The sequence below is a fragment of the Phenylobacterium sp. genome (assembly GCF_031984885.1).
Classification (GTDB): domain Bacteria; phylum Pseudomonadota; class Alphaproteobacteria; order Caulobacterales; family Caulobacteraceae; genus Phenylobacterium.
Genome location: NZ_DAMABV010000019.1, coordinates 1 through 55411, shown reverse-complemented (window position 1 = coordinate 55411; position 55411 = coordinate 1). Strand labels below are relative to the sequence as shown.

Annotated in this window: 54 protein-coding genes, 3 tRNA genes and 1 pseudogene (1 of these 58 cut by a window edge); 13 read left to right on the top strand and 45 right to left on the bottom strand. The window is 68.0% G+C overall.

Annotated features, from left to right (window positions below; all coding sequences use genetic code 11):
- Nucleotides 1-410, top strand: partial view of an FAD-dependent oxidoreductase gene (locus tag RTL41_RS19335; protein WP_312166840.1) — the end only. 838 nt of this gene lie to the left of the window's left edge; the window shows 410 of its 1248 coding nt (coding positions 839-1248); its start codon lies off the left edge, out of view; the stop codon is at nt 408-410.
- Between the two features lie 144 nt (nt 411-554).
- Here the strand turns inward: RTL41_RS19335 and RTL41_RS19330 are convergent, their stop codons facing one another.
- On the bottom strand, nt 555-2228 hold the full coding sequence (locus RTL41_RS19330; RefSeq protein WP_312166838.1) for an ankyrin repeat domain-containing protein: 1674 nt from the start codon (nt 2226-2228) through the stop codon (nt 555-557).
- 409 nt (nt 2229-2637) lie between these two features.
- The gene (locus RTL41_RS19325) at nt 2638-3171 is read right to left on the bottom strand and encodes a helix-turn-helix domain-containing protein (protein ID WP_312166837.1); all 534 of its coding nucleotides are present in this window, start codon (nt 3169-3171) and stop codon (nt 2638-2640) included.
- Nucleotides 3172-3341: 170 nt separating this feature from the next.
- Here RTL41_RS19325 and RTL41_RS19320 point away from each other — a divergent pair, with 170 nt between their 5' ends.
- On the top strand, nt 3342-4271 hold the full coding sequence (locus RTL41_RS19320) for a fatty acid desaturase (protein ID WP_312166836.1): 930 nt from the start codon (nt 3342-3344) through the stop codon (nt 4269-4271).
- Nucleotides 4272-4486: 215 nt separating this feature from the next.
- Here RTL41_RS19320 and RTL41_RS19315 read toward each other — a convergent pair whose 3' ends face one another.
- Complete coding sequence (locus tag RTL41_RS19315) at nt 4487-5728, bottom strand: hydrolase (RefSeq protein WP_312166834.1); 1242 nt, start codon at nt 5726-5728, stop codon at nt 4487-4489.
- Nucleotides 5729-5793: 65 nt separating this feature from the next.
- Here RTL41_RS19315 and RTL41_RS19310 point away from each other — a divergent pair, with 65 nt between their 5' ends.
- Complete coding sequence (locus RTL41_RS19310; RefSeq protein ID WP_312166832.1) at nt 5794-6678, top strand: glyoxylate/hydroxypyruvate reductase A; 885 nt, start codon at nt 5794-5796, stop codon at nt 6676-6678.
- Between the two features lie 87 nt (nt 6679-6765).
- On the opposite strand, the gene RTL41_RS19305 is transcribed toward RTL41_RS19310, so the two are convergent.
- Nucleotides 6766-7224 carry an Lrp/AsnC ligand binding domain-containing protein gene (locus RTL41_RS19305; protein WP_409418354.1) on the bottom strand — a complete coding sequence of 153 codons (459 nt, stop codon included), beginning with the start codon at nt 7222-7224 and terminating at the stop codon, nt 6766-6768.
- Nucleotides 7225-7348: 124 nt separating this feature from the next.
- Here RTL41_RS19305 and putA point away from each other — a divergent pair, with 124 nt between their 5' ends.
- A complete protein-coding gene (putA, locus tag RTL41_RS19300; RefSeq protein WP_312166829.1) occupies nt 7349-10426 on the top strand; it encodes a bifunctional proline dehydrogenase/L-glutamate gamma-semialdehyde dehydrogenase PutA in 3078 nt (1025 codons plus the stop codon).
- Between the two features lie 66 nt (nt 10427-10492).
- On the opposite strand, the gene RTL41_RS19295 is transcribed toward putA, so the two are convergent.
- The 4 genes from RTL41_RS19295 to exbB form a co-directional block, all read right to left on the bottom strand.
- Nucleotides 10493-10569: transfer RNA gene (locus RTL41_RS19295), tRNA-His, on the bottom strand.
- A gap of 166 nt (nt 10570-10735) precedes the next feature.
- Complete coding sequence (locus tag RTL41_RS19290; RefSeq protein WP_312166827.1) at nt 10736-11449, bottom strand: energy transducer TonB; 714 nt, start codon at nt 11447-11449, stop codon at nt 10736-10738.
- Nucleotides 11450-11462: 13 nt separating this feature from the next.
- On the bottom strand, nt 11463-11894 hold the full coding sequence (locus RTL41_RS19285) for a biopolymer transporter ExbD (protein ID WP_312166826.1): 432 nt from the start codon (nt 11892-11894) through the stop codon (nt 11463-11465).
- Nucleotides 11895-11899: 5 nt separating this feature from the next.
- Nucleotides 11900-12787 (bottom strand): tonB-system energizer ExbB, encoded by an 888-nt coding sequence (gene exbB / locus RTL41_RS19280; RefSeq protein ID WP_312166825.1) that lies wholly within the window; start codon nt 12785-12787, stop codon nt 11900-11902.
- A gap of 779 nt (nt 12788-13566) precedes the next feature.
- On the opposite strand from exbB, the gene RTL41_RS19275 reads away from it, so the two are divergent.
- Nucleotides 13567-14088, top strand: a complete 522-nt coding sequence (locus RTL41_RS19275) for a DNA-deoxyinosine glycosylase (protein ID WP_312166824.1) — start codon at nt 13567-13569, stop codon at nt 14086-14088.
- Between the two features lie 109 nt (nt 14089-14197).
- Here RTL41_RS19275 and RTL41_RS19270 read toward each other — a convergent pair whose 3' ends face one another.
- The 12 genes from RTL41_RS19270 to murA form a co-directional block, all read right to left on the bottom strand.
- Complete coding sequence (locus tag RTL41_RS19270; protein WP_312166823.1) at nt 14198-15058, bottom strand: hypothetical protein; 861 nt, start codon at nt 15056-15058, stop codon at nt 14198-14200.
- Between the two features lie 223 nt (nt 15059-15281).
- Nucleotides 15282-15357, bottom strand: a tRNA-Phe gene (locus tag RTL41_RS19265).
- Nucleotides 15358-15447: 90 nt separating this feature from the next.
- Nucleotides 15448-15612 carry a DNA gyrase inhibitor YacG gene (gene yacG, locus RTL41_RS19260; protein WP_312166822.1) on the bottom strand — a complete coding sequence of 55 codons (165 nt, stop codon included), beginning with the start codon at nt 15610-15612 and terminating at the stop codon, nt 15448-15450.
- The gene (locus RTL41_RS19255; RefSeq protein ID WP_312166821.1) at nt 15609-16646 is read right to left on the bottom strand and encodes a ribonuclease E/G; all 1038 of its coding nucleotides are present in this window, start codon (nt 16644-16646) and stop codon (nt 15609-15611) included. The genes yacG and RTL41_RS19255 overlap by 4 nt, the downstream gene beginning before the upstream one ends.
- Nucleotides 16643-17224: a nucleoside triphosphate pyrophosphatase gene (locus RTL41_RS19250; RefSeq protein ID WP_312166859.1), complete on the bottom strand. Its 582-nt coding sequence runs from the start codon at nt 17222-17224 to the stop codon at nt 16643-16645. Before RTL41_RS19250 ends, RTL41_RS19255 begins: the two co-directional genes overlap by 4 nt.
- A gap of 16 nt (nt 17225-17240) precedes the next feature.
- A complete protein-coding gene (gene infA / locus RTL41_RS19245) occupies nt 17241-17459 on the bottom strand; it encodes a translation initiation factor IF-1 (RefSeq protein WP_012522747.1) in 219 nt (72 codons plus the stop codon).
- 120 nt (nt 17460-17579) lie between these two features.
- Nucleotides 17580-18041 carry a low molecular weight phosphatase family protein gene (locus RTL41_RS19240; protein WP_312166815.1) on the bottom strand — a complete coding sequence of 154 codons (462 nt, stop codon included), beginning with the start codon at nt 18039-18041 and terminating at the stop codon, nt 17580-17582.
- Nucleotides 18042-18043: 2 nt separating this feature from the next.
- On the bottom strand, nt 18044-18523 hold the full coding sequence (locus RTL41_RS19235) for a UPF0262 family protein (RefSeq protein ID WP_312166813.1): 480 nt from the start codon (nt 18521-18523) through the stop codon (nt 18044-18046).
- Nucleotides 18524-18792: 269 nt separating this feature from the next.
- The gene (locus RTL41_RS19230) at nt 18793-19416 is read right to left on the bottom strand and encodes an SH3 domain-containing protein (protein WP_312166812.1); all 624 of its coding nucleotides are present in this window, start codon (nt 19414-19416) and stop codon (nt 18793-18795) included.
- A gap of 130 nt (nt 19417-19546) precedes the next feature.
- Complete coding sequence (gene hisD, locus RTL41_RS19225) at nt 19547-20827, bottom strand: histidinol dehydrogenase (RefSeq protein ID WP_312166811.1); 1281 nt, start codon at nt 20825-20827, stop codon at nt 19547-19549.
- A 90-nt stretch (nt 20828-20917) separates the two neighbouring features.
- Nucleotides 20918-21343 carry a DUF2948 family protein gene (locus RTL41_RS19220; protein ID WP_312166810.1) on the bottom strand — a complete coding sequence of 142 codons (426 nt, stop codon included), beginning with the start codon at nt 21341-21343 and terminating at the stop codon, nt 20918-20920.
- Nucleotide 21344: 1 nt separating this feature from the next.
- Nucleotides 21345-22640, bottom strand: a complete 1296-nt coding sequence (gene murA, locus RTL41_RS19215; protein WP_312166808.1) for a UDP-N-acetylglucosamine 1-carboxyvinyltransferase — start codon at nt 22638-22640, stop codon at nt 21345-21347.
- Between the two features lie 365 nt (nt 22641-23005).
- On the opposite strand from murA, the gene RTL41_RS19210 reads away from it, so the two are divergent.
- Nucleotides 23006-23080 (top strand) — tRNA-Thr (locus RTL41_RS19210).
- 968 nt (nt 23081-24048) lie between these two features.
- Here RTL41_RS19210 and RTL41_RS19205 read toward each other — a convergent pair.
- From RTL41_RS19205 to RTL41_RS19195, 3 genes are all read right to left on the bottom strand, one after another.
- Entirely contained in the window at nt 24049-25383 is a 1335-nt protein-coding gene (locus RTL41_RS19205) for a HipA domain-containing protein (protein ID WP_312166806.1), read from the bottom strand.
- Nucleotides 25383-25727 (bottom strand): helix-turn-helix transcriptional regulator, encoded by a 345-nt coding sequence (locus RTL41_RS19200; RefSeq protein WP_312166804.1) that lies wholly within the window; start codon nt 25725-25727, stop codon nt 25383-25385. Before RTL41_RS19200 ends, RTL41_RS19205 begins: the two co-directional genes overlap by 1 nt.
- A gap of 182 nt (nt 25728-25909) precedes the next feature.
- Nucleotides 25910-26155 carry a hypothetical protein gene (locus tag RTL41_RS19195; protein WP_312166802.1) on the bottom strand — a complete coding sequence of 82 codons (246 nt, stop codon included), beginning with the start codon at nt 26153-26155 and terminating at the stop codon, nt 25910-25912.
- A 421-nt stretch (nt 26156-26576) separates the two neighbouring features.
- Here RTL41_RS19195 and RTL41_RS19190 point away from each other — a divergent pair, with 421 nt between their 5' ends.
- Nucleotides 26577-26780, top strand: coding sequence for a hypothetical protein (locus RTL41_RS19190; RefSeq protein WP_312166801.1), 204 nt, complete (start codon nt 26577-26579; stop codon nt 26778-26780).
- Nucleotides 26781-26812: 32 nt separating this feature from the next.
- On the opposite strand, the gene RTL41_RS19185 is transcribed toward RTL41_RS19190, so the two are convergent.
- Nucleotides 26813-29272 carry a PAS domain S-box protein gene (locus RTL41_RS19185; RefSeq protein WP_312166800.1) on the bottom strand — a complete coding sequence of 820 codons (2460 nt, stop codon included), beginning with the start codon at nt 29270-29272 and terminating at the stop codon, nt 26813-26815.
- Between the two features lie 257 nt (nt 29273-29529).
- Between RTL41_RS19185 and RTL41_RS19180 the strand changes: the two genes are divergently transcribed.
- The gene (locus RTL41_RS19180; protein ID WP_312166799.1) at nt 29530-30231 is read left to right on the top strand and encodes a glutathione S-transferase; all 702 of its coding nucleotides are present in this window, start codon (nt 29530-29532) and stop codon (nt 30229-30231) included.
- 24 nt (nt 30232-30255) lie between these two features.
- Here the strand turns inward: RTL41_RS19180 and RTL41_RS19175 are convergent, their stop codons facing one another.
- From RTL41_RS19175 to RTL41_RS19165, 3 genes are read right to left on the bottom strand one after another with little or no spacing between them, the layout of a single operon-like run.
- A complete protein-coding gene (locus tag RTL41_RS19175; protein ID WP_312166797.1) occupies nt 30256-30648 on the bottom strand; it encodes a hypothetical protein in 393 nt (130 codons plus the stop codon).
- Entirely contained in the window at nt 30645-30959 is a 315-nt protein-coding gene (locus RTL41_RS19170; RefSeq protein WP_312166796.1) for a hypothetical protein, read from the bottom strand. Before RTL41_RS19170 ends, RTL41_RS19175 begins: the two co-directional genes overlap by 4 nt.
- Nucleotides 30956-31450 carry a DUF2231 domain-containing protein gene (locus RTL41_RS19165; protein ID WP_312166794.1) on the bottom strand — a complete coding sequence of 165 codons (495 nt, stop codon included), beginning with the start codon at nt 31448-31450 and terminating at the stop codon, nt 30956-30958. Before RTL41_RS19165 ends, RTL41_RS19170 begins: the two co-directional genes overlap by 4 nt.
- Nucleotides 31451-31513: 63 nt before the next feature.
- Between RTL41_RS19165 and RTL41_RS19160 the strand changes: the two genes are divergently transcribed.
- On the top strand, nt 31514-32149 hold the full coding sequence (locus RTL41_RS19160; RefSeq protein WP_312166792.1) for a TIGR02281 family clan AA aspartic protease: 636 nt from the start codon (nt 31514-31516) through the stop codon (nt 32147-32149).
- A gap of 19 nt (nt 32150-32168) precedes the next feature.
- Here RTL41_RS19160 and RTL41_RS19155 read toward each other — a convergent pair whose 3' ends face one another.
- The 9 genes from RTL41_RS19155 to RTL41_RS19115 all read right to left on the bottom strand — a co-directional run bounded on the left by RTL41_RS19155 (nt 32169) and on the right by RTL41_RS19115 (nt 42470).
- On the bottom strand, nt 32169-33866 hold the full coding sequence (locus RTL41_RS19155) for an HAD family hydrolase (RefSeq protein ID WP_312166790.1): 1698 nt from the start codon (nt 33864-33866) through the stop codon (nt 32169-32171).
- Nucleotides 33841-34029, bottom strand: coding sequence for a hypothetical protein (locus tag RTL41_RS19150; protein WP_312166788.1), 189 nt, complete (start codon nt 34027-34029; stop codon nt 33841-33843). The genes RTL41_RS19155 and RTL41_RS19150 overlap by 26 nt, the downstream gene beginning before the upstream one ends.
- A gap of 20 nt (nt 34030-34049) precedes the next feature.
- Nucleotides 34050-35345 (bottom strand): fumarylacetoacetate hydrolase family protein, encoded by a 1296-nt coding sequence (locus RTL41_RS19145; RefSeq protein ID WP_312166787.1) that lies wholly within the window; start codon nt 35343-35345, stop codon nt 34050-34052.
- A gap of 118 nt (nt 35346-35463) precedes the next feature.
- The gene (locus RTL41_RS19140) at nt 35464-35994 is read right to left on the bottom strand and encodes a cupin domain-containing protein (RefSeq protein ID WP_312166785.1); all 531 of its coding nucleotides are present in this window, start codon (nt 35992-35994) and stop codon (nt 35464-35466) included.
- Between the two features lie 5 nt (nt 35995-35999).
- Nucleotides 36000-37253 carry an MFS transporter gene (locus tag RTL41_RS19135; protein ID WP_312166784.1) on the bottom strand — a complete coding sequence of 418 codons (1254 nt, stop codon included), beginning with the start codon at nt 37251-37253 and terminating at the stop codon, nt 36000-36002.
- Complete coding sequence (locus RTL41_RS19130; RefSeq protein ID WP_312166782.1) at nt 37250-38041, bottom strand: cyclase family protein; 792 nt, start codon at nt 38039-38041, stop codon at nt 37250-37252. The genes RTL41_RS19135 and RTL41_RS19130 overlap by 4 nt, the downstream gene beginning before the upstream one ends.
- 2 nt (nt 38042-38043) lie before the next feature.
- The gene (locus tag RTL41_RS19125) at nt 38044-40239 is read right to left on the bottom strand and encodes a TonB-dependent receptor (protein ID WP_312166780.1); all 2196 of its coding nucleotides are present in this window, start codon (nt 40237-40239) and stop codon (nt 38044-38046) included.
- Nucleotides 40240-40503: 264 nt separating this feature from the next.
- Nucleotides 40504-41652, bottom strand: coding sequence for a CoA transferase (locus tag RTL41_RS19120; protein WP_312166778.1), 1149 nt, complete (start codon nt 41650-41652; stop codon nt 40504-40506).
- 23 nt (nt 41653-41675) lie between these two features.
- The gene (locus tag RTL41_RS19115) at nt 41676-42470 is read right to left on the bottom strand and encodes a cyclase family protein (RefSeq protein ID WP_312166777.1); all 795 of its coding nucleotides are present in this window, start codon (nt 42468-42470) and stop codon (nt 41676-41678) included.
- Between the two features lie 240 nt (nt 42471-42710).
- Between RTL41_RS19115 and RTL41_RS19110 the strand changes: the two genes are divergently transcribed.
- Complete coding sequence (locus RTL41_RS19110) at nt 42711-43373, top strand: TetR family transcriptional regulator (RefSeq protein ID WP_312166776.1); 663 nt, start codon at nt 42711-42713, stop codon at nt 43371-43373.
- Between the two features lie 9 nt (nt 43374-43382).
- On the opposite strand, the gene RTL41_RS19105 is transcribed toward RTL41_RS19110, so the two are convergent.
- From RTL41_RS19105 to RTL41_RS19095, 3 genes are read right to left on the bottom strand one after another with little or no spacing between them, the layout of a single operon-like run.
- Nucleotides 43383-43976: a hypothetical protein gene (locus tag RTL41_RS19105; protein ID WP_312166775.1), complete on the bottom strand. Its 594-nt coding sequence runs from the start codon at nt 43974-43976 to the stop codon at nt 43383-43385.
- A gap of 14 nt (nt 43977-43990) precedes the next feature.
- Nucleotides 43991-45280, bottom strand: a complete 1290-nt coding sequence (locus RTL41_RS19100) for a M24 family metallopeptidase (RefSeq protein ID WP_312166773.1) — start codon at nt 45278-45280, stop codon at nt 43991-43993.
- A gap of 40 nt (nt 45281-45320) precedes the next feature.
- Nucleotides 45321-47516 carry a TonB-dependent receptor domain-containing protein gene (locus tag RTL41_RS19095; RefSeq protein ID WP_312166771.1) on the bottom strand — a complete coding sequence of 732 codons (2196 nt, stop codon included), beginning with the start codon at nt 47514-47516 and terminating at the stop codon, nt 45321-45323.
- A 119-nt stretch (nt 47517-47635) separates the two neighbouring features.
- Here RTL41_RS19095 and RTL41_RS19090 point away from each other — a divergent pair, with 119 nt between their 5' ends.
- Entirely contained in the window at nt 47636-48892 is a 1257-nt protein-coding gene (locus RTL41_RS19090) for a TetR/AcrR family transcriptional regulator (protein ID WP_312166770.1), read from the top strand.
- A 133-nt stretch (nt 48893-49025) separates the two neighbouring features.
- On the opposite strand, the gene RTL41_RS19085 is transcribed toward RTL41_RS19090, so the two are convergent.
- From RTL41_RS19085 to RTL41_RS19070, 4 genes and pseudogenes are all read right to left on the bottom strand, one after another.
- Nucleotides 49026-49244, bottom strand: coding sequence for a DUF2274 domain-containing protein (locus RTL41_RS19085; protein WP_312166768.1), 219 nt, complete (start codon nt 49242-49244; stop codon nt 49026-49028).
- On the bottom strand, nt 49229-50329 hold the full coding sequence (locus RTL41_RS19080) for a TrbI/VirB10 family protein (RefSeq protein ID WP_312166767.1): 1101 nt from the start codon (nt 50327-50329) through the stop codon (nt 49229-49231). The genes RTL41_RS19085 and RTL41_RS19080 overlap by 16 nt, the downstream gene beginning before the upstream one ends.
- Nucleotides 50326-51141: a P-type conjugative transfer protein TrbG gene (trbG, locus tag RTL41_RS19075; RefSeq protein WP_312166765.1), complete on the bottom strand. Its 816-nt coding sequence runs from the start codon at nt 51139-51141 to the stop codon at nt 50326-50328. The genes RTL41_RS19080 and trbG overlap by 4 nt, the downstream gene beginning before the upstream one ends.
- Nucleotides 51141-51392, bottom strand: a pseudogene (locus tag RTL41_RS19070) (VirB8/TrbF family protein); the annotation flags it as partial. The gene trbG and the pseudogene RTL41_RS19070, both read right to left, overlap by 1 nt.
- A 36-nt stretch (nt 51393-51428) precedes the next feature.
- On the opposite strand from RTL41_RS19070, the gene RTL41_RS19065 reads away from it, so the two are divergent.
- The gene (locus RTL41_RS19065) at nt 51429-51674 is read left to right on the top strand and encodes a hypothetical protein (protein ID WP_312166764.1); all 246 of its coding nucleotides are present in this window, start codon (nt 51429-51431) and stop codon (nt 51672-51674) included.
- An 839-nt stretch (nt 51675-52513) separates the two neighbouring features.
- Here RTL41_RS19065 and RTL41_RS19055 read toward each other — a convergent pair.
- Nucleotides 52514-53302, bottom strand: coding sequence for a DUF2971 domain-containing protein (locus RTL41_RS19055; protein WP_312166763.1), 789 nt, complete (start codon nt 53300-53302; stop codon nt 52514-52516).
- 533 nt (nt 53303-53835) lie between these two features.
- Between RTL41_RS19055 and RTL41_RS20915 the strand changes: the two genes are divergently transcribed.
- A complete protein-coding gene (locus RTL41_RS20915) occupies nt 53836-54048 on the top strand; it encodes a YHYH domain-containing protein (protein WP_409418353.1) in 213 nt (70 codons plus the stop codon).
- A gap of 1111 nt (nt 54049-55159) precedes the next feature.
- Here the strand turns inward: RTL41_RS20915 and RTL41_RS19050 are convergent.
- Nucleotides 55160-55411, bottom strand: a 252-nt coding sequence (locus RTL41_RS19050; protein ID WP_312166762.1) for a hypothetical protein, incomplete at its 5' end; no start/stop codon positions are given.

The following is a 55411-nucleotide window of genomic DNA, read 5'->3' as shown; positions in this document are numbered from 1 at the left end:
GGGAAGCGGCGGAATCCTACCTCTACGCCCGCGCCACCCGCGACGGCCGCGTCATCGTCGGCGGCGAGGACGAGCCCTTCGCCGACCCCGACCGCCGCGACCGGCTGATCCCCGCCAAGGCCGAACGGCTGGCCCGCCGCGGCGCGGACCTGATCGGCGGCGGGTCCCTCGCGCCCGACTGCGCCTGGGGCGCGACCTTCGGAACCTCCCCCGACGGCCTGCCGGCCCTCGGCCCGGTCCGCGGCCAGCCCCGTGTCTGGCTGGCCAGCGGCTTCGGCGGCAACGGCGTCAGCTTCGCCCGCCTCGGCGCCGAGCTGATCTGCGGCCAGCTCGCCGGCGCCCCGGCGGACGCCGACTTCTCGCCCTATCGGTTCGAAACCGAGCCGCAGGGCGCCCAAGCCGCGTCCTAGCCGCCCCGGCCGCCCGGCCCCCGCCGCAGCTCGGCGAACTCGGCCGCGCGCCGGCTGGCCGGCCCTCAGGCTGCGCCAAAAGACCCAGACCCAACCCGCGCGGCCAGCACCGAAGCAGGTCACGCCAGGAGCAAAGCTCGCGGGTCAACCGCGAGCGATGCTCGCTTCCATCAGCGCTGCCGCCTCGTGGAAATCTTGATCGCGTGCGACATCGATCGGTGTCCGGCCGTTGGCGTTACGCCAGCCGGCGTCGGCTCCGTGCGCGAGAAGGATGCGTGTGACCGCGGCCGCGAGATCGGGATCATCGGGCGGAAGAATGAAGAGGGGCGTCGGCCCCTCGGGGTCCGGAAGGGCAAGGTTGGCCCTTGCGGGATCCTCGCGAAGGATCGTTTCGAGCCTTTGGGTCTGCCCCATATAGCCCAGCGTCCGAGGATCGCGGCTGAGCGGTGCGAGCCGTTCAGCGATATGCGGCTGGCCCATCATGACCGCCCAACTCAGCGGCGTCCCGCCCCAGCGCTGCTCCTGCAGATCGACATCGCCGCCCGCCGCGGCGAGCAGGTCGACCGCCTCGACAGACCCTGATTGCGCCGCCCGGTGAAGCGGGCTGATCCCATCCTCGCCAAGATTGTGGACCGAGGCGCCGAGCGACAGCAGCAGCGCGACGGCCCGGGCGTTGCCGAACTCCCCAGCGGCGATCAGCGGCGCCGGATCGTCGATCAGGGTTGGATCGGCGGCGAGCATCGCGCGAACCCTGTCTTCGTCCCCCGCGAGACAGGCCGCCTGGAAGGCCTGGATACCTTTGAGCTCTACAGGCCGCGCGCCATGTCGTTCGAGCAGGGCGAGCATCTCCAAAAAGCCCGACATCTGGGCGAGCGCGTGGACCGACTGGTGGCGAAAGGGCTGGATCGTGTCGGGATTGGCGCCATGGGCGAGCAGCCATTCGGCGCGCAAGAGATGATTCTGACCCGCCGCGCTGCCGAGCAGGAAATCGAGCGTGCTGATTTCCAGATTCCCACCAGGCCGCCCAGCCGCCGGGTCGCTCCATTTATGCGCGGCGCCTTGCGCCTCGCTATGACGCCAGAGCAGCTCGTACCAACCGGCGTCGCCGGGAACGCAGGCGATATTGTACAAGGCCTGAAGGTCGAAAGGGTCGGCTCCGGCCGCGACAAGCAGGTTGACGAGCGCTTCGGCCTGGGGATGGCTCGGCCTGTGCTGTTCGCCGAGCCAGATCGCGCCGGTCAGAATCTTGAAGGGACTGCCCCAGCCATCGTCGAACTGGAAGTTGGGATCTGCCCCGGCATCGAGCAGCAGGCTTGCGATGGCGACGGCATTTTCGGTGTCGAGGCGGCCGTAGGCGACATAGGCAAGAGGGGTCCAATTGAGCCGGCCGCCGGTCCTGGTCGCGGCTTTCGGATCGCGGGCCAGCCGCCGCTCGACCTCCGCGAGGTCGCCGCAGGTGACGGCCGTGAACAGGCTATGCCGGGCGATGTCGGGGTAGAGATCGAGGATGCGGCGGGCGATTCTGGTGTCGCCGTCCCAACCGTGGCGCAGCAGACGGTCGAGGCGATCGGCGCGATTACTGCCGGTAAGCGCCAGTTCCTCGATCGCCGCCCTGAGCGCTATCCAGCTTTCGCAGCCATATTCGCGGGCGAGCGCGTGTTGGACGTCTCGGAGTCCGGGTTCGGCAGGCGCGGTGTACCATGCCGCGGTCAGGCGGCGTTTTGCATCCGGCTCGGCGGCGCGCAGCGCCTTGAGCCAGCGCTTGGCGTCCTTGCGGAGCGTTTCGATAGAGGTTCGGGGCGTAAGGACACGGGTCATCGTCAACCTTCCTTCCATCGCCAGACGTCCGCTTACGAATGGCCGGAAGAAGGGTTCGTAAGATCATATCGCTATGACTGGATGGGAGGATCTCCCTTGCCGCGGACAGGTGGCGCTCCAGATGCGCTCTGCCCGCAGTCATCGGCGAGCGCACGCTACCTGTCAATGTCAATAGACGATGAACACCTCGTCCACGCGATGCATGAGTGCGGCGCAGAACACATCAGGGCGACAGTAAAGACACGATAGTCTTCGGCAGAAACATCTGTCTTGCTTTATGAATTCTACAACACGCCACTGCTTACCGAGGTCTTGTGAGCTTCATTGAAGGATGTACCGGCGCGCCGGCGGACGCCGACTTCTCGCCCTATCGGTTCGAAACCGAGCCGCAGGGCGCCCAAGCCGCGTCCTAGCCGCCCCGGCCGCCGCCTGGCCCCCGCCGCAGCTCGGCGAACTCGGCCGCGCGCCGGCCGCGCTCCTGCGCCCAGGCCTCGCTCGGCTGGCCGCGCATCTCCGTCCAGGGGACCAGGCCGCCGCAGGCCGGGCACCGGCCGTCGAGCTCCAGCTCCGTATCGCAGGCGCGATGGAACATCCGGGTCGCCGGCGTTCCGCCCCCGGGCTTGCACCAGGCTTCGCCCCAGGCCCGCAGCGCCAGGATCACCGGCATCAGGTCGCGCCCCTTCGGCGTCAGCCGATATTCGTGCCGCACGGGGCGCTGTGAATAGGCGTGGCGCTCGATCAGGCCGTCGGCCTCCAGCCGCTTCAGGCGCGCGGCCAGCAACTGGCTGCTCGCCCCCGTCTGCGCCTGCAGGTCCTGGAAGCGGCCCTGCCCCATCAGCAGCTCGCGCACGATCAGGATCGACCAGCGGTCGCCCACCAGGCCGGTGGAATGGGCGATCGGGCAAAGCGTGTCGTCGTCGCCTACGCTCTCAGAACCGCTCATGCGCCGTTGCTCTCATCTCGTTGGTCCGCCGCCCCGACAGGATCATACGCCGGCTGTCCAGCATCCACAAAAGTGACGCAAGCGTCATTTTCGAGTCGCTTTGATTTTCAAAGCAGCTATCTTCCAGCCAGCCCCCTGGGACAAGGGACAAAGGGACAAGGAGGAAAGCGATGGCGGACGGTGCTCACGACCCCAAGGCGCTGCGGGCGGCGATCGGGATCTCCCACGCCGACGAACGGCGCATCGCCATGGAGCTGTCGCCCCCGATCGCCTGGCCGACCCTGGTCCTGGCGCTGGTGCTGCCGGCGACCCTGCTCGGCGTGATCGCCCTGGGCTTCACGCGCACGCTGCCGCTCTGGGTCTGCACCCCGATCCTGGCGATCGTCTCCTACGCCCACTACACGCTGGTCCACGAGTCGATCCACGGCAACGTGGTCGCCAGCCCCAGGAGCGCGGCCTGGATCAACACCCTGGTCGGCTGGATCGGGTCGCTGGGCATGGGCGCCGGCTGGCCGGCCCTGCAGCGCACCCACGTCCTGCACCACTCCCACACCAACACCGAGCGCGACCCCGACATCTTCGTGAAGGGCACCTTCGTCCAACTGCTGAGGAAGTGGGCGGTGGGCCTGCCGATCTCGCTGCTGCCGGTGTTCGCGGTGCGGTTCATCAACCCCGAACGCTACAAGCGGCTGGGAACCATCCTCAGCCCCTCGGAGATCGCCCAGGTCTCCGCCGTCAGCCTCTTCACCCTCGCCCTCCTGGTCGCCGCCCTCGCCACCGGCCACGTCGTCGACTGGCTGATGCTGTGGTTCCTGCCCACGCGGCTGGGCATCCTGGCGCTGAACATCTTCTTCCAGTGGCTGCCCCACCACCCGTTCGACCGCACCGAGCGCTACCTCAACACCCGCGTCAGCCTCTGGCCCGGCGGCACGTTCCTGCTGCTGCAGCAGAACCTCCACCTCATGCACCACCTCTGGCCCAGCGTTCCCTTCTACAACTACGCCCGCCTGTTCCACCGCCTGCGCCCGGTGCTGAGGGCCGAGGGCTCGCGCATCGAGGGCCTGATGGTTGGGCCAGGGCGCAAGGCGATCGCGGACTGAAGGGCTTTCCTTTCCTCCCCCGCTAAAGCAGGGCAATCGCATATGCTTCGGTGTCATCCCGGTTTCGGCGCAGCCGAAGACCGGGACCTATGAACACCTGATCCATCGGAAGTCAGCTCTGCCTCACCCCATTCTGCATCTCGGCGCGAATGGGTCCCGGTCTTGCTTCGCAAACCGGGATGACACCGAAACAGCAGTCGAAGACATGGGCGCCCCTACCCCATCGCCGCCTTGATCTCCGCCGCCGGGATCTCGCCGCTGGCCAGCTTGGCCAGGATCAGCGCCGAAAGCTGCGCGCGCTCCACGAAGCTCTCGGGCCAGGCGTATTCGTCATGCGAATGGATGTCGCCGCCGCGCACCCCCAGGGTGTCGACATTGGGCAGGCCGGCGGCGAACAGGTTGTTGCCTTCGCACACCCCGCCCGAGGGGGCCCAGGCGATCTCCTGGCCGATCAGGGCGCCGGCCCGCTTCACCGCCCCGAACAACTGCTGCTGGGCGGCGTTGAACGGCTTGGCCGGGCGGGTGAAGCCGCCGTGCAGTTCCGCGGCGATCCCCTCCGCCGCCGTCGCGGCGACCTCGCGCTGCACATGGTCCAGCGCCCACTCCCCCGCCGCCGCGTCGGGCAGGCGGATGTTGAAGCGCACCACGGCCACGTCCGGCACCATGTTCAGCGGCCCGCCGCCGTCGATGCGCGCCACGTTCAGCGTCACCCCCTCGCGCCGGCCGTTGGCGGCGGCCAGCCGCACCGCCAGGTCCGCGGCCGCGGCGATGGCGTTGCGGCCCTTGTCGAAGTCGCGCCCCGCATGGGCCGCGCGCCCGCGCACCACGACATGGAAGTTGCCCGAGCCCTTGCGCTGGGCGGCCAGCGCCCCGCCGGCCATGGCCGGTTCGTAGGTCAGGCCGACATGCCCGCCCGCCGCCAGCCTGGCCAGCACCGGCCCCGAGGCCAGCGAGCCGATCTCCTCGTCGGGCGAGAGCAGCACCCGGTAGCCGACATTCCCCCGGTCCGGGTGGTCCTCGAACGCTCGCAGCGCCGCCAGCATGACGCTGATCCCGCCCTTCATGTCGGCCAGGCCCGGCCCGTTCAGCGCCCCGTCGGCCCGCTGGGTCACCGCCGTGAACGGCGTCCCGGCCGGATAGACGGTGTCGTAGTGCCCGGTCAGCACCACCTGCACCGGCGCCTGGGGCCGCACGGTCAGCATCAGGGCGTCGGGATGGGCCTGGGCGGTCAGGGTCCCGTCGGCGGCGACCTCGTGGCTGTCGGCCAGGGCCAGGTTCTCGACCTCGCCCGGCAGTTCGCCCATCACCGCATCCAGGACGGCGCGCTGCGCCTCCAGTCCGGGCAGGTTCCGGCTGCCTGACGATAGGGCGCACCATTCCACGGCGCGGCCCAGAATCTCCGATTCCTCCCCGGCCAGCCGTCCGAGAATGGATGAATCTTGCGCGGTCAGTTTCATGGCCGCGAGCCTCGCCCCCAAAAGCGGGCTCGCGCAAGGCCCCATCGGGAGGTTACTGGAAGCCCATGGCCATAACCTTCCTGAATCGCCTTTCATCGGCAGCCGAAACCCGCTGGCTGGAGGCCCTGCGCGCCGCCCTGCCGGGTGAGGCGATCACCCCCGATCCCACGCCCGAGACCGACATCGCCGTGGTCGCCAACCCGGCCCCGGGCGCGCTCGCCGCCCTGCCGAACCTGGCCTTCGTGCAGTCGGCCTGGGCCGGGGTCGACGGCCTGCTGAACGATCCCGACCTGCCGGCCGCGCCGATCGCCCGGCTGATCGACCCTGGCCTCGCCGCCCAGATGGCCCAGGCCGTCGCCGCCCACGTCCTGGCCCTGCACCGCCAGGCCCCGGCCTACGCCGCCCAGCAGCGGCGCGGCCTCTGGCGCCAGTTGCCCCAGGCCCCGGCCAGCGCGCGCCGCGTCGGCTTCCTCGGCTATGGCGAGATGGCCAGCGCCGCCGCCAACCTGCTGGAATCCATCGGCTTCCAGACCTACGGCTGGAGCCGCCGGCTCGGCGACCTGGAGACCCTGCTGGCCACCAGCGACTATGTGGTCAACCTGCTGCCCCTGACCGACCGCACCCGCGGCATCCTCTGCTCGGCCGTGTTCGCGCGGATGAAGCGCGGCGCGGCGGTGATCAACCTCGCCCGCGGCGGCCACCTGGTCGAGGAGGACCTGATCGCCGCCCTCGACGCCGGCGCCCTCTCCCACGCCGTCCTCGACGTGTTCGACGCCGAGCCCCTGCCCCGCAACCACCCGTTCTGGTCCCACCCGCAGATCACCGTGACCCCGCACGTCGCCGCGGTCACCGACCCCGCCTCCGCCAGCGCCTTCATCGCCGCCAACATCGCCCGCTTTCGCGCCGGCCAGCCGGTCGAGGGCCTGGTCAACCGCAAGGCGGGGTACTAGGCCCCGAGCAGATGCTCCCCCAAGAGGGGAGGAACTCAAGGGTGTCATCCCGGTTTGCGAAGCAAGACCGGGATGCCCCCAGGGATGCTACACCGGCAGCTCGGTCACCGACTTCACCTCCTCCAGCACCGCATAGGTCCGCGTCTCGCGCACGCCGGGCATGCCGACCAGCACATCGCCGAGGAAGCTGCGATAGGCCTCCATGTCGCTGACCCGCGCCTTGATCAGGTAGTCGAAGCCGCCCGCCACCATGTGGCACTCGAGGATTTCGGGCGTGCGCCGCGCGGCCTTGGCGAACTCGGTGAAGGTGTCGCCCGTTGTGCGGTCGAGCTGGACCTCCACGAAGATCAGGAGCGCGCGGTCGATGGCCTTGGGATCGAGGATGGCGGCGAAGCCGGTGATCACCCCGCGCTCGCGCAACCGCCGCACCCGGTCCGAGCAGGCCGAGGGCGACAGGTGGGACTGCTGGGCCAGGTCCAGGTTGCTGATCCGCCCGTCGCGCTGCAGCACCCGCAGCAGCCGCCGGTCGGTGTCGTCCAGATGCACGTTCTCCGCCACATGCCCCTCCCGATGCGCAGATATCCGGCATGACCGCCAAAGGTCCGTCGGACATCCGCCATCATAGCCGATACGCCGGACGACAGGAAACAACCCGCGAAGGCTCCCGCCCATGACCTCCTGGACCGCCCTGGACGATCCCGCCGCCAAGCACCGCGACGAGACGGAGGCCGTGACCGGCCTGCTCGCCGCCCGCCCCTTGAGCCCCCAGCAGCAGATCACGGTCCGCGCCCAGGCCGAGAACCTGGTCCGCACCGCCCGCAAGGCCGCCAACCGCCAGGGCGTGGTCGAGAGCTTCCTGCAGGAGTTCAGCCTCGGCACCCGCGAGGGCCTGGCCCTGATGTGCCTGGCCGAGGCGCTGCTGCGCACCCCCGACGCCGAGACCCGCGACCGGCTGATCGCCGAAAAGATCGGCGGCGCCGACTGGGCCAGCCACCTGGGCCAATCCGACAGCCTGTTCGTCAACGCCTCGACCTGGGGCCTGATGTTGACCGGCCGCATCGTCGACGTCGACGAGGAGGCCCGCCGCGACCCGCCCGGCTTCCTGCGCCGGCTGGTCGAGCGGATCGGCGAGCCGGTGGTCCGCAAGGCGGTCGCGCAGGCCATCGGCATCATGGGCGAGCAGTTCGTCCTGGGCCGCACCATCGAAGGCGCCCTGAAGCGCGCGGCCAAGGAAGGCCAGGTCTGCTCGTTCGACATGCTGGGCGAAGGCGCCCGCACCGCCGCCGACGCCGCCCGCTACGAGCAGGCCTACGCCGAGGCGCTGGAAGCCGTGGGCAGGCATTCGAAGGGCGCGGGGCCGGAGGCCGGCCACGGCGTCTCGGTCAAGCTCTCGGCCCTCTCGCCGCGCTACGAGGCCACCCAGGAGGCCCGCGTCTGGACCGAGCTCTATCCGCGCCTCAGGCGCCTGGCCCTGATCGCCGCGCGCCACGACCTCAACTTCACCATCGACGCCGAGGAGGCCGACCGCCTGGTCCTCTCGCTCAAGCTTCTCGACCGCCTGGCGCGCGAGCCCGACCTCGGCGCCTGGCGGGGCCTCGGCCTCGCGGTCCAGGCCTACCAGAAGCGCGCCGTGCTCACGGTCGCCCGCGTCGCCGAGATCGCCAGGGACAGCGGCCGCCGGCTGATGGTCCGCCTGGTCAAGGGCGCCTATTGGGACAGCGAGATCAAGCGCGCCCAGGTGAACGGCCGCCCCGACTATCCGGTGTTCACCACCAAGGCCGCCACCGACCTCTCCTACCTGGTCTGCGCCCGCGCCCTGATCGCCGCCGGCCCGCAGGTCTACGCCCAGTTCGCCACCCACAACGCCCACACCCTGGCCGCGGTCGACGCCATGGCCAAGGCGGCCGGCGTGAAGATCGAGTTCCAGCGCCTGCACGGCATGGGCGAGGCCCTCTACCGCGCCGCCGAGAGCCTGCGCGACGGGGCGATCGTGCGCACCTACGCCCCGGTCGGCGGCCACGAGGACCTGCTGCCCTACCTGGTCCGCCGCCTGCTGGAGAACGGCGCCAACACCTCCTTCGTCCACGCCCTGCTGGACGAGCGCGTGCCCGCCGAGGACGTGGTGGTCGACCCCATCGCCGCCGTGGAGAGGGCCGGCGTCGGCCCGCACCCGAAGATCCCGCGCCCCGCCGACATCTATGGCGCCGAGCGCCGGAACTCGGCCGGCCTCGACCTCTCGATCCCCGAGGAGGCCGCCCGCCTGCACCACGCCGCCCGCGCCCTGCAGCCGCTGAGCGCCGGTCCCGCGGCCGGCCAGGCGCAGACGGTGTTCAGCCCCTCGGAGACCAACGTCGTCGTCGGCCAGGTGCGCGAGGCCTCGGTCGCCCAGATCGACGCCGCCTTCGCCGCCGCCCGCGCCGCCCAAGGCGCCTGGGACGCCCTGGGCGGCTTCCGCCGCGCCGAGGTGCTGCGGGCCATGGCCGACGCCCTGGAAGCCGATGCCGAGCGCCTGATCGCCATCTGCGCGCGCGAGGCCGGCAAGACCCTGGCCGACGGCATCGCCGAGGTGCGCGAGGCGGTCGACTTCTGCCGCTACTACGCCCACCTGGCCCAGACCAGGTTCGCCGGGCCCGAAACCCTGAAAGGGCCGGTCGGGGAGACCAACAGCCTGGAGCTCCATGGCCGCGGCGTCTTCGTCTGCATCAGCCCGTGGAACTTCCCGCTGGCCATCTTCACCGGCCAGGTCGCCGCCGCCCTGGCCGCCGGCAACGCCGTGCTGGCCAAGCCGGCCGAGCAGACCCCGCTGATCGCCGCCCAGGCCGTGGCCCTGTTCCACGAGGCCGGCCTGCCCCCCGCCCTGCTCGCCCTCGTCCCCGGCCGCGGCGAGACCGTCGGCGCGGCCCTGACCGCCCACCCGGCGTGCGACGGCGTCGCCTTCACCGGCGGGACCGACACCGCCCGGCGGATCAACCAGGCCCTGGCCGCGCGTCCCGGCCCGATCATCCCGTTCATCGCCGAGACCGGCGGCCTCAACGGCATGTTCGTCGACACCACGGCGCTGAAGGAACAGGTGGTCGACGACGTGGTGCTCTCGGCCTTCGGATCGGCCGGCCAGCGCTGCTCGGCCCTGCGCATCCTGTTCCTGCCCAGCGACACCGCCGACCAGGTGATCGAGACCATCATGGGGGCCATGGACGCCCTGGTCGTCGGCGACCCGGCCGACCCGGCCACCGACGTCGGCCCGGTGATCGACGAGGAGGCCCGCGCGACGCTGGCCGCGCACCTGCAGCGCCTGGAGCGCGAAGCCAAGGTCCTGCACCGCCTCGACGCGCCCGGCGCCGGGACCTTCTTCGGCCCGGTCCTGGCCGAGATCCCGTCGGCCAGGTTCCTGGAACGCGAGGTGTTCGGCCCGATCCTGCATGTGGTCCGCTACGAGCCCTCGGACCTGACCAGGGTCGCCGGCGAGTTGGCTGGCCAGGGCTATGGCCTGACGCTCGGCGTCCACTCCCGCATCGACGCCTTCGCGCGCGAGGTGCGCGGCCTGGTCCCGGCCGGCAACGTCTATGTGAACCGCTCGATCATCGGCGCGGTGGTCGGGGTGCAGCCGTTCGGCGGCGAGGGCCTGTCGGGCACCGGGCCCAAGGCCGGCGGCCCCAACTCGCTGTCGCGCTACGCCGTCGAGCGGGCGATCAGCGTCGACATCACCGCCCAGGGCGGCGATCCGGCCCTGCTGAACCTCAGCCTCTGAGCTGCGGGCCTCATCGCCGAAACGAAGAAGCCCGGGGCTCGGCCCCGGGCTTTTTCTGTCCTGCGATGGTACCGCCTCCCCGGTTCGAACGGGGGACCTCTAGAGCCACAATCTAGCGCTCTAACCAACTGAGCTAAGGCGGCGCATCGCGGAGCGGCCCTTCTAGTCGCACCGCGCCGCGCGATCAAGGGTTCGCGCCTGCGGCCATGTGTTCTCCCGCAAAGAATTTCGCACGCCGCCTTCGCGGGCAAAGAAAAAGCCCCGGAGCCGAAGCTCCGGGGCCTGATCCTTTGGTCGGATCCGACGGGCTTAGCCCTTCGGAAGCACGAAGCGGATCGGGATCCGCACCGTGCCGCCCTCGACGGGCGCGCCGTCCTGGGTCTTCGGACGCATCCGGAAGAGCTTGCTCAACCGCATGGCCGCAGAGCCGAAGTCCTGGTTCGCGGGTTCCTCGGAAACCACTTCGCAGTTCTCGAGGCTCCCTTTCGCCGTCACCGAGCAGCTAAGCGTAGCCCGGCCCTCGACGTTCATCCGCATCGCGCGATCCGGATAGTACCGCGCGATGTCCTCGCCCGAGGGACGACGAGCCCAGTCCGGGTTCGTAATCACCGACGGACGCGGCGGGGCCGGCGGGGCGGCCTTCGGCGGTTCCGGCGTCTCGATCCGCTTCTCGACCGGGGGAACCGGCAGAGGGGGGATCTGCGGAATGTCGGCCGGCACGTTCACCGGAGGCCGCGGTTGCAGCTTCGGCGGAGGCGGCGGCGGCGTGTTCGGCGGCGGCGGCGGGGGCGGCGGAGGCGGCGGCGGCGCGGGCTTGATAATAGCCACGTCCGTCACGTCATCCGAGTACTCCCGATACTTGGGCTCGAACTTGGACTTGTACAAATAGTAACCAAGACCGGCGTGCACGATGATGGAGCCGACAATGGCGACAGTGACGCCAGTGTTCCGCTTCTTCTTCGGCTCGTCGAAGACACTGCGCTCGTGGTGCTCTTGGTGGGTAGTGTCGGTGGTTTCAGCCATTCGTCACCCCCTCCTAGTTCTTGTCTTCGCCGATCAGGGCCACGCTGTAGAAACCGTTGTCCTGAAGCATGTTCATGACGCCCATGAAGTCCCCGTAGAGGACGTCCTTGTCGGCGCGGATGAAGATGCGTTCCTTCTCCGGATTACGTTGCCCGATCGTGCTGCGCAGATTGTCTCCGATGTCCGCCATCTCCACGCGGGTGTCACCGATGTAGATGGTGCCGCCAGCCTGGATGCTGATGTAAACGGGTTTCGGAGGGTTCGTAGATGGTTTGGCGACCGCGGGCGGAAGATTAACTTGCACGGTCACGGCGGCCATGGGCGCCGCAACCATGAAGATGATCAGGAGCACCAACATAACGTCCACGAAGGGCGTCACGTTGATTTCGCTGTTCGCCTCGACCGCGTACCTGCCACCCCCAGAACCTGAGAGTTTGGCTCCCATGTGGGTTACGCCCCTTTGTCGAGCTGCCGCGAGATGGCGTTCATCAGTTCAGCAACGAAGCCTTCCGTGCGCGCGCCGTAAGCCGAGATGCGGGTCTGGAAGTAGTTGTAGAAGATAACGGCCGGGATAGCGGCGAACAGACCAATACCGGTGGCGAGCAGCGCTTCGGCGATGCCGGGGGCGACGACGGCCAGGTTGGTCGTGTTGGTGTTCGCGATGCCGATGAAGGAGTTCATGATCCCGTACACGGTGCCGAACAGACCGATGAACGGACCGGACGAACCGACGGAGGCCAGGAACTGCATGCCGCTCGACAGACGCTTGCCGAGGTTGGCTTGGACCGCGCCGACCGCGGCTTCAGCCCGGTGCAGCGTGGTTTCGCGGTGGGTGCCCGAGACGGCCAGGCCGGCTTGACGGGACAGTTCGACTTCTTGGGTCGCCGCGGCGGCCATGTCGGCCAGCGGGTTGCCTTCGAATTCGTCCGACAGGGCGATGCGGCCGATGTCGTTCACCGACTTGGCGCCGCGGAAAGCTTCGACGAAGCGGTCCGAGGTTTTGTTCAGCGAGCCGAACTCGAGCAGCTTGGTGACCAGCAGGGTCCAGGAGAGGATCGAGGCCAGAACCAGGCCGATCATGACGACCTTAACGACCGGTTCGGCGTCAAGGAACATCTGCATGACGGTCAGCTTGCCGGCATGTTGGATTTGTTCCGGGGCCACGTCGGCGGCCGGATCAGCGGCCGGGGCGGCGGCGTCGGCAGCCGGGGCGGCCGCGGCGTCGGCGACGGCCGGAGCAGCCGGGGCGGCTTCCTGCGCGAACGCCGGCGCGCTCGCCATCAGCGCGACCGCGCCAATGAGAGCGATGAAAGGGGTCTTTCGTTTATTGTCGAGCATCTGTCGCCAGTTCCTGATTGGTCTAGCACGTTTGGACCGAAGGGTCGTCGCGCGAGAGCGTCTCCCACCCTAACTAAATAGCCCGTCGCCCTGCCTGGTCGCCCAGCCAAAGCGCGAGAGCCGCTTCGCTGCGCCCGACCCTGGCGCCTATTTCCACGTACGTGAAACTGGGCGTTCGGATACGGGAGCGAAATCGCGCTCCCCGAGGGGAACCCGAAATCTTACCGCAATGTTAGACGTGCGGCAGGGGTCCTTTGGCAACCCCTTTTCCAAGCGTCAAGAGGCCATGCTGAGGGGTGCGACCCCAGGAAGTCGGGGCGGACGAGCGTAATGTTGCGGCGCACAACGGCCGGCCCAAGCAAAGCACGCCGAATTTCTACTTTTGGCGCCGCTTTTATGTTGCGACGCAGCATTCCTGGCGGAACGCGGGTCTCAAAATAACCGCGCCCAGCCTGACCATTCGGCGCCCGTCCGCATGAATTTCGGTCATCGGACCATCGCGCCGGGGACATGAGAGTCCGAGCCCCCCGAGTCAACCGGCGTTCGGCAATCGGCCCTGCGACGCCCACCAAGGCGTGTCCCGGGCGCCACGGCCGGGCGGCAGGGCCGCGACGCCCGCGTCGGGCAGATTCGGCCCCATATCCGCCGCGGCCGCCCCCTTAACGAAACGGAAACCTCGTCTGCGGGCCTCGAAACGCAAAAATCGGCGCCGAAAACGCGCCGACGCGGTGTCGGCGCGGCCGCTGGCCGCGGCGCCGACCTTGGGCGATGATCGCGCCATGCCCCAGTCCGCCGCCGACCGCCGCAAGGCCTCCTTCGCGCCCGTCGCCGACGCGCGCACCCGCCTGCTGGTGCTCGGCAGCCTGCCCGGCGAGCGCTCCCTGGCCGCCGCCCAATACTACGCCAACCCGCAGAACCAGTTCTGGCGGCTGATGCAGGAGGTGACCGGCCGGCCGCTGGCCGCCCTGCCCTACGCCGAGCGCCTGGAGGCCCTGCTCGCGGCCGGCGTCGGGCTCTGGGACGTGGTCGGCTCGGCGGTCCGCCCCGGCAGCCTCGACACCGCCATCCGCGACCACCGGCCCAACGCCCTGCCGCAGCTCTGCGCCCGCCTGCCGGCCCTGCGCGCCGTCGCCTTCAACGGCGGCAAGGCCGCCGCCCTCGGCGCCAGGATCCTCGCCGAGCGCACCGACCTCGCCCTGATCGCCCTCCCCTCCAGCAGCCCCGCCCACACCATCGGGTTCGAGCGCAAGCTGGCGGCGTGGACGGCCATGAGGGAGGTGCTGAAGGACGCGCGCGCCTAGCCAGCGACGATCCAGCCGCGGACGAAACTGCATGTAGAAGAATAGGGAAAGCAGTGCGCGGGCGGTGCGCCACTCGCGAAGCACGTCGGAGCGGAACGAGGTCTCGGTTTTAGCGTGCCGCGACCAGGCGCCGCTCAAGCGTCTCGCTGGTTGTCCGACTTTCCAGCCGGCCATTCGGACGCCCGATTTCGAGCTTGGTTACCGTGGCTCGCCGCCACACATCCCCCGCAGAGGAGATCTCAAACGTCACGGCGACGGTTCCGGAAACAGTATCCTTGGCGCGCTCCCGAAGCGCTTCCTCAAGGGTCAGCGGCTTCTTCATGAGCTGTGCGACCGCGATGTCGGTTTCCGCTTGAGCTCGGCGCACTGCGTCAGGATCGACTGGCGTCTCGGCGACGAGGGTCGATCCCGAGGCGCCTCTTGTGAGACGTGCCGCTCCACCTGCGTCGGGGGATTTATACAACGCTCCCTCACGGGCTTCGAACGACGTCAGATCGAACCTCTCGATCATCCCAATCACCGACTGTGGGTCGCAGTCGATGCGGAAGGCGTTCCAAGTGAAAATGAGCTGGCCGCAATGGGCACGGGTCATCCCGCCGCTCTTGAGCCAACCATCGATGCGCGCCTCCAGTTCCGCGGGGTTACTCAACCGCGTAGCGCCATCGACTCGCTTGAAGACCCGAGCTGGCAAATGCCAGTCGCTCGCCCGCTCTTGCGCCGTCGCATCCTTCGGCAAGTCGTATTGCAACTCCAGGCCGTCGGCCCGCACTTCGACGACGCTTTCGATCAGCGTGTCTTTATCGTGTGAGCTTGCTGTGCCGCCCTGGTTGTCCTGCTCCGCCATCTCGCGGGTGAGCGTGAGTTCGTAAATATCGCCGGGTTTGGGCTCCGCGCGGGATGCTTGCGCGTGGACACCGTCAACCATCGCAAGCAACACCGCGACTGTTGCCAAGAAGCTCAGCCATTTCATCCGCTGAAGATGGCGCACTCGCGGCTAAGCTGACAATGCCGCGCGCACCGCTGTGCTCCTGGCTGAGCCCCGAAAATGCGTGAAAAATGCGCGACCGCCCACGAAAGGCCCGGAAAGATCGGGACAAATCTCTGATTTTGCTGAAAATTCCTGAAGAGATATCTCGGGCGTCGCCGCGCATGGGCCGCACACCGCTTAATCGTTGATTTAATTGAAAAAGAAATGGTGCCTGGGGGCGGATTCGAACCACCGACACGCGGATTTTCAATCCGCTGCTCTACCAACTGAGCTACCCAGGCCCTGGCCGTTCCGCGGAGGGCGAAAGCAGGTCCCGCCTGCGCGGGAGCCGCGTCTATAGAAGAGGCGTCCTCGCCTGTCCAGCGGCGGATTCAGTCTTCTTCGCTTCCGTCGTCTTCCGCCTCGTCGTCCGTCGACGGAATGGCGTAGCGGCCGCTCAGCCAGCGCTGCAGGTCCACGTCCGCGCACCGCTTGGAGCAGAACGGCCGGTACTCCTGCTGGGCCGGCTTGCCGCAGATCGGGCACGGCGCGCTCATGGCGCCCTCACCTCGAAGCGCTCGCGCGCCAGGGCCGGTTCGGGGCGAATCGTGAAGCGCGCGCCGATCTTGCCGGCCAGTTGCTCGGCATAGGGCCCGGCCGCCTGCGCCACCGCCGGATGGCACCTGGCCTCCAGCCGCGCGCCGGGCTCGACCGCGCCCTCGGTCTCGATCGCCCGGATCAGGCGCAGCGCCAGGGTCAGGTCGCTCAAGTTCCCGCGCCCGTCGCAGAGGATGTCGCTCAACGGCGCCGTGCGCCGCGGAATGGTCATCTCCATGGTGCCGAAACGCCCGACTGGGCCGATCGCAACACCGGGATTGTCGGGGCCGAACGCGGCCCGCGCCGCGGTCAGCAGCGCATTGCCGTCGTGGCCGCGCCCGACCAGGTCGAACACCACGATGCCGCCCAGCCCCTTGAGCCGCAGCAGCCGCGCGCCCTGGGCCAGGGCCGCGTGGTTGGCCGCGCGGGTGACGCGCTTGACGTCATTGCCCTTGCGCTCGCCGATGTCGACGTCGATGGCCACCAGCGCCCGCGTCGGCTCGATGGCGATGTCGCCGCCGCCGGGCAGCTTGTGGACGACCTGCAGCGCCTCGTCCTGCGCCTCGTCGGCGACCAGCCGGGCCTCCCGGCCCTCGATGATCTCGGCGTCGCGGGCGAAGGCGGCCAGTTGTTCGGCCAGGCTCGGCGCGGGGCTCAGCAGCCTGGGCGCCCCCTGCGCCGGGCCGATGACCCGCACCGTGGCCAGCTTGCCGTCCCGCGGCTCGCTGCGGATCTCGACCTCCAGCGACTGGCCCTCGACCGGCCGCGCGTCGGGCCTGAACGACAGCAGCGCCTCGACGCCGCCCAGGTCGACGAAGGCCGAGGCGAAGGCCGGCTCGACCTTGCGCACCCGGCCCACATGCCGCGCGCCCAGCCGGGTGCGGGCGTCGTCGCCGTCGCGCTCGATCAGCAGCCGCTCGGGCGCGCCGTCCAGCAGCAGCACCCCGCGGCTCTCGCCGATCCCGCGATCCAGAAAAAGAGTGCGCCCGCTCATGCCGAGGCGAATCCCACGCCGCGCAGAAGGTTCAGCGTCTCATAGAGCGGCAGGCCGACCACCGCCGGATAGGAGCCCTGGATCGAGGTCACGAACGCGCCGGCCTTGCCCTGGATCCCATAGCCGCCGGCCTTGCCGACGCCCTCGCCGCCATCGAGATAGGCCTCGATCTCGGCGCCGGTCAGGCGCTTGAAGTGCAGGCGGCTCTCGACCAGCCGGCTGGCGGTCCTGCCCCCGGGCGCGGCGACGGCCACGCCGGTCAGCACCCGATGCGCGCGGCCCGACAGCAGCTCCAGGCAGCGGCGGCCCTCCTCGCGGGTCTCCACCTTGGGCAGGATGCGGGTCCCGACGCTGACCACCGTGTCGGCGGCCAGCACGAAGTCGCCCGGCCGCGCCTGGGCGACCTTCGCGGCCTTGGCGCACGCGAGGCGCAGCGCCGTCAGGCGCGGGGTCTCGGTCTTGAGCGGGGTTTCGTCGATCTCCGCGGCCACGATCTCGTCGGGCTCGAGCCCGACCTGGCGCAGGAGATCCAGCCGCCTGGGACTTGCTGAGGCCAGCACCAGGCGCTGCGGCGGCATCTTCGGCAAGCGGCCTCTAGCGGACGCGGAAGGTGATGCGGCCCTTGGTCAGGTCATAGGGCGTCATCTCGACCAGCACCTTGTCCCCGGCCGACACGCGGATGCGGTTCTTGCGCATCTTGCCGGCGGTGTGGGCGATGATCTCGTGGTCGTTCTCGAGTTTCACGCGGAAGGTCGCGTTGGGCAGGACTTCGCTGACCACGCCCGGAAACTCCAAAAGCTCTTCTTTAGCCATGCAGGCTCCCAAGTGGTGTTTATCGAATCACCAACGGCTCGCGCTGTGTGTCGCGGCGCGAGCCGTGGCGTGCAATCCAATTATGGCGCAGAGGGCTTTACGCCCTCAACGGCCGGAAGGCTAGCGCGGGAAGCGTTCGGCGATCCGCTTGGCCAGATGATCGCGCACCTCGCGATAGGCCGCCAGCCGCGCCTCGCGCGATCCCTCGGCCAGGGTCGGGTCGAAGGTCGGCCAGTATTCGATCTCCGCCGCGCGGCCGCGGGTCATCTCCACCGCCCGGTGCTGCGCCTCGGGCGTCAGCGAGATCACCAGGTCGAACGAGGCGTCGTCCAGCTCGTCGAAGGTCTTGGGCGCGTGGTCGGCCAGGTCGACCGAGATCTCCCCCATCACCGAGCGTACGAACGGGTCGGCCCCCTCGCCCGCCTCGGCCGGCTCGTGCTTGAGGCCGCAACTGTCGACATAGACCCGGTCGCCCAGGGCGCGCTTCAGCAGCGCCTCGGCCATGGGCGAGCGCACGCGGTTGAAGTTGCAGGCGAACAGAACGGCGCCCGGCAGCGGCGCCCTCGGCTGGGATGACGCCACCTTCAGCCTCGCCAGTGCAGGGCGCAGATCAGCGTGAACAGCCGGCGCGAGGTGTCGAGGTCGGTCTCGACCTTGCCCTGCAGCCGCGTCCGCAGCAGGTCCGAGGCCTCGTTGTGCAGCCCCCGGCGGCCCATATCCAGCGCCTCGATCTGCTGGGGCGAGGAGTTGCGGATCGCCTGGTAGTAGCTCTCGCAGATCATGAAGTAGTCTTTGATCAGCCCGCGGAACGGCGAGAGCGAGAGGATGTGGCGCTTCTCGTAGTGCGGGCCGCGCACGTCCAGCACCAGCCGGTTCTCCATCAGCCCCATGCGCAGGTCGTAGGGGCCGCTCTCGGCGCCTTCGGGATTGAAATAGTTCTCCTCCAGCAGGTCGAAGATCGCGATCTGCCGCTCCTGCTCCTGGTCGCGCGAAACCGCGGCGAGGGATTCCTCGTCGATCTCGACTGACTGCAGGCGGTGCTTGATACGGTCTTCGTCGGCCATGGCGCTGCGAAAGAGGGCTTGACCGGAGCTTTATTGCAAACCGCCCCCTGACGTCATCCTGCCAAGTGCGATCTTGCCCCCCGCGCACAAGAAAAGACGCCCGGCGTGTTCACCGGGCGTCAGGTCAGGCGGATTCGAGGCTGCCGGGGGCGATCGCCTAATGACCCGACCTTGCCCACGCTCTCTGATCGTCATCCCCGGCCGCGCATGCGTGCCGGGGATGGCCAGGACCTCACGGCCCGCCCATGACGAACCATGGATGGTCCTGCCTAGTAGCGGGCGTACTGGTAGCCCGTGGGCCGGACATAGGCGCCGTGGACATAGCCGACGCCGACGCCGCCCTGGCCGACCAGGATCCAGTCGGTGCCGCGCACCCGGGCCAGGGCCTGGAAGCTCTCGCCGGCCCGCAGCGTCCCCACCCGGGCCGCATGGGTGGTCGGCGCCGCGCGCAGGTTCAGGGTCGAGCGGGCGACGAACCCGCCGCCGTCGCGCTGGAAGGTCGCGGGGGCGACGTCGCGGTTCAGGCGATAACCGTTCTGGGTGTAGGTCGCCGGGCGATACGACGGCTGGGCGTAGCCGCCGCGCGCCGCCTCGTCCCGCTGCATCTTGCAGCCGACATACGAGCCGGTGGCCGCGCCGGCGACGGCGCCGATGGCCGTGCCCGTGCCGCGGTCGTTCTTGGCCAGGTTCGAACCGGCCGCCGCGCCGACCAGGGCGCCGATCAGCGCGCCGCCGGCCTGCTTGTTGCCCTGGGCGTCGCAGCTCACCACCGAACCGATCCCGCCGCCGGTCGGCGCACGGTATTGCTGGGCGTTGGCGGTCCCGACCGCGCTCGCCGCGATCACGCCGGACAGGGCGACCACAGCCAGCTTGCCGTTCATCAGATTGCGCATTTGCTGGTCTCCGTCATTCATCTCTTGGCGGCCGGTGCGGCCCCGATGACGCAGACCCTAGCGGCCGCGACCTGAACGGCCTCCGGGACGAGATCGACAGGAACTGTTCAGCTTCGTTGCGCGGGGCTCGCTACTGCCCCAGCCGGATCGCCGCCGAGCGCGCGTGGGCGGGCAGCCCCTCGGACTCGGCCAGCGCCACCGTATGCGGCCCCAGCACCGCGAACGCCGCGGCGTCGCACTTCACGATCGAGGTGCGCTTGATGAAGTCGTACAGCGACAGCCCCGACGAGAACCGCGCCGCGCGGCTGGTCGGCAGCACGTGGTTGGAGCCGGCGACATAGTCGCCGATCGCCTCGGGCGTCACCCGGCCCAGGAAGATCGCCCCGGCGTGGCGCACCTTGTCCGACAGCCGCTCGGGGTTCTCCAGGGCGAACTCGACGTGCTCGGGCGCGATCAGGTCGACCAGGCGCGGGGCCTCATCCAGCGGCGCGATCACCACCGCCCCGTGGTCGCGCCACGAGGCCGCGGCGTCCTCGCCGGTGGTCAGGGTCGCCAGTTGCTCCTGCACCTGCGCCTCGACCGCGGCGGCGAAGGCTTCGTCGTCGGTGATCAGGATCGACTGCGCGGCCGGGTCGTGCTCGGCCTGGCTCAACAGGTCGGCGGCGATCCAGTCGGGGCGGTTGGCGCCGTCGGCCACCACCACGATCTCCGAGGGCCCGGCCAGGGCGTCGATGCCCACCGTGCCGTAGACCCGCCGCTTGGCCGCGGTGACATAGGCGTTGCCCGGCCCGACGATCTTGTCGACCGGCCTGATCGGCCCGGCGCCATAGGCCAGCGCCGCCACCGCCTGCGCCCCGCCCACGCGCCAGATCTCGGTCACGCCGGCCTCCTTGGCCGCGGCCAGCACCGCCGGCTGCAGGCGTCCGGGCGGGGTCACCATGGCGATGCGCTCGACGCCCGCCACCCTGGCCGGCACCGCGTTCATCAGCACGGTCGAGGGATAGGCCGCGCGCCCGCCGGGCACATAGATCCCGACCGCCTCCAGCGGCGTCCAGCGCCAGCCCAGCTCCACCCCGGCCTCGTCGACGAAGGCCGCGTCCGCCGGCCGCTGGCGGGCGTGATAGGCGCCGATCCGCGCCGCGGCGAAGGCGATGGCCTCGCGCACAGCCGGCGGGCACTGGGCCGCGCCCTCCTCGATCTCCTCGGCCGAGACGCGGATGTTGTGCTCGTCGATCTCGACCTTATCGAACTGCCGGGCGAAGCGCAGCAGCGCCTCCAGCCCTTCGGCCCGCACCGCCGCCAGCACGTCGCGCACGGCGGCGTCGACCTCCTCGGGCGTCTCGCGACGCTCGTCGATGAAGGCGGCGAAAGCGGCTTCGAAGCCGGGCTCGGAAAAGGAGAAGCGGCGCATGCGCGCTCTTTAGACGCCAGGGCTTTGCAGGGCTAGGGTCCCCGCTCATCCCGGCGAAGGCCGGGATGAGCGGGTAAGGGGCCTTACGCCCTAAAGATCGTGCTTCGGCGTCCGCGGCGTCGCCCAGGGGGCGCTGACGTCGGCCAGCACCACGTCCAGGCATTCCACCTGCGCGCGCAGGTCGCCGCCGCCGGCGAAGGTGAAGCTGACCGCCCCGCCCGGCGCCTCGCCCGGCTCGAACCCCACGTCCAGCAGTTCGATCACCGCGTCCCTAGCGTTGCGGCGCAGCTTGCGGGCCTGGACCTGCAGCACTCCGCCGAGCTGCAGCGCCGCGCGCACCCGCTCGCCGCCCTCGCCTTCCCAGCGATAGCGGTTGAACGCCAGGGTCAGCCGCCGCGCGGCCGGCTCGTAGGAGATGTCGCCGATCTTGCCGACCGCGTCCTGCAACGCCGCGGCGATCACCTTCAGGTCCTCGGCGTCCTCGGCGAGCAGCCTCAGCGGGGTCGCTTGCGTCATCTCATTCCTCCGGCTCGCCGCCGCCGGCTCCGGCGATCCGGCGCACGTTCGCCCCGCAGGCGCTGAGCTTTTCTTCCAGGCGCTCGAAGCCCCTGTCCAGATGATAGACGCGGCTGACCATGGTTTCCCCCCGCGCGGCCAGCGCGGCGATGACCAGCCCGACCGAGGCGCGCAGGTCGGTGGCCATCACCGGCGCCCCGTCCAGCGACTCCACCCCGCGCACCCGCGCCTCGCCGCCCTGCACCGAGATCTCGGCCCCCAGCCGCGACAGCTCCGGCGCGTGCATGAAGCGGTTTTCGAAGATGGTCTCGCGGATCACGCTCTCGCCGTCGGCCAGGGTCATCAGCGCCATGAACTGCGCCTGCAGGTCGGTGGCGAACCCCGGATAGGGGTCGGTCGCGATCTCCACCGCCCTCAGCCGCCCGCCGTTGCGCCGGATGGTCATGCCGTCGTCGTGGCGCGTCACCTCGACCCCGGCCTCGACCATCTTCACCAGCAGCGCGTCGATGAAGTCGCAGCGGGTCCGGGTCAGCCGCACCTCGCCCCCGGCCATCGCCGCGGCCAGGGCATAGGTGCCGGTCTCGATGCGGTCGGGGATCACCGAATGGGTCGCCCCGTGCAGCCGCTCCACCCCCTGGATGACGATGGTCGAGGTCCCCGCCCCCGACACCTTGGCCCCCATGGCGTTGAGGCAGTCGGCCAGGTCGCCCAGCTCCGGCTCGCAGGCGGCGTTCTTCAGCACCGTCTCGCCCTTGGCCAGCACCGCGGCCAGCATGGCGTGCTCGGTCGCCCCCACCGAGACGAACGGGAAGACGATCTCCGCCCCGGCCAGGCCGCGCGGGGCCTGGGCGTAGACATAGCCCTCGTGCAGGTCGATCGACGCGCCCAGCGCCCGCAGCGCCTCCAGGTGCAGGTCGACCGGCCGCGCCCCGATGGTGCAGCCGCCCGGCAGCGAGACCTTGGCGTGGCCGGTGCGCGCGATCAGCGGCCCCAGCACGTTGAACGAGGCCCGCATCTGGCGGACCAGGTCGTAGGGGGCGAGCGCGCTGACGATCTCGCGGGTGTGCAGCACCGTCTCGGCGCCGTCCTCGCCCTCCTGCTCGACCACCTCGGTTCCCAGCCGCCGCAGCAGCCGCGCCAGCAGCCGCGTATCGGCCAGGCGGGGCATGTTGGTCAGGCGCAGCGGTTCGTCGGTGAGCAGGCTGGCCGCCATCAGCTTGATGGCGGAATTCTTGGCGCCGCTGATGGGGATCTCGCCCACCAGCCGTGCGCCGCCGGTGATGGCGATGCGATCCAAACGTGTCCCTCGGCGGGTCCTGGCGCGATGGTCGCGCTTGTCGAACCCCTCGGCCGCTATCTATCGCGCCGCTGCGGCGCCGAAAAGCGGCAGGCCCGCCGTGGGACCCGCCTTCACGAAGCCTTGTCCGATTCGTCCGCCCCCGGCGCGGGCGGCTGCGGCGGCTTGGGGCCCGCCTTGCGCCGGCGCAGATTGGCCCGCAGCGCGGCCGCCAGTTGCGCCTCGCGCGCGTTTGCGGGGGTTTTGTCCTGCTTTCCCATCGAAAACCGGGGTGCGGCGAGACGGCCCACAGGTCAAGCGCAGTTTCTGCATATTGGGGCTTTCCACCGGCGGCGGGTTTGGCTATAGCCCCCGCCTCGCCTTTCGCCGCCGTAGCTCAGTGGTAGAGCGCATCCTTGGTAAGGCTGAGGTCGGCAGTTCAATCCTGCCCGGCGGCACCACGGTCCTCTAAGTGTTTCAAGCACTTAGAGGACCACCAGCTCCCCACAATCTGGCTTATGGCTATGCTAGTAAGCATATAGTAAGCGGCGCGGCCCCGTTTAGCGGGCGACAAAAGCCGTCGTTGGACGAGCATTTGGCCGCCCTACCGCCGCCAACGATCCTGATGGAGTCGCATTCAAGGTCGCCGCACCGGTGATTTGTTCACGCGATCCGGGGGCCGAGTGACCGATGCGACGCAACCGCTGAGGGGCTTCGGCAAGCTCTCCCTCGAACGCGGCCGCGAGATCGCCAGCAAGGCTGCGCGCACGTCGAGCCCACGGGCCGCAGGTTCTCGCATGCCCGGCGCCCTTGCCGCGCGGGGCCGGCCGCATCGACGGAGAGAATCTTAGCAGGCAACGTGCAACCGCGCCGCCATGTGCAACTCTAGAAGGGTCCGAGAGGAGCCCGTTTCCATCGCCGGAAGAGCGAGACCGTCAAAGGCGACGCTTCGATCCGCCGTCGCAACTCTGCGGCGAGGCCGGCCGAGGCGGTAGCCGCGACAGCGACCACGACCTCACGCCCCCCCTCCCCCGCAGTTCCGGCGGCGACTCCGACGATTTCCGGCTGCGCACCGCATGGACGTCGAGCGACAATCAGGTCGCCGGCTGAGGCGCGGCCTATCAGCCAAGACGCCGTTGGAGGCTCTCGCCCGCCGACGAAAGGCAGCAGTGCAGAAATCTCCGCCAGCGCCTGGTCATCCAGTTCGTTTGCGGACAGACGCGCGAAGCCCAACTCCCGCCTTCCCATGAGCGCCCCCAACTTACGCTGGAGAACCATTGCGTCGCGATTCTCGGGGCCTCGGAAGTCCAGCTGCCGCGATCACGCCCCGGCACTGGGCCAAGAGCGCGTCCCGATCGCTCGATCCTGAGCGCACAAAGATGCTCACCATCCGCTACCGGAAGAACCCGCGGGCGAAGAAGAGTAACAATCACCACATCCCGCTGCTTGCGGTCTCCGAACGCGACGCGAGGAGCCGGAACGATCGTTCGATGTCGCCGATCCAATGATCATTCACCTGTGCAGCTTCAGCGAATTCCTGCCAGCGGCTGACGGCGGTTACGACTTCGTCGAGGATCTCGCGGGTGCGGGGGTGACTAAGGGAGGCGTTGTCAGCGAAATCGTCGAAGTCGGCGCGTTCGAAGCCGTCGCGTTTGCCGTTCATCGACATCTGGTGCTGCGACGTCCACTCGCCCGTCGGGTTGTAGGACCACGTGATGTCGAAGGCTGGAGAGAGGGACCAAGCGCCCCCCTTGTCCATGAGGAAGGCGATGTTCTTGACGTGGTCGTCTTGATTTCTCGCAACGATGTTGAAGGCCATGCGACGGAACTGCTCCTCAAGCGCGGCCATCGGTAGACCAAGTTGGCGCATGATCAAGATCGCCTGTTCGTAGGAATGAGCGCCGGCGTCGTTGAAGTCGAAGTGCGCGAGAGCGGCTAGAGACTGTGCATGAAGCTTCTCGCCATCGGCCAGGCGGTCGAAGCGGCGGGTCATGAAGTGCCGCCGGCCGCCTTCTTCCATTAGCCGAGTCTCCGGCATCTTGATTCCGGCGGCGCGCGCCATTAGCGAATAGGCGAACTCGACGGCGCTATAGCCCTTCGGATCAGCGAGTTCCCGATCCCTATTTCCTTCGACGCCGTCAAACTTGATCAGCCAGTACTCGAAGTCTGGCCCGGCATCGACCTGACCGGATCTCACCTCATTCGTGGCTGGGTTCCAGGCGATCACCGCCTTTGCTCGGGCCCCGCCGGCAGAGGTGCCGACACGAAGGATGTCGCGCAGCGCGTCTGCCTTCCTCTCATCCGTGAAGGAGGCCCTCAGGTTGTTGCGGTGGGTCAGGACTTCCGAAGCTAGCTCAACCAGCCGGTCGAGTTGGATACGGTTCGCTTTGCGGGGGCGGGGTCCAATCGCAGGCGAGAATTCTAGTGCGCCCATGCCGCGCGCCCCGGTGTAGCAGAGGCGCTCGACGGCGTTGAAGCTCTCCGGCGAGCGCCCTTGGGTCGCCAGCCAAGCATCAATGAGGGTGTTGCCGTAGCGATCGGGCAAGGAGTCGGCGAGCATCCCGGGGAGTCCGTGGAAGCTTCGTTGGTTTAGGGCGGGGAAGCTGAATACCCCCGGCCCAAGCGGCATCATAAGCGGCGCCACCTGGATGCCGCTGGAGAGGAACGCCGGATCGTACTGAAAGCTCGTGACGGTTTCCCCGTCGAGGAGGGAGACCGCGCCGATGCGACGGCCCCAGAGGCGGACCTCCGCGAGGGTCGGCATTAGCGCTTACCCCAGGTCCATGGCGCGCTCGAGCTTGAAGGAGCAGAGCTACGGACCCGCTGACGCATCTTGCCGTGGCGCTCAAGCATTTCGATTGGGCGCGGCCCGCTCGGGGGGAGTAGGAGTTCAAGGTTCTCCAGCGCCCCAAGCGCACGAAGCGCCCGTAGCAAATTGCCAAGCTGCGTTGACGACCCGTTTTCGAGGCGTTCGATCGTGCTCTTTGAAACGCCTGCCGCCTCGGCGAGGTCGGCTTGCGTCCAGGCTCGATCTAAGCGGAGGCGCGAAATGCGTTCGCCAATCTCGCTAAGCGCGGCTTCGTCAGTGAGGAAGTTTGTGAACTTCATAAGTCGTCACTCCTGATGCCTTGCGTGGGTTTTTCCTCGTATACCATCAAAAGTGATGAATTGTGGAACTTGATTTTATGAATCACTAATTCCGTGAATTTGCCGATTTAAGGCTAAAAACCCCCACAACTCGTCATAATTGATGAATTATACATCACCATTCGAACCACGTTAGACCCCGCTCAGCGCCGCTTTTCGCGCACCGATCGGCGCACGGCTTCCCAGGTTTCGGGGTCCATCAGTTTGAGGATCGGTAGCAGGAGGGCGCAGACCAGCCCGACCACGATCGTCACCAAGGCCCTGAAGGTCCACCAGGCCAGCACGGCGATGATCGAGATCAACCAGATGACGGGGGCGCCGCCGACGCCGATCAGTATCAGCATCAGCATCAGCATCAGCAGCAGAAACGCCAAGATGATCCAGCTCATCAGCGGTCTCCTGGGGCGCGAAAGGGCCGTTGTCCGGGCGGTGGAGCCCCTGGCGACCGCGGCGCTCCCCTCCGCCGCCTTTGGAGGTTTCGGAAGGCGGATCCGGAAGCCCACCTCAAGCGATCCGAAATAGATCGTGGGAGGTTCATACTCCCGCGCGTCGAGGCCCCGTCGAGCCAGAGCGCCGCGTGGTGGGCGCAGCCTAGAAAGTTGTTGACGCGAGAGCCGGAGAGACGGGGCGTGTTCATGCCGCTGTCTTAGGCCGTGACTACGCCAGATTTGGTCGGAGACGCATGGCGGCTAGACGCGGAAGCGGCAGATACAGAACTGAAATTTCAGAGCGCCATCGCGTCGGTGAAGCCTCACCGCGGGCATGCATACCCGGCGTCGCCAAGGTCGCCGTTGTCGCCAGAAGCACCCGATGCTGGACGAGGTCCCGGTGTCCTTCGTCACCCCCATGAGGGATGCGACCGACGATCTGGTCCAGCGCATCCAGGACGCCTGCGCCCTGGCCCTGGCCAGCTTCAAGCAGCCGCATGGAATCCGCCTGACCGCCGACCTGCTCCGCTCGATGGTGGAAAAGGTCGCCACGGCCGAACTGCGCGCGCTGCTCGCCCGAGACTAGTTCGCGCCCGCCGCCCCAGCCCAGGGCCAGGCTCAGTTCCCGCGGTCCTGGCCGGCCTCCGGGCGCTCGCCGCCGGTCAGGCGTTCGCTGGATACCGAGATGCTGACGACGAGGCCCTCCTGCCGCCATTCGCGGCTGATCTCGCCAGCCAGTTGTCCCTTTACCGTGGCGCCGATCAGTTTGAATCCGAACCCCTCGGCGACCTGGGCCGTGCCCCCCGGCCCGCCGCGCTCGATCCAGATCAGCGTAAAGCGCTCACCTGCCTGGGCGCAGGAGACCTTGATGTGCCCGGTTTCGCTCGACAGCGCGCCATACTTGGCGGCGTTGGTCGCCAGTTCGTGGAGCAGCAGGGCCAGCGCGGTCACCGCTCCGCCGTTCAGTGTCACGTCCGGCCCTTCGATCGCGACGCGGGCGCCAGTGTCGTCGTAGGGCGAGAGAATGGTTGCAATCAGGGCGTGGAGGCTGGTCGCTCCGACGGCGCCGCGGCCCTCAAGCGTCAAGGAATGGGCTCTGGCCAGGGACGCCAGGCGCTCGCGAACCATGCTGGCCAACTGGGCCGGATCGGCGGCTTGGCGAGCGCTCAAGGTCACGAGGCCCCCGGCCAGCGTGAACAGGTTCTTGATCCGATGATCCATTTCGCGGAGCAAGAGCTCCCGCCGCGCCTCGGCCTCCCGGCGCTCGGTGATGTCCCGGGCGATGGTCGACGCGCCCACGATCATGCCATCGGCGTTGCGCACGGGAGATACCGACAACGACACCGGCAACTCCTGTCCGTTCTTGCACAGCCGGGTGGTCTCCAAGGGTGGAATGCGCTCACCCGCCCGAATCTTGGCCAGGATGCGCCCCTCCTCTTCGAGGCGATCGGTGGGAACCATCATCATCATCGACTTGCCGATGACGTCGTCGGCGCTGTAGCCGAGCATGCGTTCGGCCGCGTCGTTCCAACTGGTGATGATCCCGTTGAGGTCCTTGCCGAGGATGGCGTCTTCCGAGGATTCGACGATCGCTGCCAGCCGCTGGGCGGCAAACTCCGCTTGCCGCCGCTGCTCGATCTCCCGCTGCTTGGCGGCCAGCAGCCCGGCATGATCCAGGGCGATGGCGGTCTGGGCCGCGATGGCGCTGACCAGGTCTTCATCCTCCTGGCTGAAGGCGCCGGGCTGCTCATGTCCGAAGAACAGCCCTCCGTGCACCTCCCCTGAGCGCGAGACGACCGGCGCCGCCAGATAGCTGAGGAGCGGGGGATGGCCCGCGGGCATGCCGAAATGCGGCGCGCGCTGCCCATAGCGCGGGTCCAGGGTCACGTCGTCGACGCGGACGACTTCCTCGCCGCGAAAGGTCGGGCCGAAGAGGTCGGTGACATGCGGCGATCCCATGTTTCCGAAGGCCTCACGCGAGCCCCCTGACAGGGCCTGCAACTGATAGCCGTCCTCGCCGCCATCGCGCGGATTGTAGAAGAACGCCCCGAACCGGGCGCCCGTCAGGCGAGTCGCGCTGTCGGTCGCCTCCTGCAAGATGTGGTTGAGTTCGAGGTCGCTCGACAGGGTGCGCATGATGCGGTTGAGCAGTTCCATGCGCGTCGCGTATCGCCGCAGCGCCGCCTCGCCCCGCTTGCGCGTGGTGATATCGAGGCCGATGCCGACCTGCGTGGCGTCCGAAAGCCTGACGTTGGCCCAGCTGGTTTCCACGCGCCCGCCGGCGCGTGTGGCCATCGACACGTCCAGCCAATCCTCCGGGCAGGCTTCCATGAAGGCGCGGACCTTTTCGCGGACTTCAGGATCGGGGAGCAGGCGCTCCATCAGGGCCGTATCGGCGGGCTCGCTACTCCACCCGAGGACCTCTTCGAACGCCCTGTTGACGCGGAGCAAGGCCCGCCGCGGTTCATAGACCGTGATCATCACCGGAATGCGGTCGATGATGGACTGCAGCAGCTCCCGCTCCAGGCGAAGCGCCGTCTCCGAGCGCAGGCGCTCCAGGCTGAAGCTCACCTGCCGCCCAATCGTCAGGGCCAGCTCGATATCCTGGTCGCTGAAGCGCCTGGGCTTCGCATAGTAGATCATGAACTTGCCGATGACGCCGCCGCTGGCGGTCAGGGGTATGAAGGCGAGACTGCGGACATCCTCGGCCAGGATCGTATGCTTGAGCGGGTCGTCGGTCTGGGCGACGTCCTCCACCATGATCGGCCGCGCGTCGGTCTCGCCCTGACGCCAGGGTGTGTGGCCGGCGACCGCCTCGCGATACTCGGCGGACAGACCCCGCCAGGCAGCAAAGCGCATCTCGCCGGCGTCGTCGAACAGCAGGATGGAGGCGCGCTCGCAATTCACCGCCTCGCAGATAGCGCCCAGCGCGGCGTCATAGACATCGTCGGCCGAGCGAGCGCGAAAGAGCCGGTCCGTGAACTGGTAGAGCACCGCGGTCTTGTCGGCGCCGCCGGTCACAATCGCGCCAGCCTCGCCGACGCGCTCGGACAGGGTGACACGGTTCAGCTCAGACATCGACGCACCGCCTGAGATCGGGGCCTGCCTGCTGGTCTACTCCCAAGGCCGGCTTGAGCCCAGCAACTCTGTGCGCATTCAACGCCGCCGCGGCCGATCGGACCCAAGTCTCCCCCAACGCGCCCTCCCCCTCCTGAAGCATAGCTTGGACAGGCTGAACTCATGCCGAGCCCCGGACGTTCCCACGCCGCCGGTTCGTCGCGTGAACGGACCTGCCCCGAGGACGTTGCGCGTGAAGCATCGCCGGGAGTCGCCATATGACCGACTACGATCTCTACTACTGGTCCGTGCCCTTTCGCGGCCAGTTCGTGCGCGCCCTTCTGGCCTACGCCGGCAAGACCTGGACCGAATGCGGCGATGCCGCGATCTCCAGGCTTATGGAGGGAGCAGCGGGCGACATGCCGGTCCCCTTTATGGGGCCGCCGCTGTTGATCGACACCAAGGCGGACTTCGCCGTCGCCCAGACGCCGGCCATCATCCTTTATCTGGGCGAGACGCTGAACCTCCTGCCGGACGCCCCCAGCCTGCGCGCCCTGACCATGAAGACCGTCAACGACGCCAACGACGTGATCGACGAAATCACCCTGGATGGCGGCCGCGAGATGTGGACGGAGAAGCGCTGGCAGGACTTTGCGCCGCGCCTGAAGAAATGGATGTCGCTCTGGGAGGAGACCGGTAGCCGCCATGGCTTGAAGAAGGACGCCGGCCTCCTGCTGGGCGGCCAAGCGCCGGGCGTCGCGGACGTCGTGACGGCCACTCTCTGGACGACAATGGCCGACCGGTTCGGCGCGATCGAGGCGATCCTGGAAGACGCCGCGCCCATGACCGCCGCGCTGTCGCGGCGGGTCGCAAGCCTGCCGCCGCTGGCCAGACTGGCCGCCCAGGCGCGGGAAGACTACGGCGACGCCTATTGCGGCGGCCAGATCGAGGCTTCGTTGCGCAGGGTGCTGAACGCGTGAGCACGCCGCGCGCGCCTCAGAACCTCACCAGCACCAGTGACTGCCAGGCCACCGCGACCAGAGCGAGGCCCGCACCCACCGCGCCCAGATGCCGACATAGAGCCGCGCGCCGTCAGCGCTGGCGGTCAGCGACTTGGTCCAATGGTGATTGAGCTGGGAGGGCAGCTTGCTCACCTCCTCGCCGCGTCCGGTGAGGCGCGTCTGGCCCTGCTGGTAGGGAAAGCGCAGCAGCGCGTCCTGGTTGGCGACGTAGAGCGCCCCGTCGACGAAGGCCAGGCCGTAGGGAGCGTTCAAGCCGTCGATGAAAACTGTGCGCAGCTCGGCGCGCCCATCGCCATCAGCGTCGCGCAGCAGGGTGATCCGGTCCCCGCCCTTCACGCCAGTCTTGCCCAGGCTCTTGATATAGCCGGCGATCACGTCCTTGGGCCGGATGACCGGGGCCCCGCCCCGGAGCCTTCGGCGACCAGAATGTCGCCATTGGGCAGGACCAGGATCTGGCGGGGCACCTTCAGATCGCTGGCCATCGGCGTGATCGAAAAGCCGTCGGGGACGGTGGGAACCCTCCCCTCCCATCCCACGGGTCTGGCGATCTTCATCGGCGGCGGCAGCGTCGCGTCGATTTTCGGCAGCTGCGGCTGCGGGCCGGTCTGCGCAAGGTTGCGATCGCCGCGGCCGCAGGCCGCCAGGGCGAGCGACACGACGACCAGAGCGAGCAGACGTCCGGTCATCGCTGGGTCCTCCCCAGGGTGGAGTATCCGATCCAGCCGGCCAGAAGCGCGGTGAACGTGGACATCAGGGAGAGCGGGAGCCCGGTCGTCTCCACCGAACTCCAGCCGTCCCGGCTGTGCTGGAAGGCGTTGAACAGGCCCGCGAGCCACATGATCGCGACCAGCAGCAGGTACGCCCCGGCCCTGATCCGGCCGGTCCGGCGTGGAAAGATCACGCTGGCGACCGACCAAACGAGGACCAGCGCTCCGACGAGCAGGGCGCCGGCGATCATCCAGGCGGAAAAGTTCGACCACTGGAGTTCGGCGGTCTGCAGATAGGTGACGTCCGAGGCGAGCGCGCCGGTGAACAGGGCGATCGGAAACGCCAGAAGTTGGCGTGCAGGGGATGAAGCATCGGCCTCGCCGCCTCGGCGCCGTACATTGTCCGCTCCGACATCGCGGTCTCCCTTGGTGGCTCCGTACGCAATTCTTGTCCCGACTTTAGGTTTCACGTCGGCGCGTGGACGCGCTGTGCGGGCGGATCGAAACCACCGCTGCGCTGTTCAACCCAGATCATGCCGTTCACCGCCGAACCCGATTGGCGTCATCTGGCGCTGCTCGCCGTCGCCAGCGCCTTCCTGCTTGTCGTTCTCTTCAACATCCCGCGGATCGGGCCCTTCATCCGCGCGGCGTTCTCCTTCATGGTTCTGGCGCTGGGCCTGCTCGTCATTTTCCAGCGCGCACCCTTCGACCCCTATCTTTCGCAGCTCGCCGAACGTCTGGGCTTCGACAACCAGAGGGTGGTCGGGCGCGAAGTGCGGATCGCGATGTCCCCGGACGGACACTTCTGGGTCGCGGCCGCCATCAACGGCGCCGAGCGCAGAATGCTCGTCGACAGCGGCGCCACGGTCACCGCGCTCACGCCCGAGACGGCGCGGCTGGCCGGTGTGGAGGCCGACCTGAGCCTCGTGCCCCTTCGCGTGCGGACGGCCAACGGGATCGTGGAGGCCAGGGCCGGAACCGTCGAGAAACTCGACATCGGCGGCATCGAGGCGATGAACCTGAAGGTCGTGATTTCCCCCGCGCCTGGATCGATCGACGTGTTGGGGATGAACTTTCTCTCTCAGTTGAGCTCCTGGCGGGTGGAGGGGCGCACGCTGATTCTGACACCGCCCGCCCCGGCCGCGTCCGGCGCGCAGGACGCCCCCTGACGGCCGCTGCGCCGCGGCTTCAGCTCTGCGCCGGCGCCGTGTAGCGCCGCTCGATGATTTCGCGCATCCCCTTGCGGCTGGCTTGCGCATCGCCGGAGTCCTGCAGGCTCAGCGCCTCGTCCGCCAAATTCTCGTCCTTGATGGCGTCCCGGAACCAGCGGACATAGTCGCCGCGATGGAGATGATGCAGCCAGGTCGCATCGTCGACGCCGTCCGCCATCTGCAGGAAGACCATTAGGTTCTGGGCGCGCAGGTTGAGCGCCCCGTCGGGCCCCTGGAAGTAGAAGCTCTTGTCGGCGCCCAGTTCGCCCTCGGCGTACTTGCGGGTGTGCCTCTTGCGGGCCTGTTGCGGAGGATCGGCGGCGACCCAACGCGGCGGGCGGCCGGAGTCCAGGTCCCAGAACAGCACCAAGTCCTCGCTATCGGGCTCGGGGACGTCCGGGACGTCGACCTCCACCGCCGAACAGAAACCGGCCAACACCTCTGCGCCCTTGGGACCAACGCAGAGCAAGGTTCGCACCGCCCGCAGAGCCGCCGGCGTCATCTGGTCAGGGTGCACGGTGACGTAGATGACCGCGGAAAGCTCCGGAGGCAGCACCTCGCTGGCCTCGGCCGCAGGCAGCATGTGATGCGCCTCGTCGATCACCAGCCAATGCGGCCGTCCGCTATTGACCTGCAGCTCGCAGATCCGCCCGACGGTTTCCCGAAAGAAGGCGGGCCGGTCGGCGACCTTCAGGGCCAGCATGTTAATCACAAGCGGCGGGCTGCCCGGGTTCTCCAGAACGGTCATGGCCTCGGCCGCCACGGGCTCATGCTTGGCGTCGCCCAGGACGATCGCGCCTTCGAGTTCGTTGTAGTCGCCCTCCGGATCCAGCACGCACAATTGGAAGCTCTGGGCCGCCAGCTTCTCGATGAGCGCCGTCGCGAGCGTCGACTTGCCGAAACCCGAGGATCCGGCAATTAGCACGCCGCCGCGGTCGGCGGCCAAGCCTGCATCGGCGTCCGGAGCCAGAGCGATGGCGCGGGCTGAGGCGGCGGCGGCGATCAGGGGCGATGGTTCGGCAAGCAGAGCGTCGATCGCCTGCGCGACGCCCGCACCGTGATCAGCCGACGTCACCAGGGCGGCGGTGGCCTTCACCGCATCGAGCGCGTTCGCCACTGCGACCGAACACCCGCAGGCGGTGAGGAAGGCGTGGTCGTTCTCGGCGTCTCCGATCGCCACGACGTTCAGCGGTGAGAGTCTGAGCGCCTCCAGCGCCGCGGCTAGGCCCGTGGCCTTGTTTACGCCCGGAGGCAGCACCATCACGGCGCCCTTGTTGAAGATGATCTGCCACTCCAGGCCCGTCTCCCGGATCGCATCGAGCACGGCGGCCTCGTTCGGCTCCCAGGTCGCCACGATGCCGCGACCGATTGAGAGCGGTTCGACATGGCGCTCGCGCAGGGCGGCTATAAGTTCCGCCGGCGGCGGGGCGGCCACCAGCCGCTCCTCCTGGCTGGCCGGAAAATAGAGCAACGATCCGTTCTCGGCGACCACGAGATCGAAGAGGTCCAGCCGGTCGAACGCCTGCTTGAGGTCCGGCAACTCCCGACCGGTCACCATCAGCAGCTTTCTTCCGCTCGCCTTCAGCCGCTCCAGGGCCGCGATCGTGTCCTCATCCACGCGCCCGTGGTGAGCCAGGGTTCCGTCATAGTCAGTGGCGAACGCGATGAGCCGCATATGAGGCGAAGTCGCCCGCCCCCGGCGCGGTTCCCTCCGCCCGCCGGCGGACCTCAGCGCCAAGGGTGGCGAACAGCCGGCCGCAATAGCGGACCGCGACGCTCGATTCGATCTCCAGCACCCGCAGGCTGTCCAGAGGCCCGTTTTCAATCGACTTGCTCAACAGACTCTCCGGGACTGGATCTAGGGAACGAAGGCGACCGCCGGGACGACTTCGCCGGCGCAGACACCGAAGCCGATCGGCACGAAGCCCTCACGTTCGGCGCGGGCGGTCATGACCAGCTCGTCGCCGTCCTGCAGCCACAGGCGGCTCTCGCCGTTCGGCAGTCCGATGGGCACGCGGCCGCCGGTGATCTCGACCAAACACGCCGCGCTCGCCAGCGCCTCGCCCGACAAGGTGCCGGACGAAATCAGGTCCCCGGTCTCCAGGTTGCAACCACCGATGGCGTGGTGAGTGATCATCTGCTCGAAGCTCCAAGCTCCAGCCGAGAACCAGGTGTCGGTAAGCACGGCGGCCGGCGCGCCCTCGCTGCGCATCTGTGGCGTACGAAGGTGGGCGAAGAAGCGGATGGCGAGACCGCCGTCGGCCTCGTTGGCCGCGTCGACCAGGTGCGGCGGCGCCCGGGGCGCATCGGCCGGCCTGGCCGGCATGGCCTGGCGGAACGGGGCCAACGCCTCGGCGGTCACCACCCAAGGCGAGATGGTCGACCGGAACGCTTTGCCCTGGAAAGGGCCAAGCACGCTCTCCCAGTACTGGATGTCGCGCGCGGACCAGTCGTTGAGGAGGCAGTAGCCGAAGACATGACGGCGGGCGTCGGCCAGCCGGATCGGCGTCCCCAGCCCATTCGGCTGGCTGATGAAACAGGCGAACTCCAGCTCGTAGTCCAGCGCCCGCGTTGGTCCGAACTCGGCGCCCTCCGAGCCCCGGTACTGGCCGTGCGGCCGCTCCAGCGGTCGGCCTGATACGACGACCGACGATGCGCGGCTGTTGTAAGCGATCGGCAGCGTCCAGAAGCAGGGCGGCAGAACGCCCTGCGGCCGCGCCGGGCGAGGAGCGGCGATGTGCGGAGCCGAGGTCATGTAGTCGGTGAAGGCGCCAGGCTTCGTCGGCATGTGCAGTTGGGCCCGGGCCATCGGGACCAGGCATGGCTGAACCCCTTCCTGCTCGGTAGCCCCCATGGCCAGCAGGGCCTGCACCTCCACGCGCAGGGCCGAAACCGCTTGGGTGTCCGTCCCCATCAGTTCGCGCAGATCCGGCTCGGCGGCCGCCTGCGCGGCGGCGCCCCGCAGCAGCCCGGCGGCAAGCGCCGCCTTGATGTCGAGGATCTGGTCGCCGATGGCCATGCCGCCGCGCGGGGCCTCGCTGCCCTGGCTGAACACGCCGTGCGGCAGGTTCTGGATCGGGAAATCGGTGTCCGGAAGGTTTGCGGAGGTGACCCAGCTCTTGAGGTTCGGGTCGTGCGTGGCGTTGACGGTCATGATGTTCCCTTCCGCGCGTCCACCGACGCAGCCAGGTCAAATTCGGTGGACGACAAAATCGGTCAGTCAGTTGATTGAATTGAGGCGCAAGAAGGCTTGCTCCGAGCGATCAGGCAGGTTAGCGGGGCTGCGCCTCCCGATCGTCGACGAGCACCGCCATCATCAGGGCTGGGCTTTCGCCGCGGTTGACCCAGGCATGGCTGGTTCCGCGCTGCACGACCACGTCGAACGGACGTAGACCGACCTCGCCCTCATCGACCAGCAGGCTGACCTCGCCCTCCAGCAGTACGATGTAGTCGACGCTGGCCGTGCGATGGAAACCGGGGTGGCGGCCCTCCACGTGCGCGTCCGCCGCACCAACCTGGGCGTAGTAGGCGGAGGTCCGCCGACGCTGTTCGACCTCGTCGAGGTGCGCGCTGGCGCTCTCTGGCGGCACTCGGAAGAACCGGAACGTCGCTCCGCCCGGCGCCGGCGCGAGCGGGATATCGCCTTCGGCCGGATCGTCCATTCCAGAGGGCGCGCGGGTGGCCCAGAAGTTGATCAGGTAAGGGGCTTGGGCAGGTCCGAACAGGTTCGCGGCCGGGCCGTCCTGGGCGATGATCGAGCGGCCCTGGCTGTCGTGGCCGGTGACCACGCGTCGGAAATTCATGCTCGTCACTCCTTCAATCCGATCATCGCAGCACCTAGGTCTTCCGTCGTCGCCGGCGCGTCGAACCGCGGCGCGGTGAGAAACAGCACCGTCACGACCGCCAGCATTCCGACCGACAGCCATAGCGCCGGCGCGTATGATCCCGCCGCCGCCTGGATCAGCGAGATCACATAGGGACTGGCCCCCGTGCCGATGACGAACGCGCCATAGAGCAGGCCATACATCCGGCCATAGTGGCTCATGCCGTAGTAGCGGGCCGTCAGATAGGCGATCAGGTCCACCTCCGCCCCCATGGCGAGCCCGACAGCGATGGCTCCGACGACCGCGAAGTCGGGGCCGCCGAGCGCCAGGGCAGCCAGTCCGCCCGCGGTCAACGCCATGATCGCGGCGGCGACGAAAGGTGCGAAATAGAGGTCCACGAGCCAGCCGACTCCGAGACGCCCGACCAGCACCGCCACGCCCAGCATCCCGGCGACCCGCGCAGCCTCCAGCGTGCTCATGCCGCCGTCGGTGAGCATCGGGACGAAGTGGGTCACAAAGCCGGCCACGGCCAGGGCGATCAGCACGAAGCTGACCACCAGCCGCCAGAACAGCGGGCTGCGGATCGGGGCCGCCAGCCGCTGCGCCACCGCAGCCGGCTCGGCCGTGAGACGCGCATCCGGGGCCCGCCAGCCGACCAGCAGCAGCGCCACCGGTCCGGCGACCACCACGGCCGCCGCCAGCGCCAGATAGGCCGACCGCCAACCATGCGTCTCGATCCACCCGGCGACGATCGGCGGAGCGATCGCGGCCATCGCCCCGATGCCGCCGATAGTGATCCCCAGCGCCAGACCACGCATCCGGTCGAAGGCGAAGTTGACGGGCCGGGTGAAGGCGATGGGCGAGGTCCCCATCATCAGCAGCGCCAACGCCAGATGGACGATCGCGTACTGCACCAGCGAGCCTTGCAGCTGGCTCATATAGACGAAGTTGGCGGCCAAGGCGGCGAAGCCCACCAGCGCCGGCCCGCGGATCCCGACCTTGTCGAACAGCGCCCCGGCGAACGGCGCAGCCACGGCGATGGTCAGGGTGGTGGCCAGGCCGATGGCGGTCAACTCGGTGCGCGTCCAGCCGAACGCCTGCTCGAGCTGCACGATGAACAGCCCGGCGGTGTAGAACGGCAGCGCCGCCGAGCCGAAGGCCGCGCCGATGGTGGCCCCCAGCAGGGTCGGCCAGTGGCGCCTCAGTTCGCGGCGCGCGGAAGGGCCCTGCGCGCTCATTCTTCGAAGATCGCCACGGCGCGGATCCATCCGGCGCTGGCGTCCTTGATCTTCACGGGGAAGCAGCTGATCTCGAAGCCGAACGGCGGCAGCTGGTCGAGATTGGCCAGCTTCTCCATCTGGAAGTAGCCGATCTCCCTGCCCGCCTTGTGCCCCTCCCAGATCAGCGAGGCGTCGCCGCTCTGCGCCCACTTGCGGGCGGTATGGACGAACGGGGCGTCCCAGGACCAGCCGTCGGTGCCGACCACCTTCACGCCGCGTTCGCACAGATAGAGCGTCGCTTCCCGCCCCATGCCGCAGCCCGAGGCGACGTAGCCCTCCTGGCCGTAGCGGCCGCCGGCCGCGGTGTTGACCACCACGATGTCCAGCGGCTGCAACTCATAGCCAATGCGCGCCAGTTCGGCTTCCACGTCCGCCGCGGTGACGACATAGCCGTCCTCGAAGCGGCGGAAGTCGAGCTTCACGCCCGGCCGGTAGCACCAGTCGAGCGGCGCTTCGTCGATCGTGATCGCCCGCCGCGGCCCGCCCGCCAGCGCCGCGTCCTGGGTAGCGTGGTAGTGCCAGGGCGCGTCCATATGGGTGCCGTTGTGGGTCGAGACCTGTAGCCGCTCGACCGCCCAGCCCTGGCCCTCAGGCAGGTCCTCGCGGCGCATGCCGGGGAAGCTGCGCGCCAGCCCCTCCCAGCTCTCCTCGTGGCGGATATATTCGATCCGCGGCCGCGCGCCGGGAGGATCGGACTCGATGTCGTTCTGGATCGGGACGGATAGGTCGAGGTAACGGCGCGCCATGATCAGAACTTCTTCTCGAGCTGCACGCCGATCACCCGCGGCCGATTGAAGAAGGCCTGCGGGTAGCTGAAGGTCAGGCCCTGGTTCGCCACCACCCGGCTGTCGTTGAGATTGTTGCCGTAGATCGCAAAGGTCAGTTCCATCGGGCGGTAGATGAAACTCACCCGCGCCCCCAACTCGCCGTTCGCCGGCCCGCGCAGATGCGCCAGCTCCTGGTCGGTCGGGTTGAAATAGATCTCGTCGCGCCAGCGCCAGTTGGCCGTCACCCTCACGTCCCAGTCGGCGCTGAGCTCGGCGCGGTATTGCCCCTGCAGGAAATATTGCCACTCGGGGCTGTTGGTCAGCCGGTTGCCCGAAGCGTCGGTCAGGACGCCCAGGATGTTCGGCGCGCGCGGGAAGCTGCTGAACTTGCCGTCGATGTAGGCAAGGTTGGCCAGGAAGGTCCAGTTCGGGGTCGGGCGCAGCTCGCCTTCGACCTCGAAGCCCTTGATCTTGGCGGAGGCCGCGTTGGTGATCACCACGCCGCCCGTCGGCACGCCGCTGGTCACTTGCAGGTTGTCGTAGAGGTTGTCGTAGGCGGCGGCCGCGACGAAGGCCCGCCGCTCCCAGAGATAGGCCTTCACCCCCACCTCCCAGGACTTCATGATCTCGGGATTGTAGCCGGGCTGCACCCCGACTCCGAAGGCGTTGTAGCCGCCCGCCTTGAAGCCCTTGCTGTAGCTCAGATAGGCCATCACGTCGTCGGACGGCTCCCAGGCCGCCTTGGCGCGATAGGACGTGTCGGTCCAGGTCCGCTTGGGCGCGTCGAACGGCACGCGGCCGAGCACCGCCCCGGTGTCGGTGTTGATCGAGGTCCAGGTGTTGCCGAAGTCCTTGGTGTCCTCGGTGTAGCGCACCCCCCCGGTCAGCGAGATCTGGTCGGTCACGCGCCAAGTGGCGTCGGCGAACACCGCCCAGTTCGGATTGGTCTGGTCGGAGAGGAAGTTCGACACCTGGTTGATCGGCGTCGACAGGCTCTGATTGAAGATGTCGAAGTTCATCGTCGCCTGGTAGCGCGCGTAGTAGTAGCCCAAGATCCAGTCGAGCCGCTCGCTGTCGTTGGACTGCAGCCGCAGTTCCTGGCTGATCGCCGAGCCGGTGTACTTGGCGGCATTGCGCCCCTGGCGGTCGGTCATGGCCAGGGAGTCGGAGTCGTTGACGCCTTCGTTGACGTAATTGCTGGCCCCGGTCACCGAGACGAGGGTCATCGGCCCGAAGTCGTACTGCGCGTTGAGAACCATGCTGGGCGAGCGCAGATGGTTGCGCGGCTCGATATTCAGATTGACCACCTTGTCGTCGAGGTAGCGGTCCTGTTCGGCGGCCGGCAGCGGGATCTGCGGCGTCTGGGTTCCGACCGGCGTCACCGGGCCCGGCGCCGGATAGATGGTGGTCTGCGCCCAGCGCACGGTCGGCTGGCTGACGATGCGGTCCTGGTAGTTGACGCTGAGGCGCACGCGGGCTGCGTCGACCGGCTCCCACAGCAGGGTGGCGCGAACATTGTGCATCCGCGTCCCGCCCATCTTGCGGCCGTCGAACAGGTTGGTCGCCCAACCCTCTTCGTTCAACCAGTCCAGCGACATGCGGCCGGCCAGGGTCTGGCCCAGCGGCCCGGTGGCGGCCGCCTCGATGCGGTGGGCGGTCGGGTCTTCGAGCGTGGCGCGGATGTAGCCGCCGAATTCGCGCTCGGGATCGGCCGTACGGATGATCAGGGCGCCGGCCGTGGCGTTGCGCCCCTGCAGCGTTCCCTGCGGACCGCGCACCACCTCGACCGACGAGACGTCCGACAGCGCGGTCACCGAAAACTGGCCCGACGAGGTGTAGACGTCGTCGATATAGACCGCGACCGGATCTTCGGCCCCGCCGAGGCCCGAGGTGCCGCGGATCGACACCGGCGAGCCGCCATAGCTGGCCGTGGCGTTGATGTTCAGCGCCGGGACCAGGCCCTGCAGCGAGGCCCCGGACTTGGCCCCGACCTCTTCGAGCGTAGCGGCCGAAACCACTGAAATGGCGATCGGCACGTCGCTGATCTGTTGTTCACGGCGCTGGGCCGTCACCACCACCTCTTCGATCGCATCGACGGCCGCGCCCTGCGCCAGCGCAGGCGCTGACCAGCCGACAAACGGAACAAGCGCAGTCGTACACCACAGGAGCCGTGCCATTTGTTTCCCCCAGTCTTGTTTTCACCCGCCCGTTTGCGGGTCGGTTCATCGACGGTCCGAGACCTCGGACTCAATCAATCGACTGATTGATTCCCTGACACAGATGGACTGTCAACTGCCTGCCGCGCGGGCGCAGACATTCGATCAATATTTAATAAAAACAAAATGTTATGTAGACGCGCACAAGCAGCCACGCGGCCGCGGCGCTCATGCCGCGACCCGCGTCACGTCCATACCCAACCGCCTCGGCTTCGGGGCGGGGCCTCAGTCGCCGTTCAGCTCGCGCAGGATCTCTTGCGTGTGCTGGCCCAGCCGCGGGGCAGGCCCGCGTACGTTAGGCGCGCCTTCCGGGAAGCGGGCCGGCGCCGCCGGCGCCCGGAACCGTCCCTGCCAGCCGTCCTCGACCTCGACGAAACATCCCGCCGCCTCGGCCTGGGGATCGACGACCAGGTCCTTCAGCCGCGCCATCGGCGCCCAGATCAGATCGGCGTCCGTCAGCGCGCGTCCTGCTTGCTCAAGGGTCAGCGCCCCGATCGCTGCGTCCACCAGCGCGCGAACCTCGCGCACGCGCTCCAGATCGAGGATCGGTTGCGCATAGGCCGGGTCGTCCAGCAGATCCGGCCGGCCGATGAAGCGCATCATCGCCGGAAAGCATCCCTCGCCCCGCGGCACCACGCAGAGCCACTGGTCGTCGGCCGTCCGGAAATAGCCGGTGATCGGGCTCGGCCGGTCGCGCCGGGGCTGGGCGGTGACGACGTCGCCGTACCGCAACAGGATCGCGAGATCCCAGCCGATCGCATAGGCGGCCGTGCGCAGCAGGCTGGTCTCCACCAGCCGCCCGCGGCCGGTCTGGGTCCGCTCATGCAGCGCCGCCAGGATCGCCGACAGCGTCGCCAGGCCGGTCGTATGGTCGCCGAAGCCTGGCCGGCAGGCGAAAGGCTCCTGGTCCGGCGGAATGGTCGAAGCGGCCACGCCGCTGCGCGTCCAGAAGGCGGTCAGGTCGAAGGCCGGCAGGTCGGCGTCCGGCCCCTCCAGGCCATAGCCGGTGATGCTGGAATAGATCAGCCGCGGCGCGTGCGCCCGCACCGTCTCATAGTCGAGCCCGACCCTGGCCAGCGCGCCGGGACGCAGGTTGGTGACGAAGATGTCCGCCCCCCTCAGCAGGGCCAGCATGGCCTCACGGTCCTGCGGCTGGGTCAAATTCAGGACGATGCTGCGCTTGCCGCGGTTCTCCAGCGCGAAGATCGGATTGCCAGGGCTCTCGGCAGTGTCGGGAAAGAAGCCTCGGGTCGGATCGCCGGCCGCGCTCTCGACCTTGATCACAGAGGCGCCCCAGTCCGCCATGATCGCCGCGCACCCCGGCCCCGCGACCCAGGTCGACAACTCGACGACGTTCAGTCCTTCCAACAGCACCTTGTGGCTCCCTTGGCGGTTGGTCAGTCCTCGACGAACCCGACGACACGCGCGGGCGCAGCGCTGCACCCGCCGAGTCGCAGCGGAAAGAACCCGACCTTGAACCCGTGCGGCGGCAGATCGGCCAGATTCGCCATCTGCTGCACAATGAACACCTCGCGCTCCTGACCGGCGAAGTGCCCGTCCCAGATTTCTCCCGGATTGCCCGTGGCCAGGAACGCCTTGCGCATGACGTGGAACGGCCGGTCCCAGCCGAGCGCGTCGGTCCCCAGCAGCTTGGCGCCCTGCTCGGCCAGGAACAGCGTCCCCTCGCGAGTCATGCCCGGATAGTGGAAGAAGCGCGGATCGGAGATCGGGAACGCCTCCTGGCCGGTGCGGATCAGCACCGCCCCGCCCTGGGGGATAGGAGCGCCCAGGGCGTCGATCGCCCCTTGCAGCGCCTCGATCGAGATTCCCGCCCCGGGGACGCTGCGGCGCATGTCGAGAACCACGCCCTCGACGTACAACTCCTCCAGCGCAATGTCGGTAATAGTCCGCGCCGGCTTGCCCTCCGAGGTCGAGCCATAGTGCAGCGGCGCATCCACATGCGTGCCCAGGTGGGTGGTGATCCGCAGCCGCTCATCGCCCCAGCCTTCGCCGTTCGGCAGATGGTGCTGTTCGCAACCGAACGCCGCGCACATGATCTTGGCGCCCTCGCCCCACGGACGGATCGGCTCGACGTCGGGTACGAGATTGCCGGCCCAGCCGCGGAACGCCTCGGGAATGCGCTCCAGATCGGCGGGATCAAGAAACCGCGTCAGGTCCACTAGGCGGGTCATACGCGCCCCCGCCGCAGCACCGCTTCGACCCGTTCAGCCGCCCTGTCCCGATCCCGCCTCACCTGCTCCCCCTTATTTGACGTCGCCACATACCAATGCGGCCGCCGCAGGTTGTCAATCAACCGATTGATTAATTTCTTTGCGCCATAACCCGTCAACCGGTTGACACATGGTCGCGCGCCGTCGTTCGTCAGCTGCGACGGTCGGCGCGGATTCGCGCGCGCATATGAAGGATGAAGGGTGAGAAAAGGCAGCGCAACCGCAGCTCAGGCGGACGGCGACCTGCGCCGCACGGACACGCGCGCCCGGCTCCTGGAAGTCGCCGCCCGTCACTTCGCCGAGCACAGTTACCAGGGCGCCAGCCTGCGGGCGATCCAGCGCGAGCTAGGCGTCAATCCCGCGACGATCCACTACCACTTCGGCAGCAAAGCCGATGTCTACCAAGCCGTCATCGCCCAATTCCTCGACGCCATCCAGGCCGAGCGGCTGAAGCGATTGGCGAATCTTTCCCCCGCCCTGACCGGCCGCGCGCGCCTTGAGGCTCTGATGCGCAGCTATCTGTCACCGCACCTTGAGGTCGCCTCGACGCCGGCAGGCTACAACTACGCGCGCATCCTGGCGATGGTGCAGGTGACCGTGCGCGACGAGGCGACCGACATGTTCGACACTGCCGTCGGGCCGGTGCGCACCCGCTATGCCGAGGCGCTGGCCCCCCTGTTTCCAGAAGCTCCGATCAGGAAGATCTACGAGGTCCTGGCCATGGCGGTCGGACACATGGCCCTCGCCCCGATCCGCTTGGGCAAGGCGAGCCTCGACCGCAAGCGGATGGATGAAGCCATCGACGACGCCGTGGCCTATACCAGCACCGGCTTCGAGGCGCTCTGCGGCCCCGCTCGCGACTGAGCCGTCTATTCAGAGCGGCGGCAGCGCCCCGCCCTCGCCCGTCGCCACCGCGTCGACCCGGCGCTGTCCGTCAGCCTCCGGCCAGGCGAGGATGAACACCTCGACTCCGACCTTGATGTGCTCACGGCCTTCGTTGTTGATCAGCACCACTGGCACGCCCTTCGGCGCGACGATTTTCCGCTTGCCGCCCGCATAGGTCAGCTCGAAGGCCTTGCCCTGCGGGACGTCGCTCAACGGGCCGATGTCGCCCTGGGTCATCGTCGAGCCCGGCGGCCGGTCCCACGGCTGCTGGCCCTCGCCCATCCGCACCCCCGGCAGGAACATGTGCACCTCGCTGGCGAGGCCATAGCCCTCCGGCTGCGGTTGCTCGATCACCCCGACGAAGCGACCGGGCTTAAGGTCCTCCAGCCGGATCGGCCGCATCACCTGCACGCTCCACTCCGGCGCCAGACGCATGTCCAGCCGCTTGCCCGGCGCGACCTCCACCGAGATCGAGCGCTCCGTCAGCTCCACCAGCTTGCCGCGGACGTTCTCCGGCGGCGCCTGGGCGGCGGCGGCGCCAGCCGCCGCCAGGGCGGCCGCGGCGGCGGCGATCTCCGTCATGATCCTCATCCTTCTCATGGCTGCACCACGCGCAGCTGGCTGACCCGATAGCGGTTGAAGCTCTCGTAGCCGCTCTCGGTGATCACTCCCGACGAGCCGACCCACAGACCCTTGGGCTGGCCGGGAACGCTGACCCAAGCCTGCACGGTCAGGGTCTGGCGGGGCCGCAGCGCCACGTCGAGGAAGGGTCGCGTGAACGGCTCGCTCAGACTGGTGGCCATCGCCCCCATCTGCGGCGCGTGGTTCATCGCGCTCCAGCCGCCGACCAGCACATTGGCCGGCTGCTCGAACCCGGCGGCGGAGATCGGGGCCAGGAACGCGTTGACCTCCCGCCCGGTCATGCCGGGCTTCAGGCCCGCCACCAAGTCGTCGTGAACCCGAGCGGCGGTCTCGAACAGCCGCCGATACTCCGGCGTCGGCTCGCCGACGAAATAGCTGCCCCAGAGCTTGGCCCAGTAGTTGCCGTACCCCAGGCAGAGCTCGGTCATCATCAGCGAGCCTGGCGCGATCGGGGCGTCGGTCGGGTAGAAGTCCGGATAGAAGCCCTGCGGGGAACGCATCGAGATCGCCCCGATGTGGCCGAACGGATAGGTCGCCCCGTTCTGCGCCGCCAACACGTCCATCGCCCGCCGGATGGATCGAGGGGTAGCGCCGGCCCGCGTCTTGGCGAAGACTTCCTCGTGGGCGCGATCGGTCAGGGCGCCGGCCGAGCGCATCACCGCCAGTTCCTCGTCGCTCTTGATCAGGCGCAGGTCGTCGAACCAGGGCGTGGCGTTCTCCAGCCGCACGTCTTCCAGCCCGGCTCCCAGCCTGTCGCGGGCCTCGGCGAACAGGGTCGGGCCGCTGTGCGCCACCGCGCCTGGCCCGACCAGCCCGACCTTCTTGTAGCCCTTCGCCTTGATCTCGCCGATCGCCCCGCCCAGGGCGTCGCCCCAGCGGATGTCGTCGACGTATGAGATCTCCCGCGCATTGGGGATGTGATAGGGCACCGCCAGGAACATGGTCAGCGGCCCGTCGGCCGGAACCAGCAGATATGTCTCCACCACCGCCGCATACCGCGCCAGGTATTGGAGGTTCACCTGGCCTGGGCTGTTGCCGATGCCGGTGTGGCCGTAGACGAGCACCGCCTCCAGCCCGCGCCGGCCCATCTCCTCGCGCACCCGGGCCAGCCGGCCCGCCATCTCGGCGTCCGAGAAAGCCGGAAAAGCGTCGTTGGCGGCGCCTGGCGGCGGGTCGAGTCCCGCCGCCGCCGCTCCAGCCAGCAGGCTCGCGCCGCCCGCGATGATCGCGCCACGCCGGGTCATCTGCATTCGCCGCCCCACGCGGCCAGAACTCGCAGCCGCATCAGAACCTCCCCGTCAGCTCTAGACCGAACTGGCGCGGCATGCCCCAGCTCACGAACCGCGCGCCAAGATTGTCGGACACGCCCATGGTCGACAGGTAGCCCTCGTCGGTCACGTTGGTGATGTAGGCCCGCGCGCTCAGCCGCTTGTCCAGGCTGTCCCACATCAGGCTGAGGTTGAGCCGGCCATAGCCCTGCTGGCTGTCGGCGTCCTGGTTGAACTCGCGCAGATAGAACCGCGAGGTCATGTAGAGTTCGGCCCGCGCCGTCAGCACGCCGAAGCTCTGCGGGGAGCTGCGGTACTGAACCCCGATGTTGCCCGAGGCCTTGGGCGAGTAGTTGAGATAGTTGCCATCCAGGTCCTGCATCCCCAGCGCCGGCGCCAGCGAGTCGGTGTTGCTGAACTCGCCATAGGTCGACTTCAGCAGCGAGGCGTTGGCGTTCAGCGTCCAGTGCTCGTCCGGCGACCAGGCGCTCTCGATCTCCAGGCCGACGACGGTCGCTTCAGGCGCGTTGACGATCATCGCCGACAGACCGGTGATCTGAGTGATCTGGAAATCCTGGTAGTCGTAATAGAAGGCCGTCGCGTTGAGGATCAGCCGCCCATCAAGCAGGCGGGTCTTCAGCCCGCCCTCATAGGCCAGCAGCTTCTCGGGCTGATAGCTGTTGCCGCAGCTGGACTGGTTCAGCCCGCCCGACTTGAAGCCCTTCGAGATGGTGAAATAGGCGGACTTGCGATCCTCGTCGTCGAGATCGTACTGCACGCCGCCGCGCGGAGTGAAGGCCTCGAATTCCAGCGGCACGTAGCGGTTCAGACAGCTGGTGAACACCGGGAACTCCCCGAGCGGCGTACTCAGCGGGCCGTTCTGGTTGGTCTGGAAGTTGTCCTGCTCCTCGCGCGAGTAGCGGGCTCCAGCGATCACGCGCAGCCGGTCGGAGACGTTGTAGGTGCCGTCGGCGAAGCCCGCATAGGCCACGGTGCGATAGGGAACGCCCTGGGTGATCAGCGAGGCCCCTGGCAGCAGCTGCGAGCGCAGCGACGGCACGTTCAGGCCGAGCGGAAAGCTGTAGCGGGCCTGATTGCTGAGCTTGTCGTCCATGAGGTAGAGGCCGGCCAGCCAGTCCAGATCGCCGGTCTTGCCCGACAGGTTGAACTCCTGGGTGAAGGTGCGCGACTTGTACCAGTTGCTCAGCGGGGTGGCGTCTAGGTTGGTGCCGTCAGCGTCGAAGCTGTTCGTGTAGTCGAACCAATAGTAGCCGGTGACCGAGCGCAGAGTCGCCTCGCCGAGGTTCCAGCTCAGCGTCGCGGTCGCACCATAGGCGGTGGAGTCGCGCTCGCTCGGGCGGTTGGCGCTGGTGCGGTTCGGTTCCAAAGGCACGATCGCGCCGGCCAGATAGGGATTGTTGGCCACCGCCAGAGGCGTCGGCTGGTTGTTCAGGACGATGTAGTCGCCAGAGCCTTCGGTGTGCGCCCCCCAGATCACCAGATCCAGCACGCCGTCCTCGGCGATGTCGAACTGGGTGCGGAGGCGACCCGACAGCGTCTTGGCCGCGCCGATGTCGGGATTGCCCGGCACGACATTCTCGACGAAGCCTTCCCCCAGGTCGCGATAGTCCAGCGAGACCCGGCTGCGCACCCGCTCGCCGAGCGGCAGGTCGACCGCCCCTTGCAGCCGCAGCTCATCATAGTTGCCATAGGCGACCTGGCCGTAGCCTTCGAACTGCGAGCCGGGAGCGCGGGTGATGAAATTGACCGCTCCAGCGGTCGCGTTGCGGCCGTAGAGCGTGCCCTGCGGGCCGCGAAGCACTTCGATCCGCTCCAGATCGTACTGGGGAAGAGCCACCAGGTGCGGCCGCGACAGGTAGACGCCGTCGACGTGGGTCGCCACCCCGGGCTGGCCGACGCTCTGGCCAACGCCGCGGATGAAGATGATGGTCGACGAGGCCGAGGTCCCGGCCTGGAAGTTCGGCATCTGGAACTGCAGGTCCTGAACCGTGCGCACTCCGCGTTCTGCGATGTCGGCCGCGCCCATCGCGGCGACTGCGCCGGCCACATCTTGGATGGACTCTTCGCGCTTCTGCGCGGTGACGATCAGTTCCTCGATCATCACGCCGCCCTGCTGCGCCCAGGCGCTGTCGCCGCCCGCCAGAGCCGCCGCCATGGCGGTTCCCGCCGCCAGCCTCTTCAGCCTCGTCATTGTTTCCCCCCGCTTCGGCTTTTCCCGAAACTTACATATTGGTGAATCTATTTCACCTCTCTGTTATTCATTGTCAATGCGTGATGGCAAACCGCCGCTGCGCCGCTTAGGAAGAAACGATGGGGAAGCCGCCGCACGACGCGTCAGTCGCCAGGGCCGTCCGCGACGACGGCCGGCGCGAACGCGTGCTCGACGAGGCGGCCCGCCTGCTGAACGAGGTCGGCGTGACCGGCGATCTGCTGGAACAACTCGCCGCCAATCTCGGCCTGACGCGCGCAGCGCTCTACGGCTACGTCGAGGACCGTCCGGATCTGGTGTTCCGCTGCTACCTGCGCGCCTGCGAGATCATGGAGCAGCGGCTCGACGCCGCGACCGAAACGGGCCGCGATCCCTTGGAGGTCCTGGACCACTTCGTCCGAAGCGTACTCGACCCTGCCCTGCCGCCGATCACCGCCCTCAGCGAAATCGGCTACCTGCGTGAGGAGGACGCCCGCATCGTCCTCGGGCGGGTCGGGATCGTCGAGGGCAAGATCGCCCGGATTCTAGCCCTGGGGGCCCGCGTGGGCCAAATGCGCGATCTCGACCGCCTCGTCGCCGCCCGCGCCTTGCTCAGCCTGGTCTACTGGCTGAAGCTCGGACCGCGCTGGCTGTCGGAGGAGGCGAGCCTCCCGGGTGACCGGCTGCTGCGCGCTGCAAGCCAGATGATGCTGAACGGCCTGGCGGCCGCGCCGATCCCTGCTCCCTCCGAGCTCGACCTGTCCCGCCTCACCCCGCGTATGACCGAGGCGTTTGACAGATCCTCTCTGACCGCCGCGCGCCGGGACGCGATCCTGGCCGCGGCGTCGCGGCTGTTCAACGAGCGCGGGCTGGAAACCACTTCGATCGACGATATCGCCCAGGCGGTCGGAGTCTCCAAACGCACAGTGCTCAACCATTTCAAGGACAAGCTGACGCTCATCTCCGAAGCGCAGCTGCGGGGCTATCGCATCTTCCGCGGCATCGCCGATCTCGCCCACGCTGCGGGACCAACCGCGGCTCAGGCCATGGCCGCCGGCATCCACGCCAGCGTCATGGCGAGCCTCTATCCCGCCATCGCGCCGCTGCGGGTCTTCTCCGGTCTTCCAGGCCTGGATGCCAAGCAGCGCCAGACCGCGACGGCGGCCTCCCTGAACTTGCAGAACGCCTACGAACTTCTTTTCGCCCAGGGCCTAGAAGACGGATCGCTACGGCCCGTCGACAACCGCGCCACCATGCTGGCCCTGGCAGGCGCTTCGGCCTGGGTGGCCCGCGGCGCGGTCGGACACGTCGCCGCCGAAGGCGCAGCGATGGCCGCCAGTCTCACCGACCTGCTTATGAATGGGCTGCGGGTTCGCTGAGAAAGTCATCAAGCGCGATGAAAAACCCTCATTGTGCATCCATCCGAAGGGGCCGCGATGAACCCTTCGCTGCCGACAACCTCATCTGGCATTGGCCTTGGGCCGAGCTCGCCAGGCTCACCATTTCAGCGCGTCATCGTCCGCGTTTCAGGCGAGCAAACGCACGATCCGTCGCCATAAAGCGCGAAAGCATGACCGGAGCCAGTTTCGCCGGCTCGATCGCGCGGCCGCCTTCTCTCGCCATGGCGTCGCAATAGGCGACAAGGTCGCGGTGAACCGCCGCGGGCAGTTCGATGGCGAGCTTGACCGGCGTATCGTCCAGCAGCCCCGCGAGCTTCAGGGTTTCGGCCATGGCGTTTGCTCCTCATAGCGCTCAAGCAAGAGATCGTGGGTCACGAGCGCGCGGACCTGCGCGCCCGGCCGAATTGTCAGGATCGGCGAGACTGACAGCCCCTTCTCGACGGCGTGCCGCCCCGCCTGATTGAACGCGCCGACCGCTCCGCGCCGGATCGCCCGCGTGAGTTCGTCGTCATCGTCGGCGCCGATTTCGGCGCCGATCGACAGAAGCGTCGACAGACCCGCGGTTCCAAGCAGCGTCGACCAACGGTGATCGACCCGATCCTCCAGCCCGGCCTGCCCGGCCGCGTCCCCCGCAGGCAGGGCCTCAAGATCGAGCGTCTTGCCGTTAGGCAGCATCAAGCGCGTCCAGGAGAGCAGAATCCGCCGCTGAGCGAATGTCAGGCGAGCGTCGTAAGACCCGATCAGTCGGGCGCCCTGTGGGATCAGAAGGATTTGCCCTGTCGGCGTATCGAATACCGGCTGAGTCACCTGAGCGATGGCCTGGCCGGGTAGATCGGACCGCAGTCCAGTGACCATCGCCGCGGGGATGACCGCCCCAGCCTGGACAATGTAGGGCGATACAGGCTCCCTCAAGCGCGCTGGAGATGTCGGACCAGGTTTCGGCGGCCCCGCAGCGGGCTCGCCCGCGGCCGCAGAGCCGTGGAGCGGCAAGCCGACGGAGGGCCGTCGCTCGCCATGATCGAGGAAGAGAGGGCTGCGTCTCGCCGCATCGGCTTCCGCCACGGCTGGGACCGCCGATGGAGGCGCCTTGGCGGTTTGGGAGGGCGGTTCTTCAGCCGCCGCGAGCATCGAGGGTCCGAGATCGCCCGGCAATGGGTCGCCGAGCTTTGGATGGCGATAGTCTGCGGGCAACAGGCGGATGGCCTCCGGCGGCGGGCCGCCGACCACAAGCTCGGCCCGCGTCTCGCCAGAGCTGGGGCGGTAGGTCATGGCGAGTGCGGCGGCGCAGAATACAAAGACCGCCCCGCCGCCCGCGGTCATCAGGATGACCCGGCGTGATAGGCGCACCACCGGCCCAGGCGCCGCTCTCAGCCGCAGATCCGCCGACGACGCGGCCGTCGCTCCGACGTCGCTCATGCGCCGCCTCCAGAGCGAAGGAGCCGCACCACCGTCGCTCCACGCCCGTGCCGCAGCCGCAACTCCGCTTCCGCGAACAGCCGGTCGACGATGATGCGCGCGCCCTGGACACGGTAGTTGGTGAGCTCAAGTTCCCCGCTCACGCCTTTGAGAAACAGCGGCGGCAGGTCATCACGGGCTATGTCGGCCGAAAATTCGATGAAGGTCTGACGCCCGTCGTCGTAGACCCGCACCGGACGCCAACTGGCGCGCCCCAGGATCCGATACGCGAAGTTGAGAGCCGGCGGCGGCCCTGATGCAACCGCCAGAGCCTGCCGACGTTCGGCGTCGGCCGCGCGCGCCAGCTGCGCCGCCCTGGCCTCCTCCAGCGGATAGCGCCACCGCACCACCGCGAGATACGGACCGCGGGTCGAACGGAGCTCAAGATGGTAAGTGCGGCGATCGGTGTTGATGACGAGGTTGGTGCTGAGACCAGCCGCCACCGGCTTCAGGAGGATATGGCTCCGCTCGTCGGCGCCCGCGCCGCTATGTGTCTCGCCGATAACCCACCGGACGGTGTCGCCGGCCGCGAGCGCGCCCTCGCCGACAAGACGCTCGCCGGGCTGCAGCGCCAGATCAGTCACCTGTCCCGGCGCGGCGTAGATCTGGAAGAGCGCACCCTCGGAATAGCTGAAGACCTGGACCGCGTTGGCAAAGGCGTCGCGCCGCGGCTCGACCCGCGCGATTTCATTCGCACGGCCGAGTTCGGCCAGGGGGGCCGCTGCGGCGGCTGTCGGCGCCATCATGGCCAGAAGTATTGTCTGTGGGCGCATCAGCCGAGCTCCCGCGACCAGTCGAGCGAATTGACGAAGACGCCGAGGGGATTGCGCCGCAGTTGCTCAGGGGTCCTTGGGGACTGGATGGTCACGCCGAGAATGGCCGTCCAACGCTCGGTCGCGACCAATGCGCCATCCACATAGCGTCGCTCGGTCCAGGCCACCCTGAAACTGCTCGGCGAAGCACGGATGACTTCGAGAGCGGCTGCGCGCACATTGACGTCGACCGCATCCGACGCTTCGCCCAGGCTACCGACAGCGACCCTCACGCCATCCTGACGGCGGTGCTGATCGGCGCGCCCGCCTTCGCCGCCCGCACGATGGACAACAAGCTGCTCACCGTCCTGATCGCCGGGGCCCAGCGCTTCAATGAGCGGCTGGGCGACGACATCGCCCGCATCGAGGTCGCCCGGTTCATCGCCGCGACAAGGCGGATGTTCGACGACCTGGAGCGCGAGTTCGCACAGCGCAGCGAGGACGCCAAGAACTGGCTCGGCGCCGACAAGCCCGACGAGCCGGGCGCCGCGTGAAGCGTGGTTGGCGCGAGCGCCCGCATGGCTTTGCTTCGCCTTGGCGCAATCAGGTCAGCGCTTGACCTCATCGGCTTGAACGCCTGTCATCGCCGTAGGCTTTCCGCCGCCAGCCGACATATTCTCCGGCCGAGCGGTCTTGGAGATTGAGCATGGAACTCCGCCTTTGACCGTCGACAAGCTCACGACATCCCAACGGGCTGCTTTGGCCGACGTCGCACAGATTGAGAGAGGCTGCGCGTTGGCGCCTACGCCGGAACGTCGCGGTGACTTTCACGTCCTGGTCGCTCTTGGCCTCGCGCGATCTTACGGACACGGACTGGGGGGCGAAGGCTTCGCGCCGACCGCCGCCGGCCGCAAGGCGGCCAACAGAAGATCGGCGTCTGGCGCGAGCAAGGGGCGAGGATCCGCACGGCTCTCTCCGGAACGACGTCGCGAAATCGCGAGCATGGGCGGCAAGTCCGTCGCTCCCGCTGATCGGGCTTTCTCAAAGGATCGAAATCTCGCCGCCGCAGCCGGTCGCGTCGGAGGCGGGACCGGACGGCGGGATACGACGGCGCCGGAGCGGCCGCCAGAAGCGAACGCCCCGCTCAAACCCAGAGATTTCTTACGTTCGCAACGCGATCGATCCCACGTCTGCGCGTGTCGCGCCTATAATGCCGCGCGAGGAACTCTGCGCCTAGCTTCACCAAATTGCCCCGACGCCAGGCACAATGATATCGTTGAGCACCAGGGGCGGCAGGTGAAAGCGCATGTTCTCGCCGGCGCGGAAAAGCCTCTCGGCTAAGCCGGTCACCGAATGGCACCGTATCTGGACGAGGCTCCAGGCCCCGCCAGCCTCACAAGATTTCGCCGATCGAGCGGACCTTGTCGTTCACCGCATGCGAGACGAGGGCATAGCTCGCGCGCTCAGACGTGACCTGTTCGACCTTGAAGCCTGGGCGCTCGGCCCGCAGCCGGCAGGCAGCCTTGATCAGACCTTCCGGCGCGCGAACCCCGAGGATCACGCCGTCGATGAGCTGCGGATCAACTGCGGAGAACAGCGCAGGCCAGCCAGGCGGCCCGCTGTTCACAAACCTGCATTCGCGTTCGTAGGCCCATTCGCTCGGCTTGGTGGACAGGATCTGGCACATGGCTTCCGGGGCGTCGTCAAACCATCGCAGCGCCGGCGCCTCTTCGGCGTAGACCACGTTTCCGTCGCCCACATGCTCCGGCATGGCCCGCAGAACGTCCTGGAGCTCAGGCTTGTAGCAGATTACGAAGCCGCGATGCGAGTTCGTGTAGTGGCCCCACATTAGGTGGCTATCCCAGCGCTGCGCCAGGCAGAGGACATAGAAGTTGCTGAGCGCCTCGATTCGGGGTGCTAGCTCGGTGTTCCAATGCGCAGTAGGCCCCTGAAAAGACGCCCAGGCATTCTCCAGCTCTTGCGGGGTTCGCTCTGGCGCGTGCTTGCGATGCCATGCTTCGAAGGCCTCGCGAGAGGACGGCGGAAGGGCGTTGAACTTGAACTCGAAGGGGTCGTTGAAGGCCCATGCGGCCCCGAATTTGAACGAGCCGCCGACCACGGCCTTTTCGAAGATGTCGAGCAAGGCCGCCTCATCGACACCGCCCATGAATTTGTAGAACATCGCCTTCTCTGGAACTGGTTGGGTTTGCATTGGCGAGCATCGCCCTGCGCCCACGCTCACCAAGCCCCACCTAGGCGAACGGAAAGTGAATCCGCTTCAGGAACTCGGTCACTGGGGGACGTCAAACCGGCCCCTGACCTTCAACAGAAACGCCAAGAATTCGTCTCCCAGATGCTCTCATCGCCCCTCAGAAGAGCGACGTCTGGGAAGTCGGCTCCTTGGCTGACGGCTTAGTCATCGGCGGAATGACCACCTGGCGCCCGGAGGAGACAATGGCTCCTGGCCTACAAGCAGACGAAGGCGGCCACGACGTCTATCGGTGGCTTACAGACAAGCTTGAACGAAGGAGGCGCATGGCGCTCGAAGCTGCTATGAAGGTCGTCGGCGATGACAAAGACGCGCCCGACGACCAATCCCACTAGGGATCGGCCCGCGAGCACAGAACTCGTCGGTCTGATCTCGGCAAGGTTGTGATAGGCCTGCGCTACGGCTACGATTGCATTGTCGGTATTTTGCTGACGGGGGGACTCAAAATGAAAATTGCAATCGTAGTGGCCATGTCGTTGATCGCGTCCGCCGCTTTCGCGCACGACGCACCGCCTAAATCCCAGCCGGCGACGCCTCCCAAGGCTGCTCCGGTCAAACCGGCAACGAAGCCGACAATCGGCCACTCGGGCGGCACAGATGCCTACGGGTGCCACACCAATAGCCAAACTGGCGAATATCACTGCCACAAGCCGAAATAGGCCCAACCTGTCACCAGTTCAAAGCTGGTGGCTTCTGGCCGTTCCGACCTTTGGGTGGGCCCGCTGGAAAAGAGCTACATACTCTGTAAAGTTTTGCCGGCGCGCTCGCAGGCTGTTCACAAGCGCCATTGAGCGGAAGATGAATCTCTTCCAGCGTCCGAGTATGCTTCTCGGCGGCGAGTAGCGTGCGATGTGCATACGCGGGGGCATTCGGACAGCCAGGTCGCGAATGTGCCACTTGGAGACATTGGCCTCCGCCCCGAAAGCGGACTCAATGACGGGTCTGCACATGGACCACAGGACTTCGACCGCAACCGACCCGTTGCGGACTCCCCCATGTTCCATAAGGTAGGGCTATGGAAGTCTATGCCGTCGACCCCGCTTCCATCACGAAGCATCATCTCGCTGCCTATCTCGCGCTGACGCTCACTTTCCTGGCCTGCGCTGGGATCGTCGCGTCTCTCGGACGGCGTGGTTGGTGGGGAGCAGGGTTGGCCGTGCTCTTGCTGCCGACGCTGGCGAGCTATCCGTTTGGCGGCCGCCCGGAGTGGTCACTGACCTACTTGCCCGACGTCCTTCTGCCACTAGCTCTGGTGCTTGGACTGCCGAGTGGCGCCGCTGGCGCCATCGCGGGTGCAGCAGTTCGACGTTGGCGCGGTTCTCGCGCTTCCTAGGTCTCCTAACCACCCTTCTCTGACGATCGGCACGTCTGCTTCAGGGCAGGCTTAGGTTGGAAGGCTCCCGATTCGGCCAGCCTTAGGTTGGAACACCAAGTGGGCGACCCAAAGTGGTTGCCTGTTTTCAGCGGCATAGCCGGTCACGCTTAAGTTGCCCCGACATGTCTGTCGGGCCAGCTTAAGACTGGCCCGAATCCAAGCTAAGGCTGTCGAAGATGCGAATTCGTCGCAACCGCAGGGGGCCTGACATTGCCCAATGAAGGCCACCCGTCAGCGGACGTCAGAAACGTCAGGGATGGGTGGAAAGGCGACCTTGCCTCAGCCAACTGTCGCGTTAGCTTGGCAATATGCCTGAAGGGTCGAATGCGCATTTCCGCCGGAGCCGCAGCTTGTTGGCGCTCGCGTTTTCCATCCCAGGCGCCGCGCTCGCACTGTTAAATTTCGCGGGTCACATCGGTCTGTTCTGGCAGTTGGTGCAACTGGCGCTGATGGGTGCTGGCGCACTCGTTTTCTGGCGTGAAGCTAAGCGAGTGAAGGCTGCTTCCCTTCAACCAGGCGAGCCGCTGCATGGCGATGACCGACCGCCGACCGCTTAGGGTCGATAGCGGATGTTGCTCCGCCGCTCCAGTTCGGCAGTATTTCTCGATGCGTTCACTTTGGACCCACCAACTGAATGCCGTGTCGGT

Coding starts and splice junctions, on each gene's coding strand:
- RTL41_RS19330 (WP_312166838.1), bottom strand. CDS start 2,228: ATGACCCGTGTCCTTACGCCCCGAACCTCTATCGAAACGCTCCGCAAG.
- RTL41_RS19325 (WP_312166837.1), bottom strand. CDS start 3,171: ATGAGCGGTTCTGAGAGCGTAGGCGACGACGACACGCTTTGCCCGATC.
- RTL41_RS19320 (WP_312166836.1), top strand. CDS start 3,342: ATGGCGGACGGTGCTCACGACCCCAAGGCGCTGCGGGCGGCGATCGGG.
- RTL41_RS19315 (WP_312166834.1), bottom strand. CDS start 5,728: ATGAAACTGACCGCGCAAGATTCATCCATTCTCGGACGGCTGGCCGGG.
- RTL41_RS19310 (WP_312166832.1), top strand. CDS start 5,794: ATGGCCATAACCTTCCTGAATCGCCTTTCATCGGCAGCCGAAACCCGC.
- putA (WP_312166829.1), top strand. CDS start 7,349: ATGACCTCCTGGACCGCCCTGGACGATCCCGCCGCCAAGCACCGCGAC.
- RTL41_RS19290 (WP_312166827.1), bottom strand. CDS start 11,449: ATGGCTGAAACCACCGACACTACCCACCAAGAGCACCACGAGCGCAGT.
- RTL41_RS19285 (WP_312166826.1), bottom strand. CDS start 11,894: ATGGGAGCCAAACTCTCAGGTTCTGGGGGTGGCAGGTACGCGGTCGAG.
- exbB (WP_312166825.1), bottom strand. CDS start 12,787: ATGCTCGACAATAAACGAAAGACCCCTTTCATCGCTCTCATTGGCGCG.
- RTL41_RS19275 (WP_312166824.1), top strand. CDS start 13,567: ATGCCCCAGTCCGCCGCCGACCGCCGCAAGGCCTCCTTCGCGCCCGTC.
- RTL41_RS19270 (WP_312166823.1), bottom strand. CDS start 15,058: ATGAAATGGCTGAGCTTCTTGGCAACAGTCGCGGTGTTGCTTGCGATG.
- yacG (WP_312166822.1), bottom strand. CDS start 15,612: ATGAGCGCGCCGTGCCCGATCTGCGGCAAGCCGGCCCAGCAGGAGTAC.
- RTL41_RS19255 (WP_312166821.1), bottom strand. CDS start 16,646: ATGAGCGGGCGCACTCTTTTTCTGGATCGCGGGATCGGCGAGAGCCGC.
- RTL41_RS19250 (WP_312166859.1), bottom strand. CDS start 17,224: ATGCCGCCGCAGCGCCTGGTGCTGGCCTCAGCAAGTCCCAGGCGGCTG.
- infA (WP_012522747.1), bottom strand. CDS start 17,459: ATGGCTAAAGAAGAGCTTTTGGAGTTTCCGGGCGTGGTCAGCGAAGTC.
- RTL41_RS19235 (WP_312166813.1), bottom strand. CDS start 18,523: ATGGCCGACGAAGACCGTATCAAGCACCGCCTGCAGTCAGTCGAGATC.
- RTL41_RS19230 (WP_312166812.1), bottom strand. CDS start 19,416: ATGCGCAATCTGATGAACGGCAAGCTGGCTGTGGTCGCCCTGTCCGGC.
- hisD (WP_312166811.1), bottom strand. CDS start 20,827: ATGCGCCGCTTCTCCTTTTCCGAGCCCGGCTTCGAAGCCGCTTTCGCC.
- RTL41_RS19220 (WP_312166810.1), bottom strand. CDS start 21,343: ATGACGCAAGCGACCCCGCTGAGGCTGCTCGCCGAGGACGCCGAGGAC.
- RTL41_RS19205 (WP_312166806.1), bottom strand. CDS start 25,383: ATGCCGACCCTCGCGGAGGTCCGCCTCTGGGGCCGTCGCATCGGCGCG.
- RTL41_RS19200 (WP_312166804.1), bottom strand. CDS start 25,727: ATGAAGTTCACAAACTTCCTCACTGACGAAGCCGCGCTTAGCGAGATT.
- RTL41_RS19195 (WP_312166802.1), bottom strand. CDS start 26,155: ATGAGCTGGATCATCTTGGCGTTTCTGCTGCTGATGCTGATGCTGATG.
- RTL41_RS19190 (WP_312166801.1), top strand. CDS start 26,577: ATGCTGGACGAGGTCCCGGTGTCCTTCGTCACCCCCATGAGGGATGCG.
- RTL41_RS19185 (WP_312166800.1), bottom strand. CDS start 29,272: ATGTCTGAGCTGAACCGTGTCACCCTGTCCGAGCGCGTCGGCGAGGCT.
- RTL41_RS19180 (WP_312166799.1), top strand. CDS start 29,530: ATGACCGACTACGATCTCTACTACTGGTCCGTGCCCTTTCGCGGCCAG.
- RTL41_RS19170 (WP_312166796.1), bottom strand. CDS start 30,959: ATGACCGGACGTCTGCTCGCTCTGGTCGTCGTGTCGCTCGCCCTGGCG.
- RTL41_RS19160 (WP_312166792.1), top strand. CDS start 31,514: ATGCCGTTCACCGCCGAACCCGATTGGCGTCATCTGGCGCTGCTCGCC.
- RTL41_RS19155 (WP_312166790.1), bottom strand. CDS start 33,866: ATGCGGCTCATCGCGTTCGCCACTGACTATGACGGAACCCTGGCTCAC.
- RTL41_RS19145 (WP_312166787.1), bottom strand. CDS start 35,345: ATGACCGTCAACGCCACGCACGACCCGAACCTCAAGAGCTGGGTCACC.
- RTL41_RS19140 (WP_312166785.1), bottom strand. CDS start 35,994: ATGAATTTCCGACGCGTGGTCACCGGCCACGACAGCCAGGGCCGCTCG.
- RTL41_RS19135 (WP_312166784.1), bottom strand. CDS start 37,253: ATGAGCGCGCAGGGCCCTTCCGCGCGCCGCGAACTGAGGCGCCACTGG.
- RTL41_RS19130 (WP_312166782.1), bottom strand. CDS start 38,041: ATGGCGCGCCGTTACCTCGACCTATCCGTCCCGATCCAGAACGACATC.
- RTL41_RS19125 (WP_312166780.1), bottom strand. CDS start 40,239: ATGGCACGGCTCCTGTGGTGTACGACTGCGCTTGTTCCGTTTGTCGGC.
- RTL41_RS19115 (WP_312166777.1), bottom strand. CDS start 42,470: ATGACCCGCCTAGTGGACCTGACGCGGTTTCTTGATCCCGCCGATCTG.
- RTL41_RS19105 (WP_312166775.1), bottom strand. CDS start 43,976: ATGACGGAGATCGCCGCCGCCGCGGCCGCCCTGGCGGCGGCTGGCGCC.
- RTL41_RS19100 (WP_312166773.1), bottom strand. CDS start 45,280: ATGACCCGGCGTGGCGCGATCATCGCGGGCGGCGCGAGCCTGCTGGCT.
- RTL41_RS19095 (WP_312166771.1), bottom strand. CDS start 47,516: ATGACGAGGCTGAAGAGGCTGGCGGCGGGAACCGCCATGGCGGCGGCT.
- RTL41_RS19090 (WP_312166770.1), top strand. CDS start 47,636: ATGGGGAAGCCGCCGCACGACGCGTCAGTCGCCAGGGCCGTCCGCGAC.
- RTL41_RS19085 (WP_312166768.1), bottom strand. CDS start 49,244: ATGGCCGAAACCCTGAAGCTCGCGGGGCTGCTGGACGATACGCCGGTC.
- RTL41_RS19080 (WP_312166767.1), bottom strand. CDS start 50,329: ATGAGCGACGTCGGAGCGACGGCCGCGTCGTCGGCGGATCTGCGGCTG.
- trbG (WP_312166765.1), bottom strand. CDS start 51,141: ATGCGCCCACAGACAATACTTCTGGCCATGATGGCGCCGACAGCCGCC.
- RTL41_RS19055 (WP_312166763.1), bottom strand. CDS start 53,302: ATGTTCTACAAATTCATGGGCGGTGTCGATGAGGCGGCCTTGCTCGAC.
- RTL41_RS20915 (WP_409418353.1), top strand. CDS start 53,836: ATGAAAATTGCAATCGTAGTGGCCATGTCGTTGATCGCGTCCGCCGCT.